This window comes from Bacillus sp. JAS24-2 (assembly GCF_008274905.1).
In the GTDB taxonomy this organism is placed as follows: Bacteria; Bacillota; Bacilli; order Bacillales; family Bacillaceae_G; genus Bacillus_A; species Bacillus_A cereus.
Window position 1 is genome coordinate 515,001 of record NZ_CP031068.1, and the last position, 57,671, is coordinate 572,671.

The following is a 57,671-nucleotide window of genomic DNA, read 5'->3' on the forward strand; positions in this document are numbered from 1 at the left end:
AGGCGTAGGCGATGGACAACAGGTTGATATTCCTGTACCACCTCTTTATCGTTTGAGCAATGGAGGGACGCAGAAGGATAGAAGAAGCGTGCGATTGGTTGTGCACGTCCAAGCAGTTAGGCTGATAAGTAGGCAAATCCGCTTATCATAAAGGCTGAGCTGTGATGGGGAAGCTCCTTATGGAGCGAAGTCTTTGATTCCCCGCTGCCAAGAAAAGCTTCTAGCGAGATAAAAGGTGCCTGTACCGCAAACCGACACAGGTAGGCGAGGAGAGAATCCTAAGGTGTGCGAGAGAACTCTGGTTAAGGAACTCGGCAAAATGACCCCGTAACTTCGGGAGAAGGGGTGCTTTCTTAACGGAAAGCCGCAGTGAATAGGCCCAAGCGACTGTTTAGCAAAAACACAGCTCTCTGCGAAGCCGTAAGGCGAAGTATAGGGGGTGACACCTGCCCGGTGCTGGAAGGTTAAGGAGAGGGGTTAGCGTAAGCGAAGCTCTGAACTGAAGCCCCAGTAAACGGCGGCCGTAACTATAACGGTCCTAAGGTAGCGAAATTCCTTGTCGGGTAAGTTCCGACCCGCACGAAAGGTGTAACGATTTGGGCACTGTCTCAACCAGAGACTCGGTGAAATTATAGTACCTGTGAAGATGCAGGTTACCCGCGACAGGACGGAAAGACCCCGTGGAGCTTTACTGTAGCCTGATATTGAATTTTGGTACAGTTTGTACAGGATAGGCGGGAGCCATTGAAACCGGAGCGCTAGCTTCGGTGGAGGCGCTGGTGGGATACCGCCCTGACTGTATTGAAATTCTAACCTACGGGTCTTATCGACCCGGGAGACAGTGTCAGGTGGGCAGTTTGACTGGGGCGGTCGCCTCCTAAAGTGTAACGGAGGCGCCCAAAGGTTCCCTCAGAATGGTTGGAAATCATTCGTAGAGTGCAAAGGCATAAGGGAGCTTGACTGCGAGACCTACAAGTCGAGCAGGGACGAAAGTCGGGCTTAGTGATCCGGTGGTTCCGCATGGAAGGGCCATCGCTCAACGGATAAAAGCTACCCCGGGGATAACAGGCTTATCTCCCCCAAGAGTCCACATCGACGGGGAGGTTTGGCACCTCGATGTCGGCTCATCGCATCCTGGGGCTGTAGTCGGTCCCAAGGGTTGGGCTGTTCGCCCATTAAAGCGGTACGCGAGCTGGGTTCAGAACGTCGTGAGACAGTTCGGTCCCTATCCGTCGTGGGCGTAGGAAATTTGAGAGGAGCTGTCCTTAGTACGAGAGGACCGGGATGGACGCACCGCTGGTGTACCAGTTGTTCTGCCAAGGGCATAGCTGGGTAGCTATGTGCGGAAGGGATAAGTGCTGAAAGCATCTAAGCATGAAGCCCCCCTCAAGATGAGATTTCCCATAGCGTAAGCTAGTAAGATCCCTGAAAGATGATCAGGTTGATAGGTTCGAGGTGGAAGCATGGTGACATGTGGAGCTGACGAATACTAATAGATCGAGGACTTAACCATATAATATGTAGCAATGTTATCTAGTTTTGAGAGAACATAAAAAACTTGTTGACTTTTAAAGTAAATAAGTTATAATAATGATTGTCTCAAAAGAATAATGTCTGGTAATGATGGCAGAGAGGTCACACCCGTTCCCATACCGAACACGGAAGTTAAGCTCTCTAGCGCCGATGGTAGTTGGGACCTTGTCCCTGTGAGAGTAGGACGTTGCCAGGCAATATTATTCCGCAGTAGCTCAGCGGTAGAGCTATCGGCTGTTAACCGATCGGTCGTAGGTTCGATTCCTACCTGCGGAGCCATTGGAGAGCTGTCCGAGTTGGCCGAAGGAGCACGATTGGAAATCGTGTATACGTCACAAGCGTATCAAGGGTTCGAATCCCTTGCTCTCCGCCATAGGATTTATAATATTTGGCCCGTTGGTCAAGTGGTTAAGACACCGCCCTTTCACGGCGGTAACACGGGTTCGAATCCCGTACGGGTCACCACTTTGGAGGATTAGCTCAGCTGGGAGAGCACCTGCCTTACAAGCAGGGGGTCGGCGGTTCGATCCCGTCATCCTCCACCATATGAAATTTATATAAATAGTATTATCGCGGGGTGGAGCAGCACGGTAGCTCGTCGGGCTCATAACCCGAAGGTCGCAGGTTCAAATCCTGTCCCCGCAACCAAATGGTCCCGTGGTGTAGTGGTTAACATGCCTGCCTGTCACGCAGGAGATCGCCGGTTCGACCCCGGTCGGGACCGCCATTTTAATAAGGCTCGGTAGCTCAGTCGGTAGAGCAGAGGACTGAAAATCCTCGTGTCGGCGGTTCGATTCCGTCCCGAGCCACCATTTATTTTAATAAAATACGCCGGCTTAGCTCAATTGGTAGAGCAACTGACTTGTAATCAGTAGGTTGGGGGTTCAAGTCCTCTAGCCGGCACCATGTAAGTTTCGGAGGGGTAGCGAAGTGGCTAAACGCGGCGGACTGTAAATCCGCTCCTTCGGGTTCGGCAGTTCGAATCTGCCCCCCTCCACCATTTACATAGGGGCATAGTTTAAAGGTAGAACTGAGGTCTCCAAAACCTCCAGTGTGGGTTCGATTCCTACTGCCCCTGCCAAATATATTTACACAACATGGCGGTTGTGGCGAAGTGGTTAACGCACCGGATTGTGGCTCCGGCATTCGTGGGTTCGATTCCCATCAGTCGCCCCATTTTTATTTTAAAAATTGCAAATAATCTAATGGATACTTACATATAATTAAGTAAGAATTCGATGGGCTATAGCCAAGCGGTAAGGCAACGGACTTTGACTCCGTCATGCGCTGGTTCGAATCCAGCTAGCCCAGCCATTTTTGCGGAAGTAGTTCAGTGGTAGAATACAACCTTGCCAAGGTTGGGGTCGCGGGTTCGAATCCCGTCTTCCGCTCCAATAAAATTTAATATGGCGGCATAGCCAAGTGGTAAGGCAGAGGTCTGCAAAACCTTTATCACCGGTTCAAATCCGGTTGCCGCCTTTTCTTTTGTGCCGATGTGGCGGAATTGGCAGACGCGCACGACTCAAAATCGTGTTCCTTCGGGAGTGTCGGTTCGACCCCGACCATCGGTATCATGAACGGCGTAAAAAAGCTCTATACAATTAGTATAGAGCTTTTTTGTTTTCTTTTCATGACATGACAAAATAAGCAGAAAAAGTATTGTATATACAATATTTCTTTCGAGTACTCTAGAGAGAATTTCTCCACCCCGGTGACATGAAGTTAAATCCGATACCACCAGTAGATATTAGTACATTATCAACGGTTAAGTTTGTAATCTCTAAAAACTTCTTTTCAAACCCTTCTCTGTTGTACTTATACATAGTTGAGTGGCACGCCCACATATGTGTTGAAGTACTTAACCAGTCCCCTAAATCTTTTAATTCAGGGAACGACTCAAATTGAATTGGTTCATCTAATTTCATGAATCTCACTTGATAGATAGTTGGGTTTAACTTTTCTTCTATCCCTTTAAGACTATGTGCTTTTTTCTCATTTGAATGTGTCATAATTCTCCCTCTCTCTTTTCTTCAAATTTTCCCCTATTTTTATTATACAGCAATAGAAAGTAATTATGGGAATATTATGGAAAAAGGTGTCAGCAATATAAAAAGACTCTAACAGAAATGTTAGAGTCTTTTTGTTAAATTATACTATGTGCTTCTAAAATTCGTAATAAACGTAGGAATTCATGTATAATATAACTTGTCGAAAGAACAAAATGATAGTGATTTATATTATGTCTGTAATATGAATCAAAAATGAACTTTTTATATTTCTTTTAAAAATGTGTTGAACACACATTATATTTCATATTAATATTTTTATGTAGATTTAAAACGGGAAAGAGAGTGGAAAGTATGGGCCGTAAATGGAACAATATTAAAGACAAAAAAGCATCAAAAGATGCAAATACAAGCCGTATATACGCGAAATTTGGGCGTGAAATTTATGTGGCAGCAAAACAAGGCGAGCCAGATCCAGAATCAAACCAAGCGCTAAGAGTTGTATTAGAGCGTGCGAAAACATACAATGTTCCAAGAACAATTATTGATCGTGCAGTTGAAAAAGCAAAAGGCGGTTCAGAAGAAAATTATGACGAGCTTCGTTATGAAGGATTCGGACCAAATGGAGCTATGGTTATTGTAGATACACTTACAAATAACGTAAACCGTACTGCAGCAGATGTACGAGCTGCATTTAGCAAAAACAGTGGTAATATGGGTGTGAACGGTTCTGTAGCTTACATGTTTGATGCGACAGCTGTTATCGGCCTTGAAGGTAAAACATCAGATGAAGTTCTTGAAATTTTAATGGAAGCAGATGTAGATGCACGTGACATTCTAGAAGAAGAAGATTCTGTTATCGTGTATGCTGAACCAGATCAATTCCATGCAGTACAATCTGCACTTAAAGGTGCTGGCGTTGAGGAGTTTACAGTTGCAGAATTAACAATGCTTGCACAAAGTGATGTAACACTTCCTGAAGATGCTCAAGCACAATTTGAGAAAATGGTTGATGCATTAGAAGATTTGGAAGATGTTCAACAAGTTTATCACAACGTAGACTTAGGAGAGTAATACGATAGATGACCCTTTTCGCTTAGCGGATAGGGTCTTTTTTTATGAAGTTAATTAAAGTGATGAAGTATTAAAGGTATTTTGTTGTAGGTAGTGAATATGATTATAGGGATATATAAAATATTCATTATCCCTAGGAGGCTTAATATGGAACATAAGACACCAAAGCATATAGTTGCTGTAGCAGGTTATTTAACAAATGAAAAAAATGAAGTGTTATTAACAAAAGTGCACTGGCGAGCTGATACGTGGGAGTTGCCAGGAGGACAGGTAGAAGAAGGCGAAGCGCTCGATCAAGCTGTCTGTAGGGAAATAAAAGAGGAAACAGGGTTAACGGTGAAGCCTATCGGAATTACAGGGGTTTATTATAATACCTCTATGCATATTCTAGCTGTTGTTTTTAAAGTAGCATATATAAGTGGTGAAATAAAAACTCAACCTGAAGAGATACAAGAGGCTAAATTTGTTGATTTAAATGAAGAGAACATAGATGAGTATATAACGCGTCCTCATATGAAATCCAGAACGCTTGATGCAATGAGAGCAACACATTTTATTCCGTATGAAACGTGGGAAGTACAGCCGTATAATTTAATAGGAAGATTGTAAAGAAAAGAGTAGCCGATTTGAGATACATTCGAATCACTACTCTTTTTTGTATACTGTTTAAGAAAAAGGTCAAAATAATAATAGCACTAGTATTGATTTGCAGAACGTTTGTTCTGTATAATAAATCTATATGTTATATACATTTAGATTACTAGATAGTCAAAAGTATATATATTTGTAGATGATATAATTAAAGTGTAAAGTGAAAATATAATAGTCTTAAGGGTTTCTCTTTTATTGGTTATTCGTGCTTTAACATAACCTATATTCAATATTTCAGATGAATAGTAGATAAAAAAATACTGTGATACAATACTTTTTTATCCCACTATTTGCTGGGCAGTAAGCCTGATTGATGAGGGCTCATTAAAGTTTCACTTTATACCTTACAATGATGTAAGGTACGTGTAAGAGAAATCGATGGGATATTTTTTTACAACAATGTATTCTTAAAGTAAGAGTTATATGCTGTGTGGAAAAGAGGTGTTCAAGATGAAAGAACGAGTATTATCTAGGGTGAACTATCATCAAAAAGTTGCATTAAATCCAATGACTAAACTTTTTTATAAAGCCATTATATTATTATTATTGTTAAGTTGTACGTTATTATTCATTGGAAATGTAATGATTGAGAAAAGTGATATTAGTAAATTACATGTACCGGCTAAGTTAGAGGTGCCAGAATCATTAACACATGCATTTATTGCGACAGAAGATAAAAGATTTTATCATCATAACGGTTTAGATTATATAGCAATTATTAGAGCCTCAGTTGAGAATATAAAGGCTGGTGGTGTCGTGCAAGGAGGAAGCACGATTACACAACAGCTATCTAAAAATGCTTTTTTAACAAATGAACGTACATTTTCTCGTAAGTGGAAAGAGATTTTTTATACGAAAAAAATTGAACGCACATTTACGAAGGATGAAATTTTAAAATTATATGTAAGTAATATTTATTATGGAGAAGGAGCGTGGGGAATTGAAAAAGCAGCAAACCTTTACTTCGGTAAAAAGGTGAACCAATTAACGTTGGCTGAAAGTGCAATGATGGCTGCTGTAGTAAAAGCACCTGCTTATTACTCACCTGCCCAAAACTATGATAAAGCAGTAGAGAGACGAAATGTCGTTTTGAGACTAATGGAGAAAGAAGGCTATATAAGCCATGATGAGTATGTTCAAGCAGTTAGTGAGAAATTAGTAATTCGTCATGATATAAAAATAGAGCAGTCGATGTTAAATAGCGCGCGTAAAAAAGCAGTAAGTTAAGAGAAGTTCCTACAGAGGAGCTTCTTTTTTTGAATAAATTGTGACAAATTGTGACACAATATCGTCACAATTATTGTGTTTTTGTAATTTATGTGAGCGTGTTCATTGCGTGACGTATATAAGTGTTGATATTATGTGTATTGTGTACAATGCTGTATACAGAATATGAATTTAAAGAGGAATGTATATGAAATCAAATAAACTCATGGCTCTTGGTATAGTTTTTTCTATCGCAGTATTGATTGTAATTGGAACAATTGCGTATAGCATCATAAATGACAAAAAAGATAAAGGGAATGAGATGTTTGCTTATTCTACGCAACAATCTTTAGGGAAAGATGATGCTCCAGTTAAGGTAGTTGAATTTGGAGACTTTAAATGTCCTGCTTGTCGTACTTGGGATGTAACAGTATTACCTCGATTAAAAGAAGAGTATATTGATAAAGGCAAAGTGCAGTTATATTTTATTAACTTCCCATTTATCGGAAAAGACTCGGATTTAGGTGCAGCAGCTGGTGAAGCAATTTATAAACAAGATAAAGATTCATTCTGGATTTTCTATGATGAGATTTATCAAAATCAAAAGAAAGATACGGAAGAATGGATTACAGAAGATTTGCTTCTTAGCATTGTGAAAGAGAAACTTCCAAAAGTTGATGTAGAGCAATTTAAGAAAGATTTACACAGTAAAGACATTAAAGAAAAAGTACGTAAAGATTCAGATCGTGCTCAAAAATTAAAAGTTCAAGGTGCTCCTTCTGTATATGTAAACGGAAATCTTGCAAACCCTGATTTCGATAGTATGAAGAAGGCAATTGATAAAGAATTGAAAAAGTGATGAGGTCTCTCATCACTTTTTCGACTTTTTTCGATAAAATTCTTGCCTCTACTTTTTTTACATGCTATACTACTTTACATAAGTTATTCTAATATCTTATATGTAATTCATATTTGCGGGTGTAGTTTAGTGGTAAAACAAGAGCCTTCCAAGCTCTGGTCGAGAGTTCGATTCTCTTCACCCGCTCCAAATTTTATTAAATGTTTTTCTATAAATTGTGATCAACGCAGTGTTTCGTTTCCGAGATAAACGAGGCATTGCGTTTTTTAATGTTTGAAAAACCTAATTACATGCGAAAATAGAAGTAAATAATAGTATTCCAAAAGTGAATTACTAACCAATAGAGTCGTTACATAAGGGATGGATTCATCTGAGGAGGCGATTAAGAGTGGATTTTGAACAATTAAAGCAAGATGTAATTGCGTATAGTAAAACAATTGGCATAGATAAAATAGGCTTTGCGAGTGCTTCTCCTTTTGAGGAATTAAAGCAGCGCTTAATCCAGCAACAACAATTAAATTATCAATCTGGATTTGAAGAGCCTGATATAGAGAAGAGAACGAATCCGCAACTGTTATTACCGGGTGCTAAATCAATTATTGCGATTGCTTTAGCATATCCTTCAAAATTAAAAAATGCACCATTAAGTAAGCGTGGAGAACGCCGTGGGATTTTTTGTCGTGCTTCTTGGGGACAAGATTATCATCTTGTTTTACGAGATCGTTTGCAAAAATTAGAAGCATATTTAATTGAAAAACTTCCGGATATAGAAGTGAAGTCCATGGTTGATACAGGTGAATTAAGTGATCGAGCTGTATCAGAGCGTGCAGGCATTGGATGGAGCGGTAAAAACTGCTCTATTATTACACCTGAATTTGGTTCGTACGTATACTTAGGGGAAATGATTACAAATGTTCCATTCCCGCCAGATAAGCCGATAGAAGATCAATGCGGGGGCTGTACGAAATGTATCGATATTTGTCCTACCGGTGCTTTAATACAGGGGGGACAGTTAGATTCGAAGAAGTGCATTGCGTTTTTAACACAGACGAAAGGATTCCTACCTGAAGAATATCGCGATAAAATAGGAAATCGTATATATGGATGTGATACGTGTCAGACTGTTTGCCCGAAAAACAAAGGAATGGATTTTCATAATCATCCTGAGATGGAGCCGGATCCTGAGCTAGTTAAACCATTATTAACGCCACTTTTAACAATTAGTAATCGTGATTTTAAAGAGAAATATGGGATTATGTCAGGGTCATGGAGAGGGAAAAAGCCACTGCAAAGAAATGCGATTTTAGCATTAGCACATTTTAAAGAAACATCGGCAATTCCTGATTTAATTGGTGTTATGAAAGATGACCCAAGACCAGTACTACGCGGAACGGCAGCATGGGCACTTGGGAAAATTGGCGGAGATGGAGTAGGCGAAGCGATTGAGAAAGCGATGGAACGTGAGAAAGATGAAGAAGTGCTTCATGAAATGAATCGCGGGCTTGAATTGTTAGCACAGAAAAAAGAGTAGATAATATTTCCCTTTTTCATATTGTAATATGGGAGGGAGACAGAATGGTTGTAAAAACGAAGATTGAAAACCAAGTACAACAATTTTTAGCATATATAACGGAGAAAAGAACGAATGTGGATGGTATTGCTGAGGATTTACTACAAATGGCACTGAGAAAGAAACAATTGTTTCAAAGACGTAGTGCACATATAGTGAAAGCAACTGCGGATGTTTCTTTCATTAGACAATTAAATAGTAATGACCATCAAGAAATTGATTATCAAATGCATTTTAAATATTTAATTAAGCATAAAGAATTATTTTATATTGAAGAGGAACAATTAAAACGAAGAGTTTGTTTAAATAATAGTCGGATTATAGGCGATTATGCTATTGAAGTGTCAGAAGAAATTAGAATGGGTGAGACATTAGAAAGGGAAATTACGAAAGAGAAGTACGGTTCTTATCAGTATAATCGTTTAGAGGCAGTGAAATATGCAGAGCGTTGGTGGGATGACCGAAATCCTATGTATCGTAATTTCCCTGATAATTGTACGAATTTCATTTCTCAATGTCTTCATACTGGAGAAGTACCTATGAGCGGATATCCTAATATTCGTAAAGGATGGTGGCAAAGGGAGAATCAGTGGAGCTGGAGCTGGGCTGTTGCACATTCTTTTTATTGGTATTTGTCAGGTGCTACAACAGGACTTCGAGCAGAGGCGGTAGAGAGGCCAGAAGAACTTATTCTTGGAGATGTCATTGCTTATGATTTCGAGGATGACGGAAGATGGAATCATACGACGATTGTAGTAGCAAAAGATGCAGATGGTATGCCGCTTGTAAATGCACATTCAGCGAATAGCCGTCGACGTTATTGGAACTATGAAGACTCTAGTAAATATACACCACAAATGAAATATAAATTCTTTCATATTATTAATGGGTAGAGATTTTTCGCTCAAGTGGTATAATACGTAGTAGACAAAAAACAGAGGTGAATATCGCGTGGGAGTACATGTTGTTTTATATCAGCCAGAAATTCCAGCAAATACAGGGAATATTGCTCGTACTTGTGCAGCAACTGGAACAGAATTACATTTGATTAGACCGCTTGGATTTTCAACGGATGATAAAATGTTAAAGCGTGCAGGATTAGATTATTGGCAGCACGTAAAAATTACGTACTATGATTCAATTGAAGAATTTTATGAAAAAAATAAAGACGGTGAATTCTTCTATTTAACAAAGTATGGCGAGAAAGCTCATACAGCGTTTGACTATAGCAAGCGCGAGAAGGATTACTATTTTGTATTTGGAAGAGAAACAAACGGCTTACCAGCTAATGTAATCGAAGAAAACTTTGATCATTGTTTACGTATTCCAATGACAGATAAAGTACGTTCATTAAATTTATCTAATACAGCAGCAATTTTAATTTATGAAGCGTTCCGTCAACAAAATTACCCTGGATTAGATTTAGAAATCGTTTATTAAAAGTCGCCATATGGCGACTTTTTTTTATAAAATAAAAATAATATATAATCATACATTTAAAAGAGGGGACATAATCATATAGAATGGGATATATGATTAAAAATAGATAAGACGGGTTGAGATAAATATGAAGGAAGAATATAGTAATCAAAATACCTTTTTAAGTATGATAGATATGGATTTAATTAGACAAGGATTATTACATGCTATTCAAGATTTAGTATTCATATTGAAAGTTATTGATAATGAAACGTTTCAATATATGTATGTGAATAAAATAGGAATGGATTATGCTAGGTTAAGCGAAGAGTGCTATGGAAAAACTTTTGCAGAAGTATTACCAAAAGATATAGCGGGGATATTGCAAAGGCAATATGCAAAAGTAGTGAGAGAAGCGAAAGCACACACCTTTTGTGATGTAGTCAATTTACCAAAAGGTGAGATACATTATGAATCTTCACTTAATCCTGTCTGCGACGAAGAAGGAATATGTCAATTTGTTATTTGTATTACAAGAGATATTACAGCTCAAATTGAGGAGAAGACAGAGATACAGGAAAAACAAATGTTATTTAAGTCGTTACTGGAATATAATAATGACTCAATTATATCTATAGATTCTATAGGGAGAGTTACATATGCAAATCCGGCAACGTATGAAATATTTGGATACCGGTATGAGGAATTAAATAATAAATTTATTTTTGAGTTCATTAATAAAGAATATGAAAAAGATTTTCAAATTATATTTAAGGGATCGATGCAAGGAAAAGCAAAACAAATTGTTTCAAAGAAATATGTTCATAAAGAAGGGTACGAGCTATATATTTCTTTGAGAACTATCCCGATTATTGTGAACGGTGAAATTGTTGGGATTTATATTGTTACGAGAGATGTTACAAGGCAAGTATTAAACGAAATGCGAACAGAATATTTAGCTTACTATGACCAGTTAACGGGATTAATGAATAGAATTTCATGTACAAATAAGTTAAATACTTTTTTAAATGAGAGTGTAAATTTTGCACTTGTATTTATAGATTTAGATGAGTTTCATCGTATTAATGATACATTTGGTCATAAAGAGGGAGATAAAGTATTACAAAAAGTTACAGAATGTTTAAGTAATCTAAAAATAGAAGATATGCACTTATTTAGAGAACACGATGATCAATTTGTTATGTTGATAGAAAATATAACGAAAGAATATGTAGAGGAAGTTGCAAAAAGCATATTAAAAAACATTAGTGAATATTTTGTAATCGAAGAAGAAGATGTATATTTAAGCGCGTCAATTGGAATTGTAATGGCTCCAGCAGATGGAGAAGATGAAAAAATACTATTTCAGAGAGTCGATGCTGCTTTAGAAAAAGCAAAAGAAAAAGGAAAAGGACATTATCATTTTTATTGTAGTGGATTAGACTGTGAGCGTGAACAAAGGTTTATAATAGAAAATCAATTACATCGTGCTATAGAAAAAAATGAATTTTTCTTATATTATCAGCCACAAATTAATATTGAAACGAAAAAAATAGCTAGTATGGAAGCTTTAATAAGGTGGGAGAATAAGGAATTAGGATTTGTTTCTCCAAACCAATTTATTCCGTTGGCAGAAAGAACAGGATTTATTATTAAGCTGGATGAATGGGTAGTAAATCAAGTGTGTCAGCAATTGCGCGAATGGTTAAATAAAGGGTATGATGTGGTCCCAATTGCAGTTAATATTTCAGCTAGACACTTTCGTTCTATTACATTAATAGAGATGATTACACGGGCTTTAAATAAGTACAATGTACCAACTCATTTATTAGCGATAGAGGTTACAGAAGGAGCTCTTATACATAAAGATATATCGAAGAGAGTGTTACTACAATTAAAAGAGCAAAATTTAAAGATTCATTTAGATGATTTTGGAACAGGCTATTCATCTTTAAGTTATTTAAAAACATATCCAATTGATACTTTAAAAATTGATCGTTCTTTTATGGAAGGTATACATATAGATGAACGTGATACGAATATTACAGCTGCAATTATTCATTTAGCTCATACTTTAGAATTAAATGTAATTGCAGAAGGAGTAGAAAAAAAGGAGCAAATACAGTTTTTGAAAGAAAAGAATGTGAAGCTTGTACAAGGTTATTATTATAGCCGACCACTATCCAAATATGATATGGAAAATATGTATTATAAATAAAAAAAATGATGTGCTAAAAGCACATCATTTTTTATGTGTACCTGGTTTGTCATTGTAACCGGATGTAAAAATAGCTGTAAGAAATGTGAGTGATACACCTAAAATTAATAATAATTTCATACTAATATCCTCCTTACTTTTTTCGGTTCATGAGTTTTATTTATTACCCAAAATGTATGTAAGGTTCTTAGAAGAAAAGAATTTATTTATAATGAATAGCAGTGTAAAAACGTTAATACCTATATTATACAGAATTTTCTTTGAATTTTGGAGAGAATTTTAGTGTGCTATTATATATTTCGTTTTGATTTAAAGAATGTTTAAGGACATCCTAGCATACCTTTTATAATAATCCGATTGAACAAGGAGATGGGGGAGGAGCTATAATGGATATTCTAAAAAAGATTGAACAGCATCGAGCAGCAGAAGAACGTTTACAATGGGAAGGTACGTTTGCGGAGTATTTGGAGCTTGTGAAAGAAAGACCATGGGTGGCTCAAACAGCACACTCTCGCATTTACAATATGATAAAAGATGCTGGAATTGAAGAAGTTGATGGTAGAAGAAAGTATAACTTCTTTAGTAATCAGCTCTTTGGATTAGAGGATGCTCTAGAACGTCTTGTAGAGGAATATTTTCATCCATCTGCAAAACGATTAGATGTTAGAAAAAGAATTTTATTATTAATGGGTCCTGTTAGTGGAGGGAAATCAACGTTAGTTACAATGTTGAAACGAGGATTAGAAACATATTCAAGAACAGATCGCGGAGCAATTTTTGCGATTAAAGGATGCCCAATGCACGAGGATCCACTGCATTTAATTCCACATCATTTACGAGATGATTTCTTTGATGAGTATGGGGTTAGAATTGAAGGGAATTTATCACCACTAAATGTCATGCGTTTAGAGCAAGAATACGGATCAAGAATTGAGGATGTAGTTGTAGAGCGTATTTTCTTCTCTGAAGATCGTCGTACAGGGATTGGTACATTTAGCCCGTCTGATCCAAAATCACAGGATATTGCAGATTTAACAGGTAGTCTGGACTTTTCTACGATTGCAGAATATGGTTCAGAATCAGATCCGCGTGCGTATCGATTTGATGGAGAATTAAATAAGGCAAACCGAGGAATGATGGAGTTCCAAGAGATGTTAAAATGCGATGAGAAGTTTTTATGGCACTTATTATCACTTACGCAAGAAGGGAATTTCAAAGCGGGAAGATTTGCGCTTATTTCAGCAGATGAATTAATTGTAGCGCATACGAATGAAACAGAGTATCGCTCATTTATAGCAAATAAGAAAAATGAAGCATTGCACTCAAGAATTATTGTAATGCCAGTTCCTTATAATTTACGAGTAAGTGAAGAAGAACATATTTATGAAAAAATGATTCGTGAAAGTGATGTATCGAATGTTCACATTGCACCACACACACTTCGCGTTGCAGCAATGTTCACCATTTTAACTCGTTTAAAAGATCCGAAGCGTCCGGATATTGATTTAATTAAAAAGATGCGTTTGTATGATGGGGAAACGGTAGAAGGTTATAATGCGATTGATGTAGAAGAATTACAACGCGAATATCAAGATGAAGGTATGAAGGGTATTGATCCTCGTTATGTCATTAACCGAATTTCGTCTACAATCATTCGAAAAGAGGTACCATCTATTAACGCGTTAGATGTACTTAGATCTTTAAAAGATGGGCTAGATCAGCATCCATCCATTAGTAATGAAGACCGTGAACGTTACATGAACTTCATCTCATTAGCGAGAAAAGAATACGATGAAATCGCGAAGAAAGAAGTACAAAAAGCGTTTGTTTATTCATATGAAGAATCAGCTAAGACGCTTATGGATAATTACTTAGATAACGTTGAGGCGTACTGCAATAAATCGAAATTACGTGATCCGTTAACAGGAGAAGAAATGAGTCCAGATGAAAAATTAATGCGCTCAATTGAAGAGCAAATTGGAATTTCAGAAAATGCTAAGAAAGCGTTCCGTGAAGAGATTTTAATTCGCATTTCTGCTTATGCCCGTAAAGGAAAACGCTTTGATTATAATTCACATGAACGTCTTCGTGAAGCGATTCAGAAAAAACTATTTGCTGATTTAAAAGATATAGTGAAAATTACAACATCAACGAAAACGCCGGACGAAAATCAGCTTAAGAAAATCAATGATGTTGTTGCGCGTTTAATTGATGAGCATGGCTATAATTCTTCTTCGGCAAATGAATTACTACGCTATGTAGGTAGCTTGTTAAACAGATAGTTTGATAACAAAACGCTGTCTCTTGTATTTTGCGGGACAGCGTTTTATTATCCGTTCATATGTGTATAAAGTGTCATACCTTGTCCAAATATAATAAATTAAGATGCAATTTTATGAATTTATTGTCAATTATTTTTACAATATGCATATGATAGAGTAACCAACCATTCATACGAAAAAAGCCAACACAATACAATATGTTGCAAAGTAAAAATGTGTGCAACAATGCATTGTGTTTCTTTCTTATCAGTGGCTGAATATTTCTTTCTATTATGTGAGTGGAAAAATTTTGTTTAGGATGCTCGGGGTATTGTATGAAAAACGTTATAAATGTTTATGGGATGATTTTCTGTGGGCAGTTACCTTTCAAACATTCTAGCTTGCACATTACAGAACAAAATTTATAGATTGCTGTTCATACAGGAAGACAATTACAGTAAGGAGGGAAAGGAATGGGCGAAGAAAATCAACCAAATTATACGATTTCACAGGAAAACTGGTCCCTCCATCGCAAAGGATATGACGACCAACAGCGCCATCAAGAAAAAGTACAAGAGGCAATTAAGAATAATTTACCCGATCTTGTAACAGAAGAAAGTATAGTTATGTCTAATGGCAAGGATGTTGTAAAAATACCAATTCGTTCTCTAGATGAATATAAGATTAGATACAATTATGATAAAAATAAACATGTTGGGCAAGGAAACGGTGACAGCAAAGTTGGTGATGTCGTTGCGAGAGATGGATCAGGTGGTCAAAAACAAAAAGGGCCAGGAAAAGGGCAAGGAGCAGGAGATGCAGCTGGGGAAGATTACTATGAAGCTGAAGTCTCTATTTTAGAATTAGAGCAAGCGTTTTTCAGAGAGTTAGAACTGCCTAATTTAAAGAGAAAAGAAATGGATGAAAACCGGATTGAACATGTTGAATTTAATGACATTAGAAAAACAGGATTATGGGGAAATATCGATAAGAAAAGAACAATGATATCCGCATATAAACGAAATGCAATGAGTGGTAAAGCATCTTTTCATCCAATTCACCAAGAAGACTTAAAGTTCCGCACTTGGAATGAAGTATTAAAGCCAGATTCAAAAGCTGTTGTATTAGCGATGATGGATACGAGTGGATCGATGGGAATATGGGAGAAATATATGGCACGTAGCTTCTTTTTCTGGATGACAAGATTTTTACGCACAAAGTATGAAACAGTAGATATTGAATTTATTGCCCATCATACGGAGGCAAAAGTAGTTCCAGAGGAAGAGTTTTTCTCAAAAGGAGAAAGTGGCGGAACGATTTGTTCTTCTGTATACAAAAAAGCACTCGAACTTATCGATAATAAATATTCACCAGACCGCTATAATATTTATCCATTCCATTTTTCAGATGGTGATAATTTAACATCAGATAATGCTAGATGTGTAAAACTTGTTGAAGAGCTAATGAAGAAGTGTAATATGTTTGGGTATGGGGAAGTGAATCAGTACAACCGCCATAGTACACTCATGTCAGCCTATAAAAATATTAAAGATGAAAACTTTAGATACTATATTTTAAAGCAAAAAGCAGACGTATTTCATGCGATGAAAAGCTTTTTTAGAGAAGAATCAGGTGAGAAAATGGCATAACCTCTTTTAAAGAGGTTCTTTTTTTGTAAACTTTTTATTTTCCTAGTTGACAATGATAATGAAAATCATTATCATTTATTCGAGAAATGATTACATTTCGAATTATATATTTCGGAGGAGATGTAAAGTTGAAACAAAATAAAAGAAAACGTATAAATGCAATGATTATAGCGGCAGCGTTATCACTTCCGTTTGCTGTTTATTCAACACCTGCTTTAGCGGCAGTAGCAATTGAGGCGAATAAAACTGGACAAGGTTTAGAAGATGGTACATATGACGCTGTTATTAAAGCGTATAAAGATAAAACGAATGAAGAGTCTATGGCAGCTGTTTATATAAAGGATCCGAAATTAACAATTGAGAATGGAAAGAAAATTGTAACAGCAACATTAAGTGATAGTGATTTCTTTCAATACTTGAAAACAGAGGATATTCATACTCCAGGTGTGTTTCATGATGTGAAAGTAATATCAGAAGATAAAAAGAAAAATGGAACGAAAGTGATTCAGTTTGAAGTAGGGGAATTAGGAAAAAGGTATAATATGCGAATGCATATTTATATTCCAACAATGGCCTATGATAATAAGTACCAAGTACAGTTTGAAGTAAATACATTGAATTTAGAGAACAATGTTCCAGAAAAACAAAAGGAAAATAAAGAGGAGCAACAAGATGAAAACGGAAATGTAATATTAGATAAGCAATTACAAAAATATATTAATAAATATAACTTAAATAGAGATAATGTAGATGCGCCAATCACAAAGAAAGATTTATTACAAATTAAAACGTTATCCATTTATTCAGGTAAAGGAATAAATAAAATAACTGGTTTAGAGTATATGACAAACTTAGAGAAGTTGACGTTACGAGAGTCTAATGTAAAAGACATATCAGCCATCTCGAAGTTGAGAGGTTTGAAGTACGTTGATTTAACGTCTAATTCAATTGAAAGTATTCACCCAATTGAGCAGTTAGAGAATATTAATATGCTTTTTTTAAGAGATAATAAAATTTCTGATCTTACACCATTAAGTAAAATGAAAAAAATTAAAACATTAGATTTAATCGGTAATAACATTAAAGATATCCAGCCATTATTTACAGTATCAACTATGAAACAATTATACTTAGCAAATAATCAAATCAGTGATCTTACGGGAATTGATCGATTAAATAATGTGGAATTATTATGGATAGGGAACAATAAAATTAATAATGTTGAATCTATTAGTAAAATGAGTAATCTTATTGAACTAGAAATTTCTGATAGTGAAATAAAAGATATATCATCATTATCGCAATTAGGAAATTTACAAGTGCTGAATTTAGAAGAGAATTATATCTCTGATATATCGCCGTTGAGCACTTTAACAAATTTACATGAGATAAATCTTGGAGCAAATGAAATTTTTGACGTAAGGCCTGTTGAGGAATTAGGTAAGCGAATTTCAATTGATATTCAAAGACAAAAAATCTTTTTAAATGAAGGAAGCGTAGATGAAGAAATAAAAATCCCAGTATACAACCTTAAAGGAGAGCCACTTCAAAATATTAATTTGCAAAGTGAAGGGGCTACTCTGAATAACGGATTTATAAAATGGAATAGTCCTGGAGAAAAAATATATGAATTTAAACTAGATACTAATTCTACTGAAAGTAAAATAAGATTTAATGGTACGGTTATACAGAATATAGTTGAAAAACAAAAAGAAAGTCAAAATGTAATTCTCGATAAAACTTTACAACAACATATTAATAAAGAGAATTTAGGTAGAGAGAATTTAAACGCTCTTATCACAAAAGAAGATTTATTACAGATTAAAAAATTAGAGATACTTAAAGAAAAAGGAAATGAGATAAAAGATATAACAGGTTTAGAATACATGACGAACTTAGAAAAACTCACTTTAGAAGGAGTAGGTCTGAAAAATATTGAGTTCATCTCAAACTTGAAACAATTGAATAATGTGAATGTATCTCATAATCAAATTGAAGATATAACACCATTATCTTCATTGGAAAATTTACAGTGGTTAAATCTTGCGGACAATCATATTAAAGATGTAATGGTTATTGGTTCCATGCTAAACTTATTTAGCTTAAATTTAGCTGGGAATGAGATTCGTGATGTAAGGCCGTTAATACAATTAGGTCAGTGGTTTACAATTGATGTTGGAAGACAAAATATCATTTTAAATAATGCAAAAATAAACGAAGAAATTCAAGTTCCTGTATATGATTTAGAAGGAGAAAGTATTGAAAATATTCAATTGGCAAGTGAGGGAGGGACGTTTAATAACGGAGTAATAAAATGGAATACCCCAGGTGAAAAGGTGTATAAATTTGATTTAGATTCTGATGAAATTAGCATAAGGTTTAACGGAACGGTAATTCAAAATATAATTGAAAAAGAAGAAGTGAAAGAACCAGTAAAAGAAGTTGAAGAAACAAAAGAAGAAGAAAAAGAGCCGGTAAAAGAAGTTGAAGAAACAAAAGAAGAAGAAAAAGAGCTGGTAAAAGAAGTTGAAGAAACAAAAGAAGAAGAAAAAGAACCGGTAAAAGAAGTTGAAGAAGCAAAAGAAGAAGTGAAAGAACCGATAAAAGAAGTTGAAGGATCGAAAGAAGAAGTGAAGGAACCGGTAAAAGAAGTTGAAGGATCGAAAGAAGAAGTGAAAGAACCGGTAAAAGAAGTTGAAGGTACAAAAGAAGAAGAAAAAGAGCCGGTAAAAGAAGTTGAAGAAACAAAAGAAGAAGTGAAAGAGCCGGTAAAAGAAGTTGAAGGTACAAAAGAAGAAGAAAAAGAGCCAACAAAAGAAGTTGAAGAAGCGAAAGAACCAAAGAAAGAAGTAAAAGAATCAGCAACAGGATTGGATCAAGAGCCAAAAGGGAATAATCAAGTTGTTGAAAACGAGGGAAGAAAAGCAGACACTTTAAATAAACAACATACTAATAAGCCAGAGGAAGGCAAGAAATTTTTACCATCAACAGGCGGTGAAGCTAGCACTTCGACTTTACTTTCTGGCATAACACTTGTTCTTTCCGCACTAAGTATGTTCGTATTTAGAAAGAGATTATTTAAGAAATAAATAACGTTTAATCTTATTATTATATATAATTAATTTTTGCTTTTTTGAGAAGACATTATCATGGCGGTTTTATTAGAAACATGCATATGATGATGTCTTTTTTTACTAGAGAAGGATATTACTAGTGATTGTCTAAGTGTATTAGAAAAGGAGGGGAAGTTATGCATATTAATTCTATTTCAAAGATCGAAGAAGCTACAGAATTTATTTCGATGATGAATAAAGATATTACGCAGCATGTTGGTTATTGCGGGGAAAATCATGAAGAAATATTGGACGCTATTCTTCATGGTTTTTCTGATATAGGGTGGGAGAAGTCTTTTGTCGTTTCTTATAATGATAATAATGAAATTGTAGGTGTATTAGGATTTGATATAGATAAGGTAAGCGAAAGTGCGGAGATTTGGGGGCCTTTTATTATAGCTTCGAATTGGGGAGAGATTGCTTTAAGTATGTGGAAGAAACTTATCGAGAAAATTCCACTTCATATTCAAAAGTTTCATGGATTTTATCACGTGAAAAATAGTAATGGCATCGACTTTATGAAATATTTACAAGCTAAAAAACAAGAGAAACATAGCGTTTTAATTTTTAAAAAAACTAATGTGGAGCAATGTACAATAAATCAAGTAGAGGAAGCATCTCAACAAGTATTTGAGCAGTTTATTGTTTTACATAATAATATTTTTCCTAATACATATTATGAAGGAAATGAAATCATTGAACGTTTAAGTGATACGAATAAATTATTTGTAAGTATGAAGAATGGTAAGTTAGAAGGTTATGTATATGTTGAAGTAAATCCGGAGTTTCATGAAGCGAATATTGAATTTATTGCAACCGCTGAAAATAGTAGAAGAAAAGGTGTCGGAGAGCAGTTATTACAAGTTGCAATTCAGTATATTTTCTCCTTCCAAGGGATGAGAGAGATAGTACTATGTTTGAATACGAATAATGATCGTGCGATGAAATTGTACAAGAAAGTAGGTTTTGAGGAAAAAGCATGTTTACAACACTATATAATAGAGTGAAAAACCCATTCATATGAAAATGATCTTTCATATGAATGGGTTTTATTGCGGATTTAGAAGTGATTTGAGGCGCCAATCGTTACATAACCTTTTTTATTTTTTTCGGCACTTCTTTCGTTTGCAAATTAACATCTTCTTTTCGTAGCTCTTTAAAGAGTGAAGTAACCATAAGAACGACTACAATAGAAAATGGTAGCGCAGCAATTATAGCTGCGATTTGTAGTGCATTTAATCCTCCAGCTTGTAATAAAATAGCGGCAATTATCGCGATTGTTAATCCCCATATAAGTTTTAAACTATTTTTCGGTGATAAACTTCCGTTACTCGTTTGCATTGAAACAACAAATGTTGCTGAATCGGCAGAAGTAACGAAAAATGTGGCTACTAAAATTAACCCGATAATCGTTAAAAATGTAGAGAATGGTAGATGTGAAATAACAGCAAATAATCCAATCTCTGTACCATTTTTTGCAATTTCATCAGCTATTCCAAGCGATTGGAACATTTCCATATGGATTGCGGTACCACCAAATACTGCAAACCAAAATGTACAGATAAGAGTCGGGACTAATACAACTCCAAAAATAAATTCTTTTATTGTGCGCCCTTTAGAAATACGAGCGATGAATGTACCGACGAATGGAGACCAAGAAATCCACCATCCCCAATAGAAAATAGTCCAGTTTTCAATCCAAGAAGAAGATTTTTCATTAAATGCTCCTAAATTTAATCCCATACTAGGCAAAGCTCCAATATAAGAACCGAGTGTAGATGTGAAATATTTCATAATAAATACGGTTGGCCCTAAAAATAAAAAGGAGACGAGTAAAATACCTGCAAGAGAGAAATTTAAGTTACTCAAATATTTAATCCCACGATCTAAGCCAGTTTGTGCACTCGTTAAATATAAAACGGCGAAGATGGCGATAAGTACGAGCTGTGTAAGTAAAGTGTTATGAATAGAAGGGAATAAATAGCTTAATCCTCCAGCAATTTGTTGAGCACCAATCCCAACAGATGGTACAATGCCAAATACTGTGGCTAAAACAGCTAAAATATCGACTGTTTTTCCGATACGAGAATTTTTCGATCGATTAAATAATGGAGTAACTGTAGCCCCGATAGTGCTACCTTTTTGTTTGCGGAATGTGAAATATGCAATTGTTAAAGCAACCATTGCGTATAGTGACCATGGAAAGAGACCCCAGTGGAAAAATGAATATTGCATAGCGAGTTTGGCACTTTCCTCTGTCCCCGCTTTTCCTGTTAATGGATCTGTAAAATGTGAAATCGGTTCAGCGATTCCATAAAAGAGGAGTCCAATCCCCATTCCTGCTCCAAACAACATGGATAGCCAAGATGGATAATTATATTTTGGCTTTTCTCCATCTTTACCAAGACGAATAGAACCGTACTTAGAAAATGCTAAATAAGCAGCCAAAATAATCATTGTAGTCATAAGTAGAGAGTAAAACCACCCAAATTTATTGAGGATAAATGAGTTTAAAGAAGATGTAACACTTTGTAAATCGTAGCCTTGTATCCAACTTGCTGGGGTAATTCCCCATAGAATGAATAATGTTGTTAGCAAGAAGGAGATATAAAATACACTGTTTTCTTTTTTTATCATAGAATCCCACCCTTATTTAATAAAGTTAACAATTATAATAATCATAACAATTAAGTTTTTAATTGTCAAAAAATTACCTTTTTATAATGTGAAAGGATGCAATTTGTTTTAGGGAGGTAAAGAGCAATGTGTTCACGATATGTACAAATTATAGGAAGAAATAATATGAAATATTGCATTTTATATTGTTACATCCAGATTTTATGTTAAATTCTTGAATGGAATATTAAAATAGGGGGCAAGGATATGAACAAGAAATCAAAGATCAATAAAGTGATGCTTAGCATTAGTACAATGGCTTTATCGTTAGGCGCACTTCAAACTCATGCAGCAGCGGAAGAAAAAGTACCGTATAACGTGTTGAAAACGAAACCGGTTGGAATTGAAAAGTCGGTAGATGAAGTTGGACATATTTCAAAAGTTGATGAAACTTTATCATTTCAAGAACGTTTAAAAGTAGGAGATTTTTCACAGCGACCAGCATCTATTACGAAGAAAACTGCAGTGAAGCAAGTTAAAGAAAGCTATTCAATGGCTGATTTAAACAAAATGAATGATCAAGAATTAGTTGAAACGTTAGGCAGTATTAAGTGGCACCAAATTACAGACTTATTCCAGTTTAATGAAGATGCAAAGGCTTTTTATAAAGATAAAGGAAAAATGCAAGTCATTATAGATGAATTAGCTCATAGAGGTAGTACATTTACGAAAGATGATTCAAAAGGAATTCAAACGTTTACTGAAGTGCTGCGTTCAGCTTTTTATCTTGCATTTTATAATAGTGAATTAAGCGACTTAAATGAAAGAAGCTTCCAGGATAAATGTTTACCTGCTTTAAAAGCAATCGCAAACAATCCAAACTTTAAGCTTGGTACAGTTGAACAAGATACAGTCGTATCTGCATACGGTAAATTAATTAGTAATGCTTCAAGCGATGTTGAAACGGTTCAATATGCATCGAATATTTTAAAGCAATACAATGATAATTATACTACTTATGTAAATGATCGAATGAAGGGACAAGCAATATACGATATTATGCAAGGTATTGACTATGATATACAGTCGTACTTAACTGAGGCTCGTAAAGAAGCGAATGAAACGATGTGGTATGGAAAAGTAGATGGGTTTATTAATGAAATAAATCGTATTGCTCTTCTAAATGAAGTAACGCCAGAAAATAAATGGCTCGTTAATAATGGCATTTATTTTGCTAGCCGTTTAGGGAAGTTTCATAGCAATCCAAATAAAGGATTAGAGGTTGTTACACAAGCAATGCATATGTACCCGCGCTTAAGTGAACCGTATTTTGTTGCGGTAGAACAAATTACAACAAATTATAATGGTAAAGATTATAGCGGGAATACAGTAGATTTAGAGAAAATACGTAAAGAAGGAAAAGAGCAATACTTACCAAAAACGTATACATTCGACGATGGATCAATTGTGTTCAAAACAGGAGATAAAGTATCAGAAGAAAAAATTAAGAGACTATATTGGGCTGCGAAGGAAGTAAAGGCACAGTACCACCGTGTAATTGGAAATGACAAAGCGTTAGAGCCAGGAAATGCGGATGATGTATTAACGATCGTAATTTATAATAGTCCAGATGAATATCAATTAAATAGACAATTGTATGGATATGAAACAAACAACGGTGGAATTTATATTGAAGAGACAGGTACATTCTTTACATATGAGCGTACACCAGAGCAAAGTATTTATAGTTTAGAAGAGTTATTCCGTCATGAATTTACTCATTACCTGCAAGGGAGATATGAAGTTCCTGGTTTATTTGGAAGAGGAGATATGTATCAAAATGAAAGGCTAACTTGGTTCCAAGAAGGAAATGCAGAGTTTTTCGCAGGATCTACTCGTACGAATAACGTTGTACCAAGAAAGAGTATAATTAGCGGATTATCATCTGATCCTGCAAGCCGTTATACAGCAGAGCGTACACTATTTGCTAAATACGGTTCTTGGGACTTCTATAATTACTCGTTCGCATTGCAGTCTTACTTATATACGCATCAGTTTGAAACATTTGATAAAATTCAAGATTTGATTCGTGCGAATGACGTGAAAAATTATGATGCATATCGTGAAAATCTAAGTAAAGATCCTAAGTTAAATAAAGAGTATCAAGAGTATATGCAGCAGTTAATTGATAATCAAGATAAATATAATGTACCGGAAGTAGCAGATGATTATTTAGCTGAACATGCACCAAAATCGTTAACTGAAGTGAAAAAAGAAATTAGTGATACGTTGCCTATGAAAGATACAAAAATGACAAAACATAATTCTCAATTCTTTAATACATTTACATTAGAAGGTACGTATACAGGTAGTGTCACAAAAGGTGAATCAGAAGATTGGAAAGCAATGAGTAAAAGAGTAAATGAATCTTTAGAACAATTGGCGCAAAAAGAATGGAGTGGCTACAAAACTGTTACAGCATACTTCGTCAATTATCGTGTGAATAGCTCAAATGAATTTGAATATGATGTAGTCTTCCATGGAATCGCAAAAGATGATGGAGAAAATAAAGCTCCAACGGTTAATATAAATGGCCCTTATAGCGGTCTTGTAAAAGAGGGAATTCAATTTAAAAGTGATGGCTCAAACGATGAAGATGGAAAAATTGTTTCTTATTTATGGGAATTTGGAGATGGAAGCACAAGTACAGAAGTGAATCCAGTACATGTATATGAAAGAGAAGGTTCTTATAAAGTATCGTTAAGAGTAAAAGATGATAAAGGCAAAGAGAGCAGAAGCGAAACAACTGTTACGATTAAAGATGGAAGTTTAACAGAATCAGAACCAAATAATCGTCTAGAAGAAGCAAATCGTATCGGGCTAAATAGTACGATAAAAGGTAGTCTTATTGGCGGGGACCACACTGATGTTTATACATTTAATGTAGCATCAGCGAGAGATATCGACATTTCTGTTTTAAATGAGTATGGAATTGGAATGACATGGGTACTTCACCATGAATCAGATATGCAAAATTATGCAGCTTACGGTCAAGCCAATGGGAATCATATAGAAGCGAAATTTAATGCAAAACCAGGCAAGTATTACTTGTATGTATATAAATATGATAATGGTGATGGAACGTACAAATTATCAGTAAAATAAGTGTCTTTCCAATGTATGTTTAACTTTACTTTTTGTGGAAAATAGTATATTATATAGATATATAATATATCGGTTATTTTCTAGGAGGAGCCTGTCACAATAGGTTTCTCCTGTTCTTTTTTAGAGGCCTGTCTTACAGGTTTTTCTTTAAAAGATAAATAACTGAAAATTAAGAACTATAATCTTTGAAAGAGGTGGGGCATACACATAACAAAAAAGGGATTGTTTAAGATAGGGGGATAAGAAATGGTTTTGTTTGGTTATCCACTTGAAACAATTTATTTATACGGATTTATTATTGCTACTATACTCACTGTAATTTATATCTTTTTTGGAGATATATTTGAATCGATATTTAGTTTTGGGGGCGGATCTGTATCCGTTGTTACTTTATTACTTAGTTTTTTCGCCATGTTATGTGGGCTTAGTTATATAGGAGAATATTTATTTTCCTTTAATAGCATTCTTATTTTCGGGGCTGCATGTGCTATATCCTTTATTGGTGTATTCATAATGAAAATACTAATTTTAAAGCCGATTGCAGAAGCAGAACAAAATACTGTGCAACGTATGGATGAGTTCATAGGTTGCAAGGGGGAAGTCATTACAACAATTCCTACAGAAGGATTTGGAGAAGTACTAATCTCCTCTCAATTTGGAAGTAATGCAATTCCAGCTAAAACAATTGGGAAAAAAGATATTTCACAAGGAACTGAAGTTATTATCGAGGGAGTCCAAGATGGTGTTTTACTTGTACAAAACATCGCTTATTCTTTAAAAAAACCAAAATTATAAGGGGGAATTTACATGACGATTCCATTAATTATCGGTGGAGTTTTACTCGCAATTTTAATTCTACTCATTCTAGTATTCATTACGAAGTATCGTACGGTTGGACCAGATGAAGCGTTAATTGTTACAGGGAACTGGCTTGGAGGCGGAAAAAATGTTGTTACCACTGATGATGGAAAGAAGATTAAGATTATTCGCGGTGGCGGTACATTCGTAGTTCCAATTATGCAACGAGCAGAGCCTTTAAGCCTATTAAACTATAAGTTAGAAGTGGGTACACGTGATACGTATACGAAGCAAGGTGTTCCAGTTACAGTAAATGGTGTTTCTATTATTAAAGTAGGTTCTACGATTGAAGAAGTATCTACAGCAGCTGAGCAATATTTAGGAAAAGAAACAGAAGAGTTAAAAGTAGAAGCAAAAGAAGTTTTAGAAGGTCATTTACGTGCGATTTTATCTTCTATGACAGTAGAAGATGCGTATAGTAATAGAGAGCAATTTGCTCAAAAAGTACATGAAGTAGCTTCTACTGATTTAAAGAAAATGGGTCTTCGCATCGTTTCCTTTACAATTAAAGAAATTATGGATAAGAATGGTTACTTAGATGCACTTGGTCAGCCGCAAATTGCGACAGTGAAGCGTGATGCAACAATTGCGAATGCAGAGCGTGAAAAAGAAGCTCGTATTGAAAAAGCTCGTGCTGAGAAAGAAGCAAAAGAAGCTGAATATCAACGTGATGCTCAAATCGCTGAAGCTGAAAAACATAAAGAATTAAAAGTACAATCTTATAAGAGAGAGCAAGAACAAGCTCGAGCAGACGCGGATCTTTCTTACGAATTACAACAAGCGAAAGCACAACAAGGTGTTACAGAAGAGCAAATGCGCGTTAAAATCATTGAGCGTGAAAAGCAAATCGAGTTAGAAGAAAAAGAGATTGCGCGTCGTGAAAAGCAATATGATGCAGAAGTTAAGAAAAAAGCAGATGCAGATCGCTATGCTGTTGAGCAATCAGCGGAAGCAGAAAAAGTAAAACAAATTAAAAAGGCAGATGCGGATCAATATAAGATTGAAGCTGAAGCGAGAGCTCGTGCGGAAGAAGTACGTGTAGAAGGTTTAGCGAAGGCGGAAATCGAAAAAGCGCAAGGTCAAGCGAAAGCGGAAGTACAAAAAGCACAAGGTACGGCGGAAGCAGATGTTATTAGATTAAAAGGTTTAGCAGAAGCAGAAGCGAAGCAAAAAATTGCAGAGGCATTTGAGTTATATGGCCAAGCGGCAATTATGGATATGGTTCTTAAAATGCTTCCAAGTTATGCGAAGGAAGTTGCAAGTCCGCTTAGTAACATTGATAAAATTACAGTTGTTGATACAGGCGGCGGTGGTAAAAATAGCGGCGCCGGAAAAGTTGCGGGTTATGCAACTGATTTAATGGCAACGATGCAAGAAACGTTAAAAGCTTCTTCTGGAATTGACTTAAAAGAGCTATTAGAAGGATTTGCTGGAAAAGGAGCGGTACAACAATTATCAAGTGATAAACCTGTTGTATCTGTAGTAGAAGATGAGAAAAAAGAAGTAGAAAAAGATAAAGAATAGTAAGGTGGAAAGAACCTCTAGTAAGTGAAATACTGGAGGTTCTTCTGTGAATTATAATATTTCGAATAATATACATTTTTATATATTGTTTTAATTATTTAATTTATATAGAATGAAAAAGGTATGTATTAACTCTTTAATAGAAAAAGAGACAAAGAGTTAATACAATTAATCGTGTAATTTATATAAATAAATTAAATGTGAGATAATTACATTTAAAACGGTATGGAGGGGTAGAAATATGTTTCAAGGGAAATTAAGGAGTAGTAGTCTAAAAGCAAAGTTACTTGTGTCATTTGTTATCATTTTAATTCTTCCAAGTATTGTAATTGGTTGGACGTCTTATCAACAGGCGAAGACGAATTTTAATGAAACGATTTTAAACTCGGCGAAAGATAATATAAAAATTTTGGATAATGTAATTAATAAAGAATTGGATAGTAAAAAAGTAGATGCAACTTATTTTACGAAATTATTCACACAATCAAGTTACCAAGCAGATCAAATTCAAAACATACAAAATAAACTAGAAGAATACAATAAACTGCATCCAGAAATGGAAGCAATCTATACAGGATCTAGTAATGGACAGTTCATTCAATCACCAGCTATTCAGATGCCAGATGGATATAATCCTACAGAAAGAGATTGGTATAAAGAGGCCGTGAAGAAAAGTGGAGAGGTAATTGTAACTGCTCCATATAAGTCAAAAACGACAGGGAATATTGTTATTACACTAGCAAAACAAAACGAGGATAAAAGTGGAGTTCTTGGGATTGACTTAATCATTAATAATATTGTTACTACTTCCAAGATGGTTAATATCGGTAAGGAAGGATATGTAGCGATATTTGATCAAGATAAAAATGTAGTAGCGCACCCGAAAATGAAGCCAGGAGAGAAATTAGAAGAGAAACTTAGTAAAGAATTGTATAAACAGGAAGCTGGAGATTTTTATTATTCATTAGATGGTGAAGATCGCAATATCACTTTTAAAACGAATAAGAAAACTGGATGGAAAATAGCAGGAATTATGCCTTCAAAAGAAATTATCGAAGCAGCTAACCCTATTTTCTATAAAACAATAACTGTTATTGGTATTTCATTAGTAATTGGTGGGATTTTAATTTACTTCATAATTGCTTCTATTATTAGTCCGTTAAAACAACTTGTTATATCATCGAAAAAGATTAGTGAAGGCGATTTAACAGAGTCAATTACAGTTCATTCTAAAGATGAAATTGGGCAGCTAGGAGAAAGTTTTAACGAGATGGCTGCATCGTTACAAAGTGTCATTTCCAATATAAACACTTCAGCAAGTCATGTAGCGGCATCTTCAGAAGAATTAACAGCTAGTATGAAGCAGACAAGCGAAGCAACGGAACAAATTACACAGGCGATAGAGCAAGTATCAAGTGGTGCAGAAATACAAACGAAAGAAGTTGAAGAAGGAGCAACATTGTTAGAAGAAGTTACAGAAGGAATTCAGCGTGTTGCAGATAGTTCTTCATTAGTATCTACAGCCTCTATGTATACGAAGAAAAAAGCTGAAAATGGTGGGAAGTTAGTTGAACAAACTGTGAATCAAATGCAATTAATTCATGAGTCTGTTTCGCAGTCAGACAAAATCATTGGTTTGTTAGACGATAAGTCGAAACAAATTGGAGCAATCCTTGAAGTGATTCAACATATTGCTGAACAGACAAATTTATTAGCGTTAAATGCGGCAATTGAGGCTGCGAGAGCTGGAGAGCAAGGAAGAGGATTTGCAATTGTAGCAGATGAAGTGCGAAAGCTAGCAGAACAATCAGGACAGTCTTCTACGGAAATTGGGAAACTAGTGAAAGAGATTCAATTTGATATAAAAGAAACAGTAAGCTCTATGAATCAAGTTGGAGTAGAAGTACAATCAGGACTTGTAGTTGCAAATGAAACGAAGCAAAGCTTTGCTGAAATATTGAAATCTACGGATGATACAGTTGTACAAATTGATAACATGGTAGATGTAGCAAAACAAATGACGGTAGATGCAAAACAAGTAAGTGCATCTATTAATGAAATTGCAGCTACAATTGAAGAAAATGCAGCAAGCGTTCAAAATATTGCTGGTTCCTCTGAGGAACAATTAGCTTCAGTAGATGAAATAAATGCAGCAGCAGTCCATTTATCACAAATGGCAGAAGAATTACAAGAGATGATTAGTAAGTTTAAAGTGTAATAACGAATGTTAAGAAACGAGGTAGTAATTTTACTTCGTTTCTTTTTTTATGAAGAGAAAAAGAAAGAAATATAGAGTAACCGTGTTATGATTAAGTATAATTAAAGAGACTGTATATTCTTTAAATTCTATCTTTAATCATGTTAGGGGAATGGTTTTGAAATTAAAAAAATTAAAACTCCAACCGAGAATTACATTAACTATTAGTACACTTATTTTAGTTGTACTTATGCTAACGAGTTATTTATTTTATTACATATTATCTGAAACGGTAGAAGAGCAAATTGGCAAAAGGGCTTTGCATGTTGCGAAAACAGTTGCTGCTATACCTGAAATAAAGGAAGCTTTTCAAAAAGAAAACCCAGCTTCTATTATTCAGCCGATTGCAGAAAGAATTCGAATGGATACAGAGGCTGACTTCATTGTAGTTGGAAATAAAGAGGGGATTCGATATGCACATCCTGAGCGAGATAAAATAGGAGAAGCGATGATTGGTGGAGATAACAAAGGCGTTTTATTAGAAGGAAAATCATATGTTTCGAAAGCAACTGGATCATTAGGCCCTTCATTACGCGGAAAAGTTCCAATCCGTAATCAGGAAAATGAAATCATTGGTGTGGTGTCTGTTGGATTTTCAATGGATGATATTCATGGAGCGGTAGAGGTGTATGGAAAGCGTGTATTTTGGATTACAATAATAGGGCTATTAATTGGAGTAATCGGCTCTATATATTTAGCGGCAAGTATAAAAAGAATGATGTTCGGTATGGAACCAGAAGAAATTTCATCTTTATATGAAGAGCATAGTACAGTGATTCAATCTGTACGTGAAGGGATTATTGTAATCGATAAAAATGGCATGATTAGTTTAGTCAATCAAGCAGCTTATGATATTCTTTCGCTAGATAAACAACAAAATATTATTGGGGAATTTATTTTAAATGTAATTCCTAATTCAACGATACTAGATGTACTTCAAACTGGTGAAGAACAGTTTGATCGCCAATTAAATATAAAAGGACAGGCTGTTATTGCGAACCGTCTACCTATTAAAGTAAAGAATAAAGTAACTGGCGTTGTATCGAGCTTACGTTTGAAATCTGAAATGGATCAGTTAACAGCAGAATTATCTCAGACGAAGCAATATACAGAGGCATTACGAGCGCAAGCGCACGAATATAACAATTTATTGTATACACTTTCAGGTCTTATCCAATTAGAATCATACGAAGATGCTTTAGAGCTTATTCATAAGGAAACAGCGGTATATCAAGATTTTGTTCAATTTATTATGAAGCGGATTCAAAATCCATGGCTAGGTGGAATTTTAATTGGATTTTATAATAGAGCACGAGAGTTGAAGATTGATTTTATGCTAGATAGAGAAAGTGGTTTAGACAAATTAAGTCCACATATTGAGAGTAATTATGTCGTTTCTATTTTAGGAAATTTAATTACGAATGCATTTGAAGCAATTGAAAAAAATGAAGAGAATGATAAGAGAGTAAGGATGTTTGTAACTGATATTGGAGAAGAAATATTAATTGAAGTGGAAGATTCAGGGCAAGGGATTCATGATGAAATAATTACTAGCATATTCTATAAAGGCTTTTCGACGAAAGAAGGAGGAGAGCGAGGATATGGATTAGCAAAAGTGAAAGAGTTAGTAGAAGATTTAAATGGAAGTATTGCAATCGAAAAAGGGGATTTAGGTGGTGCGTTATTTATTATTGCACTACCGAAAGAGAGAGGCGAATAGTAATGGGTGAGGAGATTGAAGTATTAATTGTAGAAGATGATATTCGGATTGCGGACATTCATCGTCGTTTTACTGAAAAAATTGAGGGATTTAAAGTAATTGGAACGGCAACGACTGGAGAACAAGCGAAAGAATGGCTAGAGCTTGTGAAGCCACAGCTTGTTTTATTAGATGTGTACTTACCTGATATGCAAGGAACGGAACTTGTCACATATATTAGGAATCATTTGCACGATACAGATATTATTATGATTACAGCAGCATCGGAAACAGATGTAGTGAGGCATGCTCTGCGGGGCGGAGTAACAGATTATATCGTAAAGCCACTAATGTTTGACCGATTTAAGGCAAGTTTGGAAAGTTATCAAAAAAAGATTATGCAGTTAAAGAAAAACAATCAATTATCTACGGAACAAATTGAATATTTATGGTCTCAAAGAGGCGTGAAGGGAAATGAAATGGAATATGCCCCGAAAGGGATAGACCCTTTAACTTTAGCAAAAATAAAAAAGCATATGTTAACAGTTAATGAAGAAGGGATTACAGCAGAGGTGCTAAGTTCAATGGTAGGCGTAAGTCGATCAACTGCAAGGCGTTATTTAGAGTATTTAATATCTGGGAAGAAAGTTCATGCAGAGCTAATATATGGGAGTGTGGGGAGACCGGAGAGACGGTATTTTCTTGCTTCTTTATAATAAAAAACAGTAGAGGATTTTATTTCTTCTACTGTTTTTTTGCGTCTTATATTGGAATAATCCCAATTACAATTCCAGTAATTAACATAACTATTGTTGTTCCAACGGCCCACAATAAAGTGAAGCGTTGATGTTCACCGAAATCAACTTTGGCCATTCCGACCAATAAATAAGTGGAAGCGACAAGAGGACTTAATAAGTGAACGGGTTGCCCAAGTAAGGAAGCACGTCCCATTTCAGCTGCACTAATTCCGTAAGTAGCAGCAGCCTTAGTTAAAATAGGTAATACCCCAAAGTAAAATGCATCATTGGACATGAAAAATGTGAATGGCATACTAAGAAGAGCTGTAATAATTGGCAATTGTGGTCCAAGTGCATCTGGTATAAGAGTTACTACACTGTTAGCCATGGCATCTACCATTTTTGTTCCAGATAAAATACCAGTGAAAATACCGGCAGCAAATACGAGAGAAACAACTGCTAATACATTCCCTGCATGAGAAGCAATACGTTCTTTCTGTTGCTCTAAGTTTGGATAGTTAATCATAACAGCAATAGCAAAAGCGACTGTAAATAAAACAGGTAACGGCATAACTTCTAGTATGAGACAGACAAGTAATGTAGCGGTTAATAAAAAGTTAATCCATAGAAGTTTAGGACGTTTATGCACTGCGGCTTCGACAGTTGCAGCTTGCTCATCCATTGTTTGCATTTGTTTTAAATACTGTACATCCATAATTCCTAAACGTTTTCTTTCTTTTTTTCCAAGATAGTAAGCAACGAAAACAACCCAAATTGCACCAGCAATCATTCCTGGAATAAGAGGTGTAAATAATTCAGAAGCCTCAAGTCCAAGTGCGCTCATAACACGAGCTGTGGGTCCACCCCAAGGTGTAAGATTTGTTACCCCCGCCCCTAACATAACAACTCCAGCTAATATGAGGGGGTTCATTCCAAGGCGCTTATATAGTGGATACATTGCGGAAACTGTAATCATGTATGTTGTTGTACCGTCACCATCTAGAGAAACGATAATAGTCAATATAGCCGTTCCGACAACGATTTTTAAAGGATCTCCTTTTACAAATTTTAAAATCTTACTAATGACAGGATCGAATAAACCGCTATCAATCATAATCCCAAAATATAAAATAGCGAACATAAGCATAATACCAGTAGGTGCTAATTTTTGAATTCCCTCTAACATCATAGGCCCCATATTGGCATAGAATCCGCCAATTAATGCAAAAACACTCGGAATTAATATTAATGCTACTAGCGCTGACATACGTTTCGTCATAATTAAAAACATAAAGACAAATACCATCGCAAATCCAAGTAGTGCTAACATGTAATTTCCTCCTCAAAAGAATGATTGCGCTTTCAAAATAGAATAAAAATTCAGAAAAGGTTTTTTATTTATAATAAAAGCATCTATTCAAATGGTAAATAATTTGAAAAATAACATCATTAGAAGCATAATTTTTATTTTGTTCATTTTGTTCACGGTAGTTAATTTGAATTTTTAAAAAGTAAGCTGCTCCTCGTAAGAATGGTAGAATAAGATGAAAATAGTGAAGTGTGAAATAGGGAGTAGATGTTATATGAAAACGAGAATTGAAGAGATTTATAGCTCTTATGAAGGAAAAGTAGAGGAGATTTTTATTAATGAATCTTCTTACGTATATGAATGGGAGAAATTACTGATGATCCGAAAAAATGACGGTGAGCTTAAAAAAATTGCAGTCGGGATTAGTGGAAATATAAGATTGGTAAATGTAGAAGTTGGACAGGAAATTAGTGAGGATACATTATTAGTTAAGTTAGAAGATGATTTATTAATTACAGGTTGTGAGTGATGAGAGATGTGTAGAAATAACTACACATCTTTTTTTGTTTCCTATATTACAAAAAGCACATTGTTTTTTCACAAATCTCACACAACCTTTTGGTATTCTTTTCGTGGAGTATACGGTTTCTAGGGAGGAATATTGATGAAAGTAAAATATGTCGTACTTGCTATATGTTTATGTTTCGTATTTACAGTAGTCGGGTGTGGGAAAAAGGAAACAGCAGCTGTTGCCATTGATGAGAAACATGATAAATGTGATATTTGCCAAATTGGGGTAACAGATAATCAATTTGCAACAGAAATTATTTTAGAAAATGGAAAAGCGTTAAAGTTTGATGATATCGGTTGTATGTATAAATGGATGGAGATCAACTCAGATGAAAAGACGAAAGAGAAATTTGTCCGAGATTATGATTCGAAAGATTGGATTTCGTTAGAAGACGCTACTTACGTATATGATAAAACAATAACGACACCGATGGCTTATAATGTCATTTCATTTAAAAATAAAAAAGATGCAGAGAGCTTTGTATCTAACTATAAGGGGAAAGTTCTTTCGTATAAAGAGCTAGCAGAGCATAAATGGGAAATGAATAAAGAGATGATGGGGAAACCGAAAGCAGGAAATCATGGTGGACATCATTAATAGAAAAAGACAACTATGTAGTTGTCTTTTGCTATTATTACTCAGGTGCAAATATAGAAAAGGTGTAAAATTTTTAGCAGAACGGTTACAATGGAATATAGTAACCTAAAGCAATCATTTATGTACTTTTTAGAAATGTATACAAATGCGGTAAAAACGTGCTAAACTAATTGCTTCATAATGTTAATGATGGGGCCATCAGGCGTATCATTTCAATAGGTTGAGAAACATAGTATAAGCTTAAGATAATCCGATTAAAGAAGGAATCTAAAGGGCTTATGGATAAATGTACTCAAGAAGAGTTATTGTATGTGATGGAGGAATGGTTAAGAAAACATTATCTTTCATAGGAGCTGTAGTTGTGAGAAAACAAAAAATTTTATTATGTATTTTATTAGGACTTTTAATGACGGTAGTGGCTTGCGATAAGCAAGAAGAACCAGAATCGAAACCGGTTCATGTGAAAAATGAAAAGAAAAAAGAGAAGCATAAAGAACAGGAAGAATCTAAAGAAGAGAAAAGTATAAATTTAATGGACAAACAGTTGTTACTTTCAGCTACCCTTGGAGACACAGAGACAGCTATGAAGTTGATTCAGGATGGAGCGAATATAAACGTAGAAGGTGACAACGGAGAAACGCCTGTCCTTGCAGCGACGTACCAAAATCATGTAGAGACAGTTAAAGCATTAATTGGTGCAGGTGCTAATATTGAAATTAAAGATGTGAAAAAAAGTAATCCACTTCTTTATGCAAGTAGAGAAGGATATACGGATATTGTAAAAGTATTAATTAATGCAGGAGTTAATACGAAAGAAACGACTAGGTCAGGTGGGACAGCACTTATTTCTGCATCTGAGCGTGGCCATGTAGAGGTTGTTAAAGAATTATTAGAGCATACAGATATTGATGTGAATTATAAAAATGAACGTGGTGGAACAGCGTTATTAGAAGCAATTGTATTAGGAAATGGTAGTGAAAACCATAAGAAAGTAATTCAATTGCTTATTGATCACGGTGCAGATGTAAACATGGCTAACAAGGAACATCTGACGCCACTGCAATACGCTGAAAAAAGAGGTTTTAAAGATATTGTAAATATGTTGAGGGTAGCTGGAGCGAATGAAGTAGTACAGCCACAACAACCAGTAGAGTAAAAAACGGAAAATAATCCCATTTAGATAGACAGAATGAAGAAATCAGTTAGTATGATGGATTCAGTAATGTGTATTTGAATGGGATTTTTATTTTGAATATGAAAAATAGATTATGAATGGATGGTAAATGGAGTAAATAAGGAGGCAACCTTATTTGGCAATTGTAAAAAATGAAAAGGTAGTTTCTGTTTGTTGCAGTGCCAGAAGTACGCCCGTAGCTGCTGAGGCAAGTGTGGAAACTTTAGCGGAATTTCAAGGGAATGGATATGGTACTGATGTTGTTACAGCCTGGGCCTTATCAATACAAGAGGAAAAGCGCATTCCACTTTATAGTACTGCTTGGGATAACTTTGCTTCGCAAGCAGTGGCAAGCAAACTAAAACTTATTAACTATGGAATGAATTTACATATTGATTGAATTTTAAGTATTGTTTCGTTCTATTCGTTTGTATTCAAATATATAGATTAATGTAAATGGTGATATGGTGAATATTAACATTCGGTTAACACCTAATTAACAATCTATCAAAACTGACTTAATAAATGCGTAATATAGTAAAGGTAACAAAATAAATAGGGTAGAGAACATTTGAGAACACCCACTTACATATAATGTGCCACTTTCTTAGGTGTGCTCTATTCCCTAGAGTTCAAATAAGGAGAAAGGCGTTCTATGTAAGTAGGTGTTTTTAGTTTGGATAAAAATAGAACAGTTAGGTGGAAAAAATGTTTAAAGAACCTTATATTGCGATGATAAAGGATTGGAAAGGATACAAAGCATACAAAAAATTGCCGAAAATAGTTTTTCTTATGACTGGTTCAATGCTGGAATTACCAGAGCGTGTATATGAATTGCAGAAACATGGACATGATGTATTTCTTCATTGTGATTTTATACAAGGCTTAAATACGAATACAGAGGAAGCGCTTTTGTATATTCAAGATGTTATCGGGGCACAAGGTATTATTTCAACAAAGGGTTCAACAATTCGAAATGCTAATAAAATTGGATTGAAAACAATTCAACGTATTTTTATTGTAGATACTTTATCCCTTACTAAATCAATTGAAAATTGTAAAACGACTAAACCAAATGCAGTAGAGATTATGCCGGGGATTATGCCTTCTATAATTAAACAGCTAGTAGAGGAAATAGAGTTTCCTATTATTGCAGGTGGGCTGATTCAAACGCGAGAAGATGCGGAAATTGCAATTCATGCAGGAGCAAGTGCGATTTCAACAAGTCATTATGAAGTATGGATACAAGAAGAAAAAAGGAGTGCAACCTTGTGATTGAATTGAAAAATGTTTCAAAGGTATATAAAAATGCAGAAGAGACAGCGGTTAAAGGCGTATCGGTTCATATTAAGAAGGGTGAATTTTTTGTTTTAGTTGGACCTTCGGGATGCGGGAAAAGCACATTATTACGAATGATCGCTGGCTTAGAAGAGATTTCTTCAGGAGATTTAATTATTAATGAACGTGTTGCAAATGATCTAGAGCCGAAAGACCGTAATCTATCAATGGTATTTCAAAATTATGCATTATATCCACACTTATCTGTAGAAGAAAATATTTTATTTGGACTTAAGGTAAGAAAAGTACAAAAAGAAGAGCGACAAAAGCGATTAATGGAAGCTATTGAAATGGTAGGACTGAAAGAGTATGTGAAAATGAAACCAGGCCAATTATCAGGCGGACAAAGACAGCGTGTTGCACTTGCCAGGGCAATTGTGAGTCAAGCACCAATCTGTTTAATGGATGAACCACTTTCGAATTTGGATGCGAAATTACGTGCGCAAATGAGAATTGAAATTAGAGAAATTCAGCAGCGATTAGGAATTACGATGATTTACGTTACCCACGATCAAATAGAAGCGATGACTATGGGAGATCGTATCATGGTTTTAAATAAAGGAAGTATACAGCAAGTTGGAACACCACTTGACATATATAACGAACCAGCAAACGAATTTGTTGCAAGCTTTATAGGTTCTCCTTCTATGAATATAAATGATGGGGAAGTAAATAAAGAAAAAGGTGTATTACATATAGGGCAATTGCAAATTCCATTATCTATTAGACAGTTAAAGCAATTACCAGAAGGAACAATTCGCATAGGCATGCGCCCTGAGCATATTGCACTGTCTGAGGAGGGACAAGAAGTGACGTTGCAATCTGTAGAAGTATTAGGGAATGAATCTATATTGAACTTTGCGGTAAATGGAACAACTTGGAGTGCGAAAGTCATCGGACAGTTACTCTTGAACAAAGGTGACAAAGTAAAATTATTATTCTCGCAAGAAAAGTTATGCTTCTTTAATGAAAACACGAATGAACGCTTAAAAGTGGTAGCTGAAGAAGAGTTGAAAGTGGTGGCGAAATAATGATCGAAGTAAGTAAGTTACCAGTTCAAACAAAGGTGTCAAAAAAGAAAAAATTATGGGGGAGAACGAAAGATTTAAGAATAGGATTATTGTTTTTGGCGCCATCTATTTTGTTATTTTCGATTTTTTTGTTCTATCCATTGTTTAGGACAATTTACTATAGCTTTTATTTAACCGATATACATGGGGAAGCTAATCTTTTCGTTGGCTTAGAAAATTATCAATACTTATTCTCTGATCCAGCCTTCTACAAAAGTATAAAATCAACTTTATTATTTGTTTTATATACAGTGCCTACGAGTATTATATTTGCTTTGTTTCTTGCATTGATTGCAAATGGAAAAGTAAGAGGTATTGGGTTATTCCGAGTTCTGTTTTCTTCGACGATGGGAATATCAGTAGCTGCTAGTGCAGTGATTTGGCTATTTTTATTTCATCCAAGTGTAGGATTATTTAATAATATATTAGCCTCTATGAACCTTCCTGCAATCGCATGGTTAACGAGTCCGGACTGGGCACTATTCTCTGTATCAGTTACAACAGTTTGGGTGAATACAGGTTTTGCATTTTTAGTTATATTAGGTGGTTTACAAAATATCGATACGTCGTTATATGAGAGTGCATCTATAGATGGTGCTAGTTATTTATATAAACTTCGCCGTGTTACATTACCGATGCTATCACCAACTTTATTCTTTATTGTAACAGTAACATTAATTAGTGCGTTCCAAAGCTTTGGGCAAATTGATATTTTAACGCACGGTGGACCAAATGATGCAACGAATTTGATTGTGTACTCGATTTACAAAGAGGCGTTTGTGAATCATCAATTTGGAACAGCAAGTGCACAAGCAATGGTATTATTTGTTTTCATTTTCCTTGCTACATTACTTCAATTTAAGTTTGCTGAGAGAAAGGTGCATTATAAATGATTGTTAAACAGTGGAAACAAAATTTCCTATTATACATGCTGCTCATTATTAGTGCAGTAATGGTATTTTTTCCTGTACTGTATGCATTTTTAATAAGCTTTATGACACCAGACGATATTCAAATGAGAAGGTTATTTCCGACCCAGTTTACTTTTGATAATTTCATTAATATTTTTCAAAAAGTACCACTTTTTACATACTTATATAACAGTTTAATTGTATCGACAGTCGTTATGATTGGACAACTTATCGTATCAAGTTTAGCAGCTTATGCTTTTGTTTTTCTTCAGTTTAAAGGGAGAAACTTAATTTTCTTCCTGTTTATTTCAACGATGCTGATTCCGTGGGAAGCAACGATGGTGCCTAACTTTTTAACGATTCAAAACTTTGGTTGGATCAATAGTTTCGCCGGGATGACAGTGCCGTTTTTTGCAACAGCTTTCGGTATTTTCTTGTTACGTCAACATTTTATGACACTTCCGAATGAACTGAAAGAAGCTGCTTGTATTGAAGGGATTGGAAATATAAGATTTTTATTCAGCGTTGTAATTCCGTATTGTAAAACGAGTTTTATTACGCTTGGAGTATATAGCTTTTTAACAACATGGAATATGTATTTATGGCCACTTTTAGTGACCACTGATGAAAAAGTAAGAACAGTGCAAATCGGTGTGAAGCAGCTTCAGTCTCAAGAAGTTGCAACTGATTGGGGAAGCGTAATGGCCGGTGTTACGGTTATCGTTATTCCAACATTGATTTTACTATTTTTAGGGCAAAAGCAATTACAACAAGGATTAACAAAAGGTGCAATTAAATAACTAAGAGAAGGTGAGATTTAAATGAGTCTAGTTAAAAAAGGTGCTGCTCTATTAATGGCAGCAACAATGGCATTATCTAGTGCCGCTTGTTCAAATAGTAAAACAGAAGGAAAACCTGAAGCACAGGCAAAAGTAGCACCAGTTGAAAAAAATGGTGATAAAACTGTAATTCGCTTCTGGCATGCGATGGGTGGAAAAACACAAGGAGTACTAGATGGTCTTGTTGCAGACTATAATAAGTCACAAAATAAATACGAGATAAAGGCAGAGTTCCAAGGAACATATGAAGAGTCTTTAACGAAATTTAGAACGATGTCTGCAACGAAAGAAGCGCCAGCTCTTGTTCAATCGAGTGAAATTACAACGAAATATATGATTGATAGTAAAAAAATCACACCAATTGATAGCTGGATAAAAAAAGATAAGTACGATACGTCAAAATTAGAAAAAGCAATTACAAATTATTATTCAGTTGATGGAAAAATGTATTCTATGCCATTTAATTCATCTACACCAGTATTAATTTATAATAAAGATGCTTTCGCAAAGGCGGGCTTAGATCCAGAGAAAGCTCCAAAAACATATGCTGAATTACAAGAAGCAGCGAAAAAGTTAACGATTAAAGAAGGCGGAAATGTAAAACAATATGGATTCTCCATGCTTAACTACGGTTGGTTCTTTGAAGAATTGTTAGCGACACAAGGTGCTTTATATGTAGATAACGAAAACGGTCGTAAGGATGCTGCAAAAAAGGCGGTATTTAATGGTAAAGAAGGACAGAAAGTATTTGGAATGTTAGATGATTTAAATAAAGCTGGTGCCCTTGGAAAGTATGGAGCAAGTTGGGATGATATTCGTGCCGCGTTCCAGTCTGGACAAGTTGCTATGTATTTAGATTCTTCAGCTGGTGTTCGTGATTTAATTGATGCATCTAAGTTTAATGTAGGTGTTTCATATATTCCATATCCAGAGGATTCGAAACAAAATGGTGTTGTTATTGGTGGAGCATCATTATGGATGACGAATATGGTTTCAGAAGAAACGCAACAAGGTGCTTGGGACTTTATGAAATATTTAACGAAGCCAGACGTACAAGCAAAATGGCATACTGCAACAGGCTATTTCTCAATTAATCCAGATGCATATAATGAGCCATTAGTAAAAGAGCAATATGAAAAATACCCACAGTTGAAAGTAACAGTAGATCAACTGCAAGCAACGAAGCAATCTCCAGCAACACAAGGGGCTTTAATTAGTGTATTCCCAGAATCACGAGATGCAGTTGTAAAAGCATTAGAAGCGATGTATGACGGGAAGAATAGTAAAGAAGCGTTAGATGAAGCTGCCAAAGCAACAGATAGAGCAATTAGCATTTCAGCTCGTACAAGTCAAAAATAAGAGAAAGCCGTATCCTTAAAAGGGATACGGCTTTCTTTATAGGGAGATAAGGGATCAAAGAAATGATGAAGTCTTATCTCTTTTATATGAGTAAAGGGTCTAGAGTGAATGTTGTCCTTTTCATTATTTATTTAACTCCATTGCGACTTGTTTACCATTTACGAAAACCTCTACTACCGCTACTACAACTTCCATTACTTTTTTCATCTCTCATCTCTCCTTGTTTTTTGTTTCATTTCTTACTTTCAGTATAAGGAGATACAGTAATTACAACTATCGAATTGGATGACAAGAGACTTACATTGTTGTAAGGATAATAGTTTAGTTTGTAATAAAGTGAAACTTTAATCAGCGGGGGTCTTACGGCCCATTAATGCGAGATAAATATGATTCGGGATTTCAATTCTGAACTTTCTGTCGTTTTGAACTATAATTAGAAAGAGGGGGGGATAATATGAAAAGAATTCTTGTTATTAGTGATATTCATGGAGAGATAAAAAAGTTTGAACAGTTATTGGAAGAAGCTCAATATGATGCGAAACAGGATCAATTAATCTTACTGGGAGATTATGTAGATCGTGGTCCAAATGCGCGTGCTGTAATTGAAAAGGTAAGAGAATTGAAAGAAGAGGGAGCACTCATTTTAAAGGGAAATCATGAAGATATGATGATTAAGGCGTTAACGACAAATGAGGAACATTCATGGAACCATTGGGTAAAAAGAAATGGTGGAGATAAGACATTATATAGCTATGGATTTGTAGAAGAAGATATTGCGGTTAATGAGAAAGACTTCCAAAAACCGATTTTACACTCTCGTGTATTAGAGGAACATATAAAGTTTATTCAAGAATTAGATCATTACATTGAAACAGAAGAGTATATATTTGTACATGCTGGGGTTGAACCGATGAAACGAGTTTCTGAATCTGAACCATATACGTTAATGTGGATCCGTAATGAATTTCATAATGGATATAGCGGTGAAAAGGTTGTTGTATTTGGGCATACGGAAACAAAAACGCTTCATGGTAGTGAGGAGTGCGGAGTGTATTTTGGTAGTAATCGTATTATTGGAATTGATGGCGGGGCTGTGTACGGTGGTCAGCTAAATTGTTTGGAATTGCCGAGTAAAAAGGTATATGTAATAAAAAATTGAAAGAGATAAGAGGAATCTTATTTCTTTCAATTTTTTATTAAGCTAAATTTAAGACAAAGTTTTTATAATAAAATTTCAAAATTTTAGAAGGAAATAGTTAAAAATGAAAATACGTAATGTAACTACATTCTTTTGTTATGAAGAGAAGAAATGTAATAATAAATAGAATTGAACTATTTGATGGAAGGTGAGAGCATGCGCTTACTTGTAGTAGAAGATAATGCCTCGTTATTAGAGTCTATCGTACAAATTTTGCGTGATGAATTTGAAGTAGATACGGCAATAAATGGAGAAGATGGATTGTTTTTAGCGCTTCAAAATATATATGATGCAATTTTGCTGGATGTGATGATGCCAGGGATGGATGGATTTGAAGTAATTCAAAAAATACGTGATGAAAAGATTGAAACACCAGTCCTGTTTTTGACAGCGAGAGATTCTTTAGAAGATCGGGTGAAGGGATTGGATTTTGGTGGAGATGACTATATCGTTAAGCCATTTCAGGCCCCTGAATTAAAAGCGAGAATTCGCGCTTTACTACGCAGAAGTGGTAGTTTAACAACGCAGCAAACGATTCGTTATAAAGGGATTGAATTGTTCGGAAAAGATAAAGACGTTCAAGTAGATGGACAAAGTATTAAGTTGACATTGAAACAATATGAGCTACTAGAGTATCTCATTCAAAATAGCGGGAAGATTTTAATGCGTGAACAAATTTTTGATCGTGTTTGGGGATTTGATTCAGATACGACAGTAGCCATTGTGGAAGTGTATGTGCATCATTTGCGTAAAAAATTAGAACCATTCGGTTATCAGAAAGATATTCAAACTGTTCGAGGTATTGGATATATATTAAAAGAACAATGAAAAAGGGAAGTATGTTTCAAAAGACACGCATTCGTTTGACTATAGTGAATTCATTAGTATTTATCCTATTAATAGGTATATTAGGTAGTATTATTTATTCATACACATATAAGCGTATTTATAATGAAGTGGATCAATCTATAAAAATGATGGCTCAGTATAGAGAAAAATTAGATGTTAAAATACCACCAAGAAAACGTATGGAGAATATCCAAATTGGAGATCCGCGAGTAACTAGAATAACTTGGAATGGGAAAATAGTGAAAATAGAGGGCGATAATCGTAAATTCCGTTCAATTTTTGAAGAGAATTTGGAAAAGTTTTCTCCGGAAAAAATAGGGGAGTTACAAGATATCAAAGTACAAGGACGATATTTTAGAGCATTTTCGCTTCAAAAAGATGGAGAAATAGTTCAAATCGTGCGAGATATAACAGCGGAAGAAGGAATGTTAAATACTTTATTTTTAATCCTCGTTATAGGTTGTAGCATAGGAAGTTTATGTGCGATAGGTATCGGCTTTTTCCTAGCTGGCAGAGCACTCGTACCTATTCAAAATTCATGGGAGAAACAGCAGCAATTCGTTTCTGATGCATCACATGAACTAAGGACACCGCTTGCAGTTATTCAATCAAAAACGGATGTGTTATTTCAGTCACCATCCGCTACGATAGAAGAAAAAGCGATGGATATTTCTACAATTTCAAAAGAATGTAGGCGGTTATCAAAACTCGTTAGTAATTTATTATTACTAGCACGTTCTGATTCTAATCAAATTGAGATGGATAAAAAAACATTTGAACTTGATAAATTGTTAGAAGAAATAGTAGCTCCATATAAAGAGATTGCTTCTTATCAAGAAAAAGAAATGATACTAAAAGTAGAACGTGACGTATCTTTTATGGCTGATAGAGAGCGGATTCATCAAATGATGGTCATACTGTTAGATAATGCGATGAAGTATACAAACGAAGGCGGGCATATTCAAATTGATTGCACGCAAACGAGTAGTTCGATTCGCATACAGGTGAAAGATGACGGGATAGGAGTGAAAGAAGAAGATATTCCGAAATTATTTGATCGTTTTTATCAAGGGGATAGAGCAAGAAGTACGTCAGAAGGAGCTGGATTAGGTCTTTCAATCGCAAATTGGATTGTAGAAAAGCATTACGGAAAAATATCAGTAGAGAGCAAATGGGGAGATGGCACTTGTTTTGAAGTGATTTTCCCTAAAAACCAAAAAATATAAGTAAGAAGACGATCTTGTTTTTACAAGGTCGTCTTTTTTTAAGACAAAGTTAAGAAACTATTTATATTATATATGGCATGAAGAAAGTTCGTTACATGAAGAAGAGACTAGGTGTATGTGAGTGGGGTTTATCAATCATAATGTTATCTCAAGCAGCGATGAGATGTATGTATAGTATTAAAAAAACTAGGGGAATGATGGGAAAGAAAGTATAAGAGGGAGGAATTAATTTTGAAAAAGAAAATGATGACGGTATTCACTATTGGAGTAATGAGCTTAAGTATATTAGGGGGTGCCTCTCCTTCTGAAACATCAAAAGGAAAGACAGATTACACACAACGTAGTAAAGAACAATTAAATAATGGAAAGATACATGCTGTGCATACAGAAGAAAAGGCAGAGAATCTAGGTATTGAAACGGAAGGGAAAGAACAAATTACGTTAGAAAAAGAAATTCATGAGACAGAAGTAGGAAGAGAAGCGAAGCAGCTAGGAATTTCGATTGAAGGAAAAGATGTTGGGACGCTGTCAGAAGAAATCTATGAAACAAAAGTAAAGCAAGAAGCGTTAAAACTAGGCATATCTATAGAAAATACATCAATTGTAAATTTAATTAATCAAATTAATACGATTAAAATTAATGATGAAGCGGATAAATTAGGTATTTCGACAAATGGAAAAGAAATAGAGGACATTGCAGAAGAAATCTATGGAACGAAAGTAAGAGAGGAAGCAGGGAAGTTAGGTATTTCACCAAAAGGAAAAGAGATAGAAGTGTTAGCACAAGAGGTGTACGAACAAAAAGTGCAGGAAGAAGCAAAAAAATATCATATTGATTTATATGGGAAAGATATATATCAAGTATTAAGAGAAATTAATGAACAAAAGGTGCTACAATTGGCAGATGAGCTTAATATGGACAAAGCGAACATGAATATTCAAGAGCTAACAGAAAAAATAAAAAAAGATCAACCTGAGAGAGAAAAAGAACTAAATTTTGTACCAGTGATTCGAACGGATGCTGACGCATTTTATTCTTATTTAACGAACTAAAAAGGGCGTGAGAGTGATACGGAGGTTTAAGTGGTATATATGTATAGCATTACTAGCTATAGCGGTATGGAGTGTATATACAAATGGAATTACAAAGTATGGGGAGAAGTGGACATTCTTCAATATACAAAACGGGAAAGAACCGGAATTTAGTAATAATGATGAAAAGGTCATTTTATCAAGTGTACCATTAATTCAGCAACTACCAGAGCTAGATAGAGGCTGTGAAGTGACAAGCTTAGCGATGATGTTACAATACGCTGGTGTTTCAGTGGATAAGATGACATTAGCAAATGAAATAAAAAAAGTTGATTTTATAGACGATGGTGTGCGCGGGAATCCAAATGAAGGATTTGTAGGTAATATTTATACATTTTCTGAATCGGGATATGGTGTATATCATGGGCCACTTTTTCAGTTAGCGGAAAAATATTTACCTAATAAAGCTGTAGACTTAACAGGGAAGAATATAGAAGAAATTTATAAGAGGATAAAAGCAGGGCAACCTGTAGTCATGATCACAAATGCAACATTTGCACCATTAGATGCAGCTGAATTTACTACATGGGAAACAAATAGTGGAGATGTTTCTATTACGTATAATGAACATTGTGTTGTACTTATTGGATATGATCAGGAATTTGTATATATTCGAGATCCACTTGAGGATAGCTTAGATGTAAAAGTACCGAGAGAAACCTTTGAACAGGCATGGGTACAAATGGGAAGTCAGGCAATTAGTTATGTAAAGAGCGTCAAATAAATTAGGACGAAGAGTTTTAGTAATATGACTATAAGGCGAAGGGTAAAAATTTAAGGATTATAAGAGAAGTTTTATAGAGTAGAAGCTGTTAAGAAATAAGAGAACTTTAGCATATATAATGCTAAAGTTCTCTTATTTTTATGATTAAAATACGTATAAGGAGTGGATATGCAAAAATGCATAATTGACGAAAAATTTACATGTTATCATTATATATTGTTTTATGCATGTTAATTGTATAAAATGACACAAGTATCCACATTACATAAAGGAGGCTTATTATGCAAAAAATATTTAACTGGGTTAAATGTATGAGTATCAATAAAAAATTAATCATTTCATTCTTTATTATTTTAACTATACCAGGAATTATTATTGGTGGTGTTTCATATCAAACTGCCAAAACAAATTTTGAACATCAAATGACAGCTAAAGCAAAGGAGAATATTTCGATTTTAAATACTGTTATTTCTCAAAATATAGAAGAGAAATTTGTTGATGCGACGTACTTTGCAGACATCTTAACAGAAGATACATATCTAAATGGACAGGAAGAAATAGTAAGAACGAAGCTAGCGCAATATATAAAACTTCATCCAGAAGTAGAAGGTATTTATATTGGAACAGAGACGGGAAAGTTTATAAGAGAACCATTTATCCAAATGGCTGATGGATACAATCCAAGAGATAGATCTTGGTATAAAGAAGCACATGAAAATAAAGGGAAAGTAATTGTTACTTCACCATATCAATCAGCATCTACCAAAAATATGGTAGTGACAATTGCTAAAGAAGTAAAAGATGGTAAAGGTGTTATAGGAATTAACTTAAATTTAGATAACATCTTAAAAATTTCCAAAATGATTAATATTGGTGAAAAAGGTTATGCAGTTATTTTAGATCAAAATAAGCAAATTGTTAGTCATCCATCTAGAAAACCAGGTGCAAAAGTTACTGATCCTTGGATTAAACCAATTTATGAAGAAAAACAAGGAAATGTGTCTTATACAGAACAAGATGATAAAAAGAATTTAATCTTTGTAACAAATGAGAAAACAGGCTGGAAAGTAGTTGGTGTTATGTTCGATGAAGAAATTAACCAAGCTGCCAGTCCAGTGTTTTATAAGACTTTGATTGTCATTGCTATTGCTATTGCATTTGGTAGTATATTAATTTATTTCATTACAAAGTCTATTACAGGGCCATTACGAAAAATAGCTGAATCGGCATATAAAATTAGTAAGGGAGATTTAACAGAGAAAATTACAATCCATTCCAAGGATGACATAGGGAAATTAGGGAATTCATTTAATGAAATGTCTATGTCTTTACAAGATGTTATTACCCAAATTAGCTTTTCAGCAGAACATGTTGCAGCATCGGCTGAAGAGTTAACAGCGAGCGTACAGCAAGCAAATGATGCGACAGATCAAATTACAATTGCGATGGAACAAGTATCAGGTGGGGCTGAGTCACAAAGTCAAGGTGTTGAAGAAGGTGCGGCTACATTACAACAAGTAAATACAGCAATTCAAGATGTAACTGGAAGCGCAGAGTCAATTTCTATTTCCTCATTACATGCCCGTGAAAGAGCTGAAGAGGGAGAAGATTTAGTTGAACAAACCGCAAAACAAATGCAGTCTATTTCTAGGTCGGTATCCGAGTCAGATGCTATTATTAAACTTCTTGATGAGAAATCAAAGCAAGTAGGAGCTATTTCTGAAGCAATTCAAAACATTGCAACTCAAACAAACTTATTAGCTTTAAATGCGGCTATTGAAGCAGCAAGAGCAGGTGAACAGGGACGAGGATTTGCTATTGTAGCAGATGAGGTTAGAAAATTAGCAGAGCAATCAGGAGAGTCATCTGGAGAGATTGCAAATTTAATTGCAGAAATTAAGGCGGATATTGAACATACTGTTAAGGCGATGGATAATGTGAATGGAGAAGTTCAACAAGGCCTTGATGTTGTAACAAAAACGAAAGTAAGTTTTACGGAAATTTTAAGTTCTACTACACATATTGTTTCTCAAGTTAATCAAATGGTAGAAACAACGAAGAGAATTGCTGGAGATGCAAATGAAGTGACAAATGCTATTGATGAAATTGCAGCTGCTGCAGAAGAAAATACAGCTAGTATGCAAAGTGTTGCAGCTTCAACAGAAGAACAGGTTAATTCCATGGAGGAAATTAGTTCAGCTTCGCAAAACTTAGCTGAGATGGCAGAAGAACTACAAGCGATGACTAGTAAATTTAAAGTATAATAACAGCAGATAAGTAAGGTGAAAATAATATCACCTTACTTATTTTTCTATTCAGCAATTAGGGGAGTCATTAACAGGATGAAAAAAAGAAAAAGACTATGGAATTTATGGAAAACGATTACATTGTTAGTTTGTACAGTTGTAATTTTTTCTTTACTTGTGACAGATATATTAATTAGTCATAATGTAGAACGGACGACGGAGGATAGCCAAGCAGAGAAAGCAAAAACAATTGCACACATTGTGGCGAATGATTCGATTGTAATCGATGGTTTGGTTGGGAAAGCAGATACCTCTGCAATCCAAACGTATACAAATAGAATATTACAAAACACAGGTGTTCAATTTATTGTAGTTATGGACATGAATGGAATAAGAAAGTCACATCCAAATCCTCAAAAAATAGGGCATCATTTTATTGGGGGAGATGAAGGGCCTGCATTGAAAGGAAAAGAACATGTATCGTTAGCAGAAGGAACTTTAGGTATTTCCATGCGAGTGTTTGTACCAATATTTTCTGAAACAGGTGAACAACTTGGAGCAGTGGCTGTTGGTATTTCAGCAGATAATGTAAAAGAGAGAGTTAAGGAAAGTAGACATATTATTTATATTGGTGTCGGAGTGGGGGTATTAGTCGGAATTATAGGAGCAATATTGCTAGCTAGACATATAAAGAAAAGTTTATTCGGTCTTGAGCCGCACAGGATAGCAAAAATTCTTGAAGAAAGAAATACGATGCTACAATCTGTAAAGGAAGGTATTATTGCTGTAGATAAAGAGGCTAGAGTAACGTTAATTAATAATGAAGCGAAACGTCTATTTAAAAAAAGCGGACTTGAAGAAGATTTTATCGGTAAAGATGTTGAGTTGTATATGCCAAATTCACGTATAAAAGAAGTATTGCAAACGGGAGAAGTACAATTAAACGAAGAACAAAATATTTATGGAATTACGATTGTGACGAATCGAGTTCCTTTATATGTAAAAGGAGAAATAGTTGGTGCAATTGCAACATTTCGTGATAAAACAGAGATTAGAAAACTAGCAGAGGAACTAACTGGTATTAGACTATATGCAGAAGCATTACGGGCACAATCTCATGAGTTTATGAATAAGATGCATGTCGTATTAGGGCTTACACATATGAAACAGTATGAAGAATTACAGAAGTATATAAGCGGCATGGTATCAGAGCATCAATATGAAATTGGTGGAGTTATGAAAAGAATAAAAAGTCCAGTATTTGCTGGTTTTTTACTAGGTAAGCTCAGCTATGCTAGAGAGAAAAATATAAAATTAATTATAAGTGAAGATTCTTACATGCCGGAAATAGATGTTGAAAGTATTACTCATGAACTTATTACGATTGTCGGAAATTTAATTGATAATGCATTAGAGGCAGTTACGAATTGTGAAAAGAAGCGAGTTGAAGTTAAGATACAACATGGGGATATACTAACTATTACAGTGCAAGATACGGGAAAAGGTATACAAGAAAAAGAAATAGAGGAATTATTTACGAAAGGTTATTCCACAAAGGGAGATAACCGCGGTTATGGTTTGTATCTTGTAAAAGAAAGTATACAGCGAATAAATGGGGAAATTCATATGCATTCATTAGTAGGAAAGGGAACAACGATAACGATTGAAATACCTAAAGGTAGGGATGAGAGGCAAATATGATTAAAGTTTTAATTGTAGAAGATGACCCGATGGTAGCAATGTTAAATACGCATTATTTAGAGCAAGTAGGAGGATTTGAACTTGTTCAAGCAGTTAACTCAGTAAAGTCAGCGATAGAAATATTAGAGAAATCACAAGTAGATTTAGTATTACTTGATATTTTTATGCCTGAAGAGACTGGTTTTGAGCTTTTAATGTATATCCGGAACCAAGAAAAAGAAAGCGATATTATAATGATTTCAGCTGTACATGATATGGGAAGTATAAAAAAAGCATTACAATATGGCGTAGTAGATTATTTAATTAAACCATTTACATTTGAACGATTTAAAGAGGCATTAACTATATATCGAGAAAAACTTACTTTCATGAAAGAACAACAAAAAATTAGTCAATCGGAATTAGATTCATTAATTTTACAAAAAGAAAAAAGAGAGCCTACTGTGACGAAAGAGCTTCCAAAAGGGTTAACGAAGCAAACGTTGCAATTAATTTGGCAGAAGATCGAGTCTCTGAATGGAAGAGTATTTACAACAGATGAAATGGCACAATTAGTTGGAATTTCAAGAGTTTCTATTCGAAAATATGTAATGTTTCTGACTGACATTGGGGTGTTAGAAAACGAAATGATGTACCAACATGTGGGAAGACCTGTAAGTAAATTAAGATGTGTTGATCAAAAGAAAATAGAGTTTTACGTATAAGCGACTTAACATAAGTCGCTTATACTTTTTTTAATTACAAAATCAATTACAAAACTTACAAAAACTATTTTTACTATTGAAAGCGTTTTAATATTGTTATTAAGAAAACGAGGGGGTGCCATATGGGAATTCAAAAGAATGTGGAAGCGGTATCATTTTCTGAAGGAAATGAAGTACAAAGAGAATCTTTCGCTTCTAAAATTATGAATGTAAAAATCGGTGTTATACCTTTACCGTTATATGTAGTATTGGCTGCTATTATTTATGGGGCATCTGTATATAATAAATTGCCAGCAGATATGATTGGTGGATTTGCAGTTATTATGATCATGGGGATTTTCTTAGGCGATATTGGGATGAGAATTCCAATTTTAAAAAATATCGGTGGTCCAGCAATACTTTCGTTATTTATTCCATCATTACTTGTATTTTTTAACTGGATGAATCCAGCTTCAATGGAAGCTGCGACTATGTTAATGAAAAAATCGAACTTTTTATATTTATATATTTCTTGTTTAGTAGTCGGAAGTATTTTAGGAATGAACCGTAAAGTGTTAGTACAAGGTTTCGTTCGTATGTTTATTCCTTTAGTAATAGGGACGTTAGCTTCTGTAGCAGTAGGATTATTGGTCGGTTCATTATTTGGATTTGAAATGAAGCACACATTCTTCTTTATCATCGTACCAATTGTGAGTGGTGGTATCGGGGAAGGGATTTTACCATTGTCGCTAGCTTATAGTGATATTTTAAATGAATCATCAGCAACGTTTGTATCACAGCTTATTCCAGCAGCTATTATTGGAAATATGTTCGCAATTGTAAGTGCAGGGTATATGAAGCGTTTAGGTGAGAAGAAACCGGAGCTTAGTGGTAACGGTGTATTAGTGAAAACAGACAATCAAGCAGAATTATTAAAAGAACAAAATACAGAGAAGCCAATTGACTTCTCATTAATGGGAGCAGGTTTATTAATTGCGTGTACGTTCTTCATCTTCGGAGGATTTGCTTCTAAGTTCATCGGTATTCCTGGGGCAATCATTATGATTTTCTCAGCAGCGCTTGTGAAATACTTTAAATTAATGCCAGCAAAAATGGAGCAAGGAGCATTCCATTTATATAAATTTATTTCGAAGAATTTAACTTGGCCTTTAATGGTTGGATTAGGATTGCTATATATTCCGTTAAAAGACGTAGCAGCAGTTCTTTCAGTAGGATATGTTGTTGTGTGCGCATCGGTTGTTCTTACAATGGTAGCATCAGGTTTTCTTGTAGGGAAAGTGATGAAAATGTATCCAGTTGAATCAGCGATTGTAACTGGATGTCATAGCGGTTTAGGTGGAACTGGAGATGTTGCTATTTTATCAGCTTCAAATCGTATGGAATTAATGCCGTTCGCGCAAATTTCGACTCGTTTAGGCGGAGCGGCAATGGTTGTAACAGCGACAATATTATTAAAGATGTTTTCATGATCAAACAAGCTAGCTATATTCATATAGCTAGCTTGTCAAATTAAGGGGAGATTATAAGTATGTTAGCAAATCAAATTAATGAAAGATCATTGTTATTGCATAAAGAATTAGTAGGGAAAATTGAAATTACAAGTAAAGTAGAAGTAAATTCAGCGGATGATTTAAGCCTGACGTATACACCAGGTGTAGCGGAGTCTTGTAAAGCAATTGCGGCAGATGAAGAAACGGTGTATGACTATACAGCACGTGGTAATATGGTGGCAGTTGTCTCAGATGGAACAGCGGTACTCGGTTTAGGAAACATTGGACCGAAAGCGGCTATGCCTGTTATGGAAGGAAAAAGTATTTTGTTTAAGAAGTTTGCGAATGTAGATGCTTTCCCATTATGTTTAGGCACAACGGATGTAGATGAAATCGTTACCCTTGTGAAAAATTTAGAGCCTACATTTGCAGGGATTAATTTAGAAGATATTGCAGCACCGCGTTGTTTTGAAATTGAAAAACGATTAAAAGAAGAAACGAATATTCCTGTATTCCATGATGATCAACATGGAACAGCTATTGTCGTTTTAGCAGCTGTTATTAATGCATTAAAAGTTGTTAGCAAACAAATGGATAATGTGAAAATCGTTATTAACGGTGCGGGTTCGGCAGGAATTGCAATTGGAAAATTATTATTAAAGGCTGGTGCAAAGCACATTACGCTAGTTAGCCTAGAAGGTATTGTTTGTGAAGGTGAAACATGGATGAACGAAGCACAAATTGAAGTTTCAAAAAAGACAAATCGTGAACATGTGCGTGGAACGTTAAAAGAAGCGATTAACCAAGCTGATATTTTTATTGGCGTATCTGCTCCTAACGTATTAACGAAAGAACTTGTACAGACGATGAATGCGAAAGCAATTGTGTTTGCAATGGCGAATCCAATTCCAGAAATCTTCCCTGAGGATGCATTAGAGGCTGGGGCAGCTGTAGTAGGAACTGGGCGCTCGGATTATGCGAATCAAGTAAATAATGTATTGGCGTTTCCCGGAATATTCCGCGGTGCGTTAGATGTGCGCGCAACTGATATTACAGAAGAGATGAAATTAGCGGCAGCATATGGGATCGCTAACATCATTACTGATGAAGAACGTAATGCGAATTATGTAATCCCGAATCCATTAGATAAAAGAGTTGTTCCAAGTGTTGCGGAAGCAGTAGCGAAAGCAGCTATTGATTCAGGCGTGGCACAAATTACGAAAATACCACGTTATTAATAGCTAAAAGCAGTGCCTAAAAGGCACTGCTTTTTTGAGATAAGAAATCAAAATAATGAAGAAGTGTAGAATTATTTATGTTTCTTCACTATTTATTTAATTCCATTGCAACTTGTTTACCATTCACTAAAACCTCAGTTACTGCTACGATTACTTCTATCATTTTTTTCATCTCTCATCTCTCCTCGTTCATTTCTTACTTTAAGTATAAGAGAAGAGAGATAATTCAACTATCGAAGTACATGACGTAGAAATTACATTGTTGTAAGAAAGTGGTTTATTTTTGTCGCTTTACTCAGCGGTGATTACAAACTGATCATAATATTTTTCATTCACATATATATTTAATAACCATAATCCAGATGAAGGTAGTGACATAGCGAGAGGGAGTTCGCTTGTAGTAGAATTGATTGTATTTGAAGTAGTCCAAGTTTGTTTGGAAATTTCTTTTTGAAAGAGTACTGGTGTTGGCGTTACAGATCCTTGTTTTAGCGCAATAATAGACAATTTTCCAGTTGGTATTTCAGAATCTAGAAAGTACCACATTATTTCATTTTGTTCATTTGCGATAATAGGACTATCAGCCATTGCGATTTTTCCTTCGATGCCTTTTAAAGGTATTTTTCCGTCTATGAATGAGGGTGCTTCTTCCCAATTTACATCTTTTAAAACACTAAGATGAAAGAAGGAAGGTGCGTTTACTTGATTGGACGTTGCGACAGCTTCAGTTTTAGATGCTTTTGAATCAGGTTGTGCTTGTGTGCATCCAGTGATGAGGAAGGAGAGAAGTAGCATAGTTCCGATTTTTTTCATGGTGCCACACTCCTAGTTTTTATTGTTAGTGTAATTGTATTTGCTAGAAGGCGGGACAATTCCTTTAAAATGTCAAAAGAGGTCGTAAGTTTTGTACGACCTCTTTTGACATTTTGTATCCCGTAAAAGCCCGATTGGTGTAGGTTAATAATCAGTGGGAGATAGCCCCACTAATTAAAGTTTCATTTTATATTTGTTCCGTTGTATAGGTTGGTTCGGTTTCTTTTTGAGGCATCGTCAAAAAAATAACGGACAGAACGATACATATGCCGCCTAATAATTGATATGCTCCAAAAGATTCATTTAGCCAAGTGATTGAAACGATGGCAGCTACAAGGGGTTCAATGCTAGATAAAATGCTTGTTTCTGTTGCTGCTAAATATTTAAGACTACCGATATACAGAAGGAAAGAAAGGGTACCACTAATAATGATAAGAATAAGCATAGAAAAAGTTTTTAGTGTAAAGGTTTGTGAAAATTGATTCCACCCGAATGAATGATTATAAATAAGTAGTGCAATTCCTCCGATTAACATCCCCCAACCAATTACTATAGTTGTTCCGCATGCTTTAATAAGTGAAGCTGGATGAAGGGTATAAAATGCAAATCCAATTGCTGTTAATAGTCCAAAAATAATAGCTTCTTTAGATAAAACAATATTTTCAATTGAGCCATTTGTAATAATAAAGTATGTTCCTATTAGCGCGGCTATAATTGCGAATAGTTGCATGGAAGCAGGGAATTTTCTTTGTTCAAATGCAACATACATGGTAATAAGAACAGGACCTAGAAATTGAAATAGCGTTGCTGTGACCGCGTTACTAATATGAACCGTTTCGATAAAGGCGTATTGCGCACCAAGCATGCCGAGAATAGAGAAAATAATAAGTTGTATAGAATATCTAGGATGTTTCCAAATTTGAAATATGTTTTGTTTCTTTATAAGTAAGAAAGACAAAATAAATATTCCTGCAAGTAACAATCGAATTGTTAAAAAATCAATTGAGGATACATTAGTATGCTGAAATAGCCACTGAATCATTGGACCAGATAATCCCCATAATGTAGCCCCTGTAATAATCATAATGAGTCCGATACGTCTACCATTGTTCATTATCATGTTTCTCCTCTCCAGTATTTGATTTTTTATGTGTGACATGATAAAAGGAATTATATATAAAATCTGGTACTGTAAAAAGTATCAGATTTTAATTTTATTAAGGGGTCAGATATTATGTTAGAATTAACGCCTAATTTAAATGTGAATAGTAAAAAGGCATTGTATGTGCAATTGTATGAGTATATAAAAAAAGAGATTAAAGATGGATCGATTGTCGCTTTTACGAAATTACCGGCTAAGCGAAAGTTAGCGATACATTTACAAGTAAGTAAAAATACAGTAGAGGCAGCCTACGAACAATTACTTGCAGAAGGTTATATTGAATCGATATCGAGAAAAGGTTATTTTGTATGCAAGATTGAGCAAATGGTTCATGTAGAGGATAGCGAAGAGAGGATAGAAGAAGTCCCGTTTCAGGAGAAGTGTTATAAATTTGACTTTACACAAACAGGAATTGATACAAATGCTTTTCCATTTAATATGTATCGGAAAATTGTAAATGAAGTATGGCAGCCGCATAATAACGAACTTCTCTTTCTAGGACACCCTCAAGGGGAAGCAAGCTTAAGAGAAGAGATTACGAATTATTTGTATGAATCTAGAGGTGTGCGTTGTTCAGCTAGTCAAATTGTATTAGGAGCGGGAACACAAATATTAGTGAAACTATTGTTTCAATTGTTAAAGGGAAGCAATTATGCAGTTGAAAACCCAGGGTATCATAGGAAGATGGTTGTTTTTGAACAGGGAGAAGCAAGAGTCAAAATGTTATCTTTAGATAGAGATGGAATTTGTATTGCAGATTTAGAAAATAGCAATGCGAATGTTGTATTTGTTACACCTTCCCATCAGTTTCCATATGGAATGATTATGCCTATTACGAGAAGGATGCAGCTTTTACAATGGGCAAAGAAAGAAGAGAGCAGGTATATTATTGAAGATGATTACGATAGTGAATTTCGTTATTCTGGAAAGCCTATACCGGCGCTGCAAGGGTTAGATACAGAGGGGAAAGTTATTTATATGGGGACGCTATCTAAAGCATTATTGCCATCGCTACGGATGAGCTATATGGTGTTGCCGAAGAAATTAATTAAAAAGTATCAACAGCAATATTTATTTTATACACAAAGTGTTTCAAGAATAGATCAAGAAGTGATTAGAAGATTTTTAAATGAAGGATATTGGGAAAAACATATTCATAAAATGCGTGTTGTCTACCGAAAGAAGAGAGATAGACTTGTTTTTGAAATAGAGAAGTATTTCTCTAATCGTGTTGAAGTGATAGGAGAAGATTCGGGATTACACATTTTATTAAAAGTGCATAATGGAATGCGGGAAGAAGAATTAATTCAAGAAGCTGCGAAATATAGTATTAAAATATATCCTGTGTCTACGTACTATAAAGACGGTATGGCGCCTGAGAGTGTAGTTTTACTTGGGTTTGCGATATTATCAGAGGAAGAGATTGCGAAAGCGATTCAATTATTACACACGGCATGGTTTACAAGAAAGTAAAAAACATCCTCCAAACATGAGGATGTTTTTTATTATTTATTTTCATCTAAGAATAAGACCATATGCTCTTCGTCCCAATATTGTCCGTTATATTTTAATGAACGTTCTTGTACACCGAATGTTTTAAAACCTAATGATTCATAAAGTTTTTTCGCTCCATCGTTGCCAACAA

Annotated in this window: 43 protein-coding genes, 16 tRNA genes, 2 rRNA genes and 3 pseudogenes (2 of these 64 cut by a window edge); 58 read left to right on the top strand and 6 right to left on the bottom strand. The window is 35.0% G+C overall.

The features are described from left to right. The 17 genes from DN407_RS02715 to DN407_RS02795 all read left to right on the top strand — a co-directional run. A 23S ribosomal RNA gene (locus tag DN407_RS02715) occupies nucleotides 1–1,513 on the top strand; it begins 1,409 nt to the left of the window's first position. 100 nt (nucleotides 1,514–1,613) lie between these two features. Further along, nucleotides 1,614–1,729: ribosomal RNA gene (gene rrf, locus DN407_RS02720) — 5S ribosomal RNA — on the top strand. Nucleotides 1,730–1,737: 8 nt separating this feature from the next. After that, nucleotides 1,738–1,812, top strand: a tRNA-Asn gene (locus DN407_RS02725). 2 nt (nucleotides 1,813–1,814) lie between these two features. Continuing rightward, a tRNA-Ser gene (locus tag DN407_RS02730) sits at nucleotides 1,815–1,906 on the top strand. A gap of 17 nt (nucleotides 1,907–1,923) precedes the next feature. Then, nucleotides 1,924–1,998 (top strand) — tRNA-Glu (locus DN407_RS02735). Nucleotides 1,999–2,002: 4 nt separating this feature from the next. Next, a tRNA-Val gene (locus DN407_RS02740) sits at nucleotides 2,003–2,078 on the top strand. Nucleotides 2,079–2,104: 26 nt separating this feature from the next. Continuing rightward, a tRNA-Met gene (locus DN407_RS02745) sits at nucleotides 2,105–2,181 on the top strand. A 3-nt stretch (nucleotides 2,182–2,184) separates the two neighbouring features. Further along, nucleotides 2,185–2,260: transfer RNA gene (locus DN407_RS02750), tRNA-Asp, on the top strand. 9 nt (nucleotides 2,261–2,269) lie between these two features. Continuing rightward, nucleotides 2,270–2,345 (top strand) — tRNA-Phe (locus DN407_RS02755). An 18-nt stretch (nucleotides 2,346–2,363) separates the two neighbouring features. Then, nucleotides 2,364–2,439 (top strand) — tRNA-Thr (locus tag DN407_RS02760). Between the two features lie 10 nt (nucleotides 2,440–2,449). Then, a tRNA-Tyr gene (locus tag DN407_RS02765) sits at nucleotides 2,450–2,533 on the top strand. Nucleotides 2,534–2,540: 7 nt separating this feature from the next. Then, a tRNA-Trp gene (locus DN407_RS02770) sits at nucleotides 2,541–2,614 on the top strand. 19 nt (nucleotides 2,615–2,633) lie between these two features. Then, nucleotides 2,634–2,709, top strand: a tRNA-His gene (locus DN407_RS02775). Nucleotides 2,710–2,772: 63 nt separating this feature from the next. After that, nucleotides 2,773–2,847: transfer RNA gene (locus DN407_RS02780), tRNA-Gln, on the top strand. A gap of 5 nt (nucleotides 2,848–2,852) precedes the next feature. Then, nucleotides 2,853–2,927: transfer RNA gene (locus DN407_RS02785), tRNA-Gly, on the top strand. A 14-nt stretch (nucleotides 2,928–2,941) separates the two neighbouring features. After that, a tRNA-Cys gene (locus DN407_RS02790) sits at nucleotides 2,942–3,012 on the top strand. A gap of 10 nt (nucleotides 3,013–3,022) precedes the next feature. Continuing rightward, nucleotides 3,023–3,104 (top strand) — tRNA-Leu (locus DN407_RS02795). Nucleotides 3,105–3,221: 117 nt separating this feature from the next. On the opposite strand, the gene DN407_RS02800 is transcribed toward DN407_RS02795, so the two are convergent. After that, nucleotides 3,222–3,542, bottom strand: a complete 321-nt coding sequence (locus DN407_RS02800; RefSeq protein WP_097797252.1) for a DUF3884 family protein — start codon at nucleotides 3,540–3,542, stop codon at nucleotides 3,222–3,224. A gap of 351 nt (nucleotides 3,543–3,893) precedes the next feature. Here DN407_RS02800 and DN407_RS02805 point away from each other — a divergent pair, with 351 nt between their 5' ends. From DN407_RS02805 to DN407_RS02865, 13 genes are all read left to right on the top strand, one after another. Next, nucleotides 3,894–4,613 carry a YebC/PmpR family DNA-binding transcriptional regulator gene (locus DN407_RS02805; protein WP_000532952.1) on the top strand — a complete coding sequence of 240 codons (720 nt, stop codon included), beginning with the start codon at nucleotides 3,894–3,896 and terminating at the stop codon, nucleotides 4,611–4,613. 147 nt (nucleotides 4,614–4,760) lie between these two features. Further along, nucleotides 4,761–5,222, top strand: coding sequence for an NUDIX hydrolase (locus DN407_RS02810; RefSeq protein WP_000400456.1), 462 nt, complete (start codon nucleotides 4,761–4,763; stop codon nucleotides 5,220–5,222). 492 nt (nucleotides 5,223–5,714) lie between these two features. Then, entirely contained in the window at nucleotides 5,715–6,491 is a 777-nt protein-coding gene (locus tag DN407_RS02815; protein WP_000664715.1) for a transglycosylase domain-containing protein, read from the top strand. Between the two features lie 187 nt (nucleotides 6,492–6,678). Then, on the top strand, nucleotides 6,679–7,329 hold the full coding sequence (locus tag DN407_RS02820; RefSeq protein WP_000841306.1) for a DsbA family protein: 651 nt from the start codon (nucleotides 6,679–6,681) through the stop codon (nucleotides 7,327–7,329). A gap of 115 nt (nucleotides 7,330–7,444) precedes the next feature. Beyond that, a tRNA-Gly gene (locus DN407_RS02825) sits at nucleotides 7,445–7,518 on the top strand. A 199-nt stretch (nucleotides 7,519–7,717) separates the two neighbouring features. Further along, on the top strand, nucleotides 7,718–8,860 hold the full coding sequence (queG, locus tag DN407_RS02830; protein ID WP_000345216.1) for a tRNA epoxyqueuosine(34) reductase QueG: 1,143 nt from the start codon (nucleotides 7,718–7,720) through the stop codon (nucleotides 8,858–8,860). Nucleotides 8,861–8,904: 44 nt separating this feature from the next. Then, entirely contained in the window at nucleotides 8,905–9,792 is an 888-nt protein-coding gene (locus DN407_RS02835; protein ID WP_098568307.1) for an amidase domain-containing protein, read from the top strand. A 58-nt stretch (nucleotides 9,793–9,850) separates the two neighbouring features. Beyond that, on the top strand, nucleotides 9,851–10,339 hold the full coding sequence (gene trmL, locus DN407_RS02840; RefSeq protein ID WP_000538147.1) for a tRNA (uridine(34)/cytosine(34)/5-carboxymethylaminomethyluridine(34)-2'-O)-methyltransferase TrmL: 489 nt from the start codon (nucleotides 9,851–9,853) through the stop codon (nucleotides 10,337–10,339). 127 nt (nucleotides 10,340–10,466) lie between these two features. Continuing rightward, a complete protein-coding gene (locus tag DN407_RS02845; RefSeq protein ID WP_087964816.1) occupies nucleotides 10,467–12,536 on the top strand; it encodes a sensor domain-containing protein in 2,070 nt (689 codons plus the stop codon). A 386-nt stretch (nucleotides 12,537–12,922) separates the two neighbouring features. Further along, the gene (locus tag DN407_RS02850; protein ID WP_000353273.1) at nucleotides 12,923–14,818 is read left to right on the top strand and encodes a PrkA family serine protein kinase; all 1,896 of its coding nucleotides are present in this window, start codon (nucleotides 12,923–12,925) and stop codon (nucleotides 14,816–14,818) included. 452 nt (nucleotides 14,819–15,270) lie between these two features. Then, complete coding sequence (gene yhbH / locus DN407_RS02855; RefSeq protein ID WP_000503518.1) at nucleotides 15,271–16,446, top strand: sporulation protein YhbH; 1,176 nt, start codon at nucleotides 15,271–15,273, stop codon at nucleotides 16,444–16,446. 128 nt (nucleotides 16,447–16,574) lie between these two features. Continuing rightward, nucleotides 16,575–19,535 carry an NEAT domain-containing protein gene (locus tag DN407_RS02860; protein ID WP_149215984.1) on the top strand — a complete coding sequence of 987 codons (2,961 nt, stop codon included), beginning with the start codon at nucleotides 16,575–16,577 and terminating at the stop codon, nucleotides 19,533–19,535. 161 nt (nucleotides 19,536–19,696) lie between these two features. Beyond that, the gene (locus DN407_RS02865; protein ID WP_149215985.1) at nucleotides 19,697–20,566 is read left to right on the top strand and encodes a GNAT family N-acetyltransferase; all 870 of its coding nucleotides are present in this window, start codon (nucleotides 19,697–19,699) and stop codon (nucleotides 20,564–20,566) included. 79 nt (nucleotides 20,567–20,645) lie between these two features. Here the strand turns inward: DN407_RS02865 and opuD are convergent, their stop codons facing one another. Further along, nucleotides 20,646–22,196 (bottom strand): glycine betaine transporter OpuD, encoded by a 1,551-nt coding sequence (gene opuD / locus DN407_RS02870; RefSeq protein ID WP_098023253.1) that lies wholly within the window; start codon nucleotides 22,194–22,196, stop codon nucleotides 20,646–20,648. Nucleotides 22,197–22,442: 246 nt separating this feature from the next. Between opuD and colA the strand changes: the two genes are divergently transcribed. From colA to DN407_RS02900, 7 genes and pseudogenes are all read left to right on the top strand, one after another. Then, nucleotides 22,443–25,340 carry a collagenase ColA gene (colA, locus tag DN407_RS02875; RefSeq protein WP_149215986.1) on the top strand — a complete coding sequence of 966 codons (2,898 nt, stop codon included), beginning with the start codon at nucleotides 22,443–22,445 and terminating at the stop codon, nucleotides 25,338–25,340. 246 nt (nucleotides 25,341–25,586) lie between these two features. Next, on the top strand, nucleotides 25,587–26,135 hold the full coding sequence (locus DN407_RS02880) for an NfeD family protein (RefSeq protein ID WP_000242438.1): 549 nt from the start codon (nucleotides 25,587–25,589) through the stop codon (nucleotides 26,133–26,135). 12 nt (nucleotides 26,136–26,147) lie between these two features. Next, a complete protein-coding gene (locus tag DN407_RS02885; RefSeq protein ID WP_000155019.1) occupies nucleotides 26,148–27,722 on the top strand; it encodes a flotillin lipid rafts scaffold protein FloT in 1,575 nt (524 codons plus the stop codon). A gap of 241 nt (nucleotides 27,723–27,963) precedes the next feature. Next, nucleotides 27,964–28,998: pseudogene (locus DN407_RS32870) on the top strand (HAMP domain-containing protein); the annotation flags it as partial. 81 nt (nucleotides 28,999–29,079) lie between these two features. Further along, entirely contained in the window at nucleotides 29,080–29,940 is an 861-nt protein-coding gene (locus DN407_RS32875) for a methyl-accepting chemotaxis protein (protein WP_370941341.1), read from the top strand. Between the two features lie 151 nt (nucleotides 29,941–30,091). Then, nucleotides 30,092–31,699: an ATP-binding protein gene (locus DN407_RS02895; protein WP_002060713.1), complete on the top strand. Its 1,608-nt coding sequence runs from the start codon at nucleotides 30,092–30,094 to the stop codon at nucleotides 31,697–31,699. Between the two features lie 2 nt (nucleotides 31,700–31,701). Continuing rightward, a complete protein-coding gene (locus DN407_RS02900) occupies nucleotides 31,702–32,394 on the top strand; it encodes a response regulator (protein WP_149215988.1) in 693 nt (230 codons plus the stop codon). Between the two features lie 46 nt (nucleotides 32,395–32,440). On the opposite strand, the gene DN407_RS02905 is transcribed toward DN407_RS02900, so the two are convergent. After that, nucleotides 32,441–33,745, bottom strand: coding sequence for a CitMHS family transporter (locus DN407_RS02905; protein WP_065223326.1), 1,305 nt, complete (start codon nucleotides 33,743–33,745; stop codon nucleotides 32,441–32,443). 253 nt (nucleotides 33,746–33,998) lie between these two features. Between DN407_RS02905 and DN407_RS02910 the strand changes: the two genes are divergently transcribed. The 20 genes and pseudogenes from DN407_RS02910 to DN407_RS03000 all read left to right on the top strand — a co-directional run bounded on the left by DN407_RS02910 (nucleotide 33,999) and on the right by DN407_RS03000 (nucleotide 54,051). Beyond that, nucleotides 33,999–34,253: a hypothetical protein gene (locus DN407_RS02910; protein WP_000857377.1), complete on the top strand. Its 255-nt coding sequence runs from the start codon at nucleotides 33,999–34,001 to the stop codon at nucleotides 34,251–34,253. A 135-nt stretch (nucleotides 34,254–34,388) separates the two neighbouring features. Next, on the top strand, nucleotides 34,389–34,892 hold the full coding sequence (locus DN407_RS02915; RefSeq protein WP_000865665.1) for a nitrous oxide reductase accessory protein NosL: 504 nt from the start codon (nucleotides 34,389–34,391) through the stop codon (nucleotides 34,890–34,892). Nucleotides 34,893–35,178: 286 nt separating this feature from the next. Next, entirely contained in the window at nucleotides 35,179–36,048 is an 870-nt protein-coding gene (locus tag DN407_RS02920; RefSeq protein ID WP_149215989.1) for an ankyrin repeat domain-containing protein, read from the top strand. A 142-nt stretch (nucleotides 36,049–36,190) separates the two neighbouring features. Then, a pseudogene (locus DN407_RS02925) lies at nucleotides 36,191–36,466 on the top strand (GNAT family N-acetyltransferase); the annotation flags it as partial. A 308-nt stretch (nucleotides 36,467–36,774) separates the two neighbouring features. Then, nucleotides 36,775–37,341 (top strand): glycerol-3-phosphate responsive antiterminator, encoded by a 567-nt coding sequence (locus tag DN407_RS02930; protein ID WP_149215990.1) that lies wholly within the window; start codon nucleotides 36,775–36,777, stop codon nucleotides 37,339–37,341. After that, entirely contained in the window at nucleotides 37,338–38,435 is a 1,098-nt protein-coding gene (locus tag DN407_RS02935; protein WP_000571387.1) for an ABC transporter ATP-binding protein, read from the top strand. The genes DN407_RS02930 and DN407_RS02935 overlap by 4 nt, the downstream gene beginning before the upstream one ends. Further along, complete coding sequence (locus DN407_RS02940; protein WP_000573803.1) at nucleotides 38,435–39,367, top strand: carbohydrate ABC transporter permease; 933 nt, start codon at nucleotides 38,435–38,437, stop codon at nucleotides 39,365–39,367. Before DN407_RS02935 ends, DN407_RS02940 begins: the two co-directional genes overlap by 1 nt. Then, nucleotides 39,364–40,185 carry a carbohydrate ABC transporter permease gene (locus tag DN407_RS02945; protein ID WP_149215991.1) on the top strand — a complete coding sequence of 274 codons (822 nt, stop codon included), beginning with the start codon at nucleotides 39,364–39,366 and terminating at the stop codon, nucleotides 40,183–40,185. Before DN407_RS02940 ends, DN407_RS02945 begins: the two co-directional genes overlap by 4 nt. A gap of 21 nt (nucleotides 40,186–40,206) precedes the next feature. Then, nucleotides 40,207–41,583 (top strand): ABC transporter substrate-binding protein, encoded by a 1,377-nt coding sequence (locus tag DN407_RS02950; protein ID WP_000060579.1) that lies wholly within the window; start codon nucleotides 40,207–40,209, stop codon nucleotides 41,581–41,583. 454 nt (nucleotides 41,584–42,037) lie between these two features. Further along, complete coding sequence (locus tag DN407_RS02955; RefSeq protein ID WP_000821994.1) at nucleotides 42,038–42,742, top strand: metallophosphoesterase family protein; 705 nt, start codon at nucleotides 42,038–42,040, stop codon at nucleotides 42,740–42,742. Nucleotides 42,743–42,937: 195 nt separating this feature from the next. Further along, nucleotides 42,938–43,609, top strand: a complete 672-nt coding sequence (locus DN407_RS02960; RefSeq protein ID WP_001238623.1) for a response regulator transcription factor — start codon at nucleotides 42,938–42,940, stop codon at nucleotides 43,607–43,609. Then, the gene (locus tag DN407_RS02965) at nucleotides 43,606–44,856 is read left to right on the top strand and encodes a sensor histidine kinase (RefSeq protein WP_000715830.1); all 1,251 of its coding nucleotides are present in this window, start codon (nucleotides 43,606–43,608) and stop codon (nucleotides 44,854–44,856) included. Before DN407_RS02960 ends, DN407_RS02965 begins: the two co-directional genes overlap by 4 nt. Before the next feature lie 231 nt (nucleotides 44,857–45,087). Further along, nucleotides 45,088–45,909, top strand: coding sequence for a hypothetical protein (locus DN407_RS02970; RefSeq protein WP_000728596.1), 822 nt, complete (start codon nucleotides 45,088–45,090; stop codon nucleotides 45,907–45,909). 13 nt (nucleotides 45,910–45,922) lie between these two features. Next, nucleotides 45,923–46,672: a C39 family peptidase gene (locus tag DN407_RS02975; RefSeq protein WP_000621163.1), complete on the top strand. Its 750-nt coding sequence runs from the start codon at nucleotides 45,923–45,925 to the stop codon at nucleotides 46,670–46,672. A 422-nt stretch (nucleotides 46,673–47,094) separates the two neighbouring features. Next, nucleotides 47,095–47,997, top strand: a pseudogene (locus DN407_RS32880) (HAMP domain-containing protein); the annotation flags it as partial. A gap of 120 nt (nucleotides 47,998–48,117) precedes the next feature. After that, the gene (locus DN407_RS32885; RefSeq protein ID WP_432804035.1) at nucleotides 48,118–48,936 is read left to right on the top strand and encodes a methyl-accepting chemotaxis protein; all 819 of its coding nucleotides are present in this window, start codon (nucleotides 48,118–48,120) and stop codon (nucleotides 48,934–48,936) included. 78 nt (nucleotides 48,937–49,014) lie between these two features. Next, nucleotides 49,015–50,619, top strand: a complete 1,605-nt coding sequence (locus DN407_RS02985; RefSeq protein ID WP_000746423.1) for a sensor histidine kinase — start codon at nucleotides 49,015–49,017, stop codon at nucleotides 50,617–50,619. Further along, on the top strand, nucleotides 50,616–51,323 hold the full coding sequence (locus DN407_RS02990) for a response regulator (RefSeq protein ID WP_149215993.1): 708 nt from the start codon (nucleotides 50,616–50,618) through the stop codon (nucleotides 51,321–51,323). Before DN407_RS02985 ends, DN407_RS02990 begins: the two co-directional genes overlap by 4 nt. A 122-nt stretch (nucleotides 51,324–51,445) precedes the next feature. Then, on the top strand, nucleotides 51,446–52,792 hold the full coding sequence (locus DN407_RS02995; RefSeq protein ID WP_098451048.1) for a 2-hydroxycarboxylate transporter family protein: 1,347 nt from the start codon (nucleotides 51,446–51,448) through the stop codon (nucleotides 52,790–52,792). Nucleotides 52,793–52,851: 59 nt separating this feature from the next. Continuing rightward, nucleotides 52,852–54,051 (top strand): NAD(P)-dependent malic enzyme, encoded by a 1,200-nt coding sequence (locus DN407_RS03000; RefSeq protein WP_149215994.1) that lies wholly within the window; start codon nucleotides 52,852–52,854, stop codon nucleotides 54,049–54,051. A 291-nt stretch (nucleotides 54,052–54,342) separates the two neighbouring features. On the opposite strand, the gene DN407_RS03005 is transcribed toward DN407_RS03000, so the two are convergent. Both DN407_RS03005 and DN407_RS03010 read right to left on the bottom strand, forming a co-directional pair. After that, nucleotides 54,343–54,864 carry a DUF4871 domain-containing protein gene (locus DN407_RS03005; RefSeq protein ID WP_000719682.1) on the bottom strand — a complete coding sequence of 174 codons (522 nt, stop codon included), beginning with the start codon at nucleotides 54,862–54,864 and terminating at the stop codon, nucleotides 54,343–54,345. A gap of 187 nt (nucleotides 54,865–55,051) precedes the next feature. After that, complete coding sequence (locus DN407_RS03010; RefSeq protein WP_097856369.1) at nucleotides 55,052–55,978, bottom strand: DMT family transporter; 927 nt, start codon at nucleotides 55,976–55,978, stop codon at nucleotides 55,052–55,054. Nucleotides 55,979–56,098: 120 nt separating this feature from the next. On the opposite strand from DN407_RS03010, the gene pdxR reads away from it, so the two are divergent. Beyond that, the gene (gene pdxR / locus DN407_RS03015) at nucleotides 56,099–57,499 is read left to right on the top strand and encodes a MocR-like pyridoxine biosynthesis transcription factor PdxR (RefSeq protein ID WP_098451050.1); all 1,401 of its coding nucleotides are present in this window, start codon (nucleotides 56,099–56,101) and stop codon (nucleotides 57,497–57,499) included. 32 nt (nucleotides 57,500–57,531) lie between these two features. Here the strand turns inward: pdxR and DN407_RS03020 are convergent, their stop codons facing one another. Further along, a protein-coding gene (locus tag DN407_RS03020) for a GNAT family N-acetyltransferase (RefSeq protein WP_000351212.1) crosses the window boundary here: on the bottom strand, nucleotides 57,532–57,671 show its final stretch. Its footprint extends 373 nt past the window's final position; only the last 140 of its 513 coding nucleotides appear in the window; its start codon lies off the right edge, out of view; its stop codon occupies nucleotides 57,532–57,534.

Coding starts and splice junctions, on each gene's coding strand:
- DN407_RS02995 (WP_098451048.1), top strand. CDS start 51,446: ATGGGAATTCAAAAGAATGTGGAAGCGGTATCATTTTCTGAAGGAAAT.
- DN407_RS02945 (WP_149215991.1), top strand. CDS start 39,364: ATGATTGTTAAACAGTGGAAACAAAATTTCCTATTATACATGCTGCTC.
- DN407_RS02885 (WP_000155019.1), top strand. CDS start 26,148: ATGACGATTCCATTAATTATCGGTGGAGTTTTACTCGCAATTTTAATT.
- DN407_RS32875 (WP_370941341.1), top strand. CDS start 29,080: ATGAAGCAGACAAGCGAAGCAACGGAACAAATTACACAGGCGATAGAG.
- DN407_RS02990 (WP_149215993.1), top strand. CDS start 50,616: ATGATTAAAGTTTTAATTGTAGAAGATGACCCGATGGTAGCAATGTTA.
- DN407_RS02820 (WP_000841306.1), top strand. CDS start 6,679: ATGAAATCAAATAAACTCATGGCTCTTGGTATAGTTTTTTCTATCGCA.
- DN407_RS02915 (WP_000865665.1), top strand. CDS start 34,389: ATGAAAGTAAAATATGTCGTACTTGCTATATGTTTATGTTTCGTATTT.
- DN407_RS02850 (WP_000353273.1), top strand. CDS start 12,923: ATGGATATTCTAAAAAAGATTGAACAGCATCGAGCAGCAGAAGAACGT.
- DN407_RS02905 (WP_065223326.1), bottom strand. CDS start 33,745: ATGTTAGCACTACTTGGATTTGCGATGGTATTTGTCTTTATGTTTTTA.
- DN407_RS02985 (WP_000746423.1), top strand. CDS start 49,015: ATGAAAAAAAGAAAAAGACTATGGAATTTATGGAAAACGATTACATTG.
- DN407_RS03005 (WP_000719682.1), bottom strand. CDS start 54,864: ATGAAAAAAATCGGAACTATGCTACTTCTCTCCTTCCTCATCACTGGA.
- DN407_RS02805 (WP_000532952.1), top strand. CDS start 3,894: ATGGGCCGTAAATGGAACAATATTAAAGACAAAAAAGCATCAAAAGAT.
- DN407_RS03000 (WP_149215994.1), top strand. CDS start 52,852: ATGTTAGCAAATCAAATTAATGAAAGATCATTGTTATTGCATAAAGAA.
- DN407_RS02815 (WP_000664715.1), top strand. CDS start 5,715: ATGAAAGAACGAGTATTATCTAGGGTGAACTATCATCAAAAAGTTGCA.
- yhbH (WP_000503518.1), top strand. CDS start 15,271: ATGGGCGAAGAAAATCAACCAAATTATACGATTTCACAGGAAAACTGG.
- DN407_RS02920 (WP_149215989.1), top strand. CDS start 35,179: ATGTACTCAAGAAGAGTTATTGTATGTGATGGAGGAATGGTTAAGAAA.
- DN407_RS32885 (WP_432804035.1), top strand. CDS start 48,118: ATGGAACAAGTATCAGGTGGGGCTGAGTCACAAAGTCAAGGTGTTGAA.
- DN407_RS02950 (WP_000060579.1), top strand. CDS start 40,207: ATGAGTCTAGTTAAAAAAGGTGCTGCTCTATTAATGGCAGCAACAATG.
- DN407_RS02810 (WP_000400456.1), top strand. CDS start 4,761: ATGGAACATAAGACACCAAAGCATATAGTTGCTGTAGCAGGTTATTTA.
- DN407_RS02845 (WP_087964816.1), top strand. CDS start 10,467: ATGAAGGAAGAATATAGTAATCAAAATACCTTTTTAAGTATGATAGAT.
- DN407_RS02960 (WP_001238623.1), top strand. CDS start 42,938: ATGCGCTTACTTGTAGTAGAAGATAATGCCTCGTTATTAGAGTCTATC.
- DN407_RS02835 (WP_098568307.1), top strand. CDS start 8,905: ATGGTTGTAAAAACGAAGATTGAAAACCAAGTACAACAATTTTTAGCA.
- DN407_RS02940 (WP_000573803.1), top strand. CDS start 38,435: ATGATCGAAGTAAGTAAGTTACCAGTTCAAACAAAGGTGTCAAAAAAG.
- DN407_RS02900 (WP_149215988.1), top strand. CDS start 31,702: ATGGGTGAGGAGATTGAAGTATTAATTGTAGAAGATGATATTCGGATT.
- colA (WP_149215986.1), top strand. CDS start 22,443: ATGAACAAGAAATCAAAGATCAATAAAGTGATGCTTAGCATTAGTACA.
- DN407_RS02965 (WP_000715830.1), top strand. CDS start 43,606: ATGAAAAAGGGAAGTATGTTTCAAAAGACACGCATTCGTTTGACTATA.
- DN407_RS03010 (WP_097856369.1), bottom strand. CDS start 55,978: ATGAACAATGGTAGACGTATCGGACTCATTATGATTATTACAGGGGCT.
- DN407_RS02930 (WP_149215990.1), top strand. CDS start 36,775: ATGTTTAAAGAACCTTATATTGCGATGATAAAGGATTGGAAAGGATAC.
- opuD (WP_098023253.1), bottom strand. CDS start 22,196: ATGATAAAAAAAGAAAACAGTGTATTTTATATCTCCTTCTTGCTAACA.
- pdxR (WP_098451050.1), top strand. CDS start 56,099: ATGTTAGAATTAACGCCTAATTTAAATGTGAATAGTAAAAAGGCATTG.
- DN407_RS02955 (WP_000821994.1), top strand. CDS start 42,038: ATGAAAAGAATTCTTGTTATTAGTGATATTCATGGAGAGATAAAAAAG.
- DN407_RS02880 (WP_000242438.1), top strand. CDS start 25,587: ATGGTTTTGTTTGGTTATCCACTTGAAACAATTTATTTATACGGATTT.
- DN407_RS02910 (WP_000857377.1), top strand. CDS start 33,999: ATGAAAACGAGAATTGAAGAGATTTATAGCTCTTATGAAGGAAAAGTA.
- DN407_RS02865 (WP_149215985.1), top strand. CDS start 19,697: ATGCATATTAATTCTATTTCAAAGATCGAAGAAGCTACAGAATTTATT.
- DN407_RS02895 (WP_002060713.1), top strand. CDS start 30,092: ATGGTTTTGAAATTAAAAAAATTAAAACTCCAACCGAGAATTACATTA.
- DN407_RS02800 (WP_097797252.1), bottom strand. CDS start 3,542: ATGACACATTCAAATGAGAAAAAAGCACATAGTCTTAAAGGGATAGAA.